This window comes from Candidatus Aminicenantes bacterium (assembly GCA_026393855.1).
Classification (GTDB): Bacteria; Acidobacteriota; Aminicenantia; order Aminicenantales; family UBA4085; genus UBA4085.
This window is the reverse complement of record JAPKZJ010000112.1, coordinates 57672-113852: the sequence shown is the minus strand read 5'-3', so window position 1 is coordinate 113852 and position 56181 is coordinate 57672. Positions and strand designations below refer to the sequence as shown.

At 62.1% G+C, this 56181-nt stretch carries 54 protein-coding genes and 1 tRNA gene (2 of these 55 running past the window's edge); 27 read left to right on the top strand and 28 right to left on the bottom strand.

Going from position 1 to position 56181, the window contains the following annotated elements; genetic code table 11:
• The 4 genes in view from rseP to NTZ26_14130 are tightly spaced (at most 6 nt apart) and all read right to left on the bottom strand, a layout consistent with a single transcriptional unit that may run on beyond the window.
• Nucleotides 1–220: the 5' portion of an RIP metalloprotease RseP gene (rseP, locus tag NTZ26_14145; GenBank protein ID MCX6561642.1), read on the bottom strand. It extends 1112 nt beyond the left edge of the window; 220 of the gene's 1332 nt are visible here — the first part of the coding sequence; it begins with the start codon at nt 218–220; its stop codon lies beyond the left edge, outside the window.
• The gene (locus NTZ26_14140) at nt 213–1379 is read right to left on the bottom strand and encodes a 1-deoxy-D-xylulose-5-phosphate reductoisomerase (protein MCX6561641.1); all 1167 of its coding nucleotides are present in this window, start codon (nt 1377–1379) and stop codon (nt 213–215) included. The genes rseP and NTZ26_14140 overlap by 8 nt, the downstream gene beginning before the upstream one ends.
• 6 nt (nt 1380–1385) lie before the next feature.
• A complete protein-coding gene (locus NTZ26_14135; protein MCX6561640.1) occupies nt 1386–2192 on the bottom strand; it encodes a phosphatidate cytidylyltransferase in 807 nt (268 codons plus the stop codon).
• Entirely contained in the window at nt 2189–2962 is a 774-nt protein-coding gene (locus NTZ26_14130) for an isoprenyl transferase (GenBank protein MCX6561639.1), read from the bottom strand. Before NTZ26_14130 ends, NTZ26_14135 begins: the two co-directional genes overlap by 4 nt.
• Before the next feature lie 105 nt (nt 2963–3067).
• Between NTZ26_14130 and NTZ26_14125 the strand changes: the two genes are divergently transcribed.
• The 4 genes from NTZ26_14125 (at nt 3068) to NTZ26_14110 (ending at nt 6010) form a co-directional block, all read left to right on the top strand.
• On the top strand, nt 3068–3307 hold the full coding sequence (locus tag NTZ26_14125) for a HypC/HybG/HupF family hydrogenase formation chaperone (GenBank protein ID MCX6561638.1): 240 nt from the start codon (nt 3068–3070) through the stop codon (nt 3305–3307).
• A gap of 1 nt (nt 3308) precedes the next feature.
• On the top strand, nt 3309–4415 hold the full coding sequence (gene hypD / locus NTZ26_14120) for a hydrogenase formation protein HypD (GenBank protein ID MCX6561637.1): 1107 nt from the start codon (nt 3309–3311) through the stop codon (nt 4413–4415).
• Nucleotides 4415–5407 carry a hydrogenase expression/formation protein HypE gene (gene hypE / locus NTZ26_14115; protein ID MCX6561636.1) on the top strand — a complete coding sequence of 331 codons (993 nt, stop codon included), beginning with the start codon at nt 4415–4417 and terminating at the stop codon, nt 5405–5407. The genes hypD and hypE overlap by 1 nt, the downstream gene beginning before the upstream one ends.
• Nucleotides 5408–5506: 99 nt before the next feature.
• Complete coding sequence (locus NTZ26_14110) at nt 5507–6010, top strand: nitroreductase family protein (GenBank protein ID MCX6561635.1); 504 nt, start codon at nt 5507–5509, stop codon at nt 6008–6010.
• A gap of 249 nt (nt 6011–6259) precedes the next feature.
• Here the strand turns inward: NTZ26_14110 and NTZ26_14105 are convergent, their stop codons facing one another.
• Genes NTZ26_14105 through NTZ26_14085 form a run of 5 tightly spaced genes read right to left on the bottom strand, consistent with a single transcriptional unit; the run spans nt 6260 to nt 10792 of the window.
• On the bottom strand, nt 6260–7579 hold the full coding sequence (locus NTZ26_14105; GenBank protein MCX6561634.1) for a nucleotide sugar dehydrogenase: 1320 nt from the start codon (nt 7577–7579) through the stop codon (nt 6260–6262).
• Nucleotides 7576–8517, bottom strand: a complete 942-nt coding sequence (locus NTZ26_14100; GenBank protein MCX6561633.1) for an SDR family oxidoreductase — start codon at nt 8515–8517, stop codon at nt 7576–7578. Before NTZ26_14100 ends, NTZ26_14105 begins: the two co-directional genes overlap by 4 nt.
• A 28-nt stretch (nt 8518–8545) precedes the next feature.
• Complete coding sequence (gene cysC, locus NTZ26_14095) at nt 8546–9088, bottom strand: adenylyl-sulfate kinase (protein MCX6561632.1); 543 nt, start codon at nt 9086–9088, stop codon at nt 8546–8548.
• A gap of 29 nt (nt 9089–9117) precedes the next feature.
• A complete protein-coding gene (locus NTZ26_14090; GenBank protein MCX6561631.1) occupies nt 9118–10488 on the bottom strand; it encodes an alkaline phosphatase family protein in 1371 nt (456 codons plus the stop codon).
• A 43-nt stretch (nt 10489–10531) separates the two neighbouring features.
• Complete coding sequence (locus NTZ26_14085; protein MCX6561630.1) at nt 10532–10792, bottom strand: CopG family transcriptional regulator; 261 nt, start codon at nt 10790–10792, stop codon at nt 10532–10534.
• 123 nt (nt 10793–10915) lie between these two features.
• Between NTZ26_14085 and NTZ26_14080 the strand changes: the two genes are divergently transcribed.
• From NTZ26_14080 to NTZ26_14040, 9 genes are all read left to right on the top strand, one after another.
• Nucleotides 10916–11866 carry a PhoH family protein gene (locus NTZ26_14080; protein ID MCX6561629.1) on the top strand — a complete coding sequence of 317 codons (951 nt, stop codon included), beginning with the start codon at nt 10916–10918 and terminating at the stop codon, nt 11864–11866.
• A gap of 9 nt (nt 11867–11875) precedes the next feature.
• A complete protein-coding gene (locus NTZ26_14075) occupies nt 11876–14257 on the top strand; it encodes an HDIG domain-containing protein (protein ID MCX6561628.1) in 2382 nt (793 codons plus the stop codon).
• Nucleotides 14217–14636 carry an rRNA maturation RNase YbeY gene (ybeY, locus tag NTZ26_14070; GenBank protein MCX6561627.1) on the top strand — a complete coding sequence of 140 codons (420 nt, stop codon included), beginning with the start codon at nt 14217–14219 and terminating at the stop codon, nt 14634–14636. The genes NTZ26_14075 and ybeY overlap by 41 nt, the downstream gene beginning before the upstream one ends.
• 1 nt (nt 14637) lies before the next feature.
• On the top strand, nt 14638–15897 hold the full coding sequence (locus NTZ26_14065) for a hemolysin family protein (GenBank protein MCX6561626.1): 1260 nt from the start codon (nt 14638–14640) through the stop codon (nt 15895–15897).
• Nucleotides 15898–15943: 46 nt separating this feature from the next.
• The gene (gene era, locus NTZ26_14060) at nt 15944–17191 is read left to right on the top strand and encodes a GTPase Era (GenBank protein MCX6561625.1); all 1248 of its coding nucleotides are present in this window, start codon (nt 15944–15946) and stop codon (nt 17189–17191) included.
• Between the two features lie 46 nt (nt 17192–17237).
• A tRNA-His gene (locus NTZ26_14055) sits at nt 17238–17313 on the top strand.
• Between the two features lie 245 nt (nt 17314–17558).
• Complete coding sequence (locus NTZ26_14050) at nt 17559–17861, top strand: hypothetical protein (GenBank protein ID MCX6561624.1); 303 nt, start codon at nt 17559–17561, stop codon at nt 17859–17861.
• 179 nt (nt 17862–18040) lie between these two features.
• A complete protein-coding gene (locus tag NTZ26_14045; GenBank protein MCX6561623.1) occupies nt 18041–18886 on the top strand; it encodes a DUF5694 domain-containing protein in 846 nt (281 codons plus the stop codon).
• Between the two features lie 343 nt (nt 18887–19229).
• Entirely contained in the window at nt 19230–19913 is a 684-nt protein-coding gene (locus NTZ26_14040) for a hypothetical protein (GenBank protein ID MCX6561622.1), read from the top strand.
• A 514-nt stretch (nt 19914–20427) separates the two neighbouring features.
• Here NTZ26_14040 and NTZ26_14035 read toward each other — a convergent pair.
• Nucleotides 20428–21351: a metallophosphoesterase gene (locus NTZ26_14035; protein ID MCX6561621.1), complete on the bottom strand. Its 924-nt coding sequence runs from the start codon at nt 21349–21351 to the stop codon at nt 20428–20430.
• A gap of 17 nt (nt 21352–21368) precedes the next feature.
• Nucleotides 21369–22019, bottom strand: coding sequence for a hypothetical protein (locus NTZ26_14030; GenBank protein ID MCX6561620.1), 651 nt, complete (start codon nt 22017–22019; stop codon nt 21369–21371).
• 228 nt (nt 22020–22247) lie between these two features.
• Here NTZ26_14030 and NTZ26_14025 point away from each other — a divergent pair, with 228 nt between their 5' ends.
• Entirely contained in the window at nt 22248–22490 is a 243-nt protein-coding gene (locus NTZ26_14025) for a hypothetical protein (protein MCX6561619.1), read from the top strand.
• A gap of 572 nt (nt 22491–23062) precedes the next feature.
• Here NTZ26_14025 and NTZ26_14020 read toward each other — a convergent pair.
• From NTZ26_14020 to NTZ26_13995, 6 genes are all read right to left on the bottom strand, one after another.
• Nucleotides 23063–23788: a hypothetical protein gene (locus NTZ26_14020; GenBank protein ID MCX6561618.1), complete on the bottom strand. Its 726-nt coding sequence runs from the start codon at nt 23786–23788 to the stop codon at nt 23063–23065.
• 314 nt (nt 23789–24102) lie between these two features.
• Nucleotides 24103–25053, bottom strand: a complete 951-nt coding sequence (locus tag NTZ26_14015) for an NAD(P)-dependent alcohol dehydrogenase (protein MCX6561617.1) — start codon at nt 25051–25053, stop codon at nt 24103–24105.
• Between the two features lie 11 nt (nt 25054–25064).
• Nucleotides 25065–25475 (bottom strand): hypothetical protein, encoded by a 411-nt coding sequence (locus NTZ26_14010; protein ID MCX6561616.1) that lies wholly within the window; start codon nt 25473–25475, stop codon nt 25065–25067.
• Between the two features lie 344 nt (nt 25476–25819).
• The gene (locus NTZ26_14005; protein ID MCX6561615.1) at nt 25820–26524 is read right to left on the bottom strand and encodes a hypothetical protein; all 705 of its coding nucleotides are present in this window, start codon (nt 26522–26524) and stop codon (nt 25820–25822) included.
• Nucleotides 26525–26639: 115 nt separating this feature from the next.
• Nucleotides 26640–27731 (bottom strand): TonB family protein, encoded by a 1092-nt coding sequence (locus tag NTZ26_14000; protein MCX6561614.1) that lies wholly within the window; start codon nt 27729–27731, stop codon nt 26640–26642.
• A 72-nt stretch (nt 27732–27803) separates the two neighbouring features.
• Nucleotides 27804–28244: a hypothetical protein gene (locus NTZ26_13995; GenBank protein ID MCX6561613.1), complete on the bottom strand. Its 441-nt coding sequence runs from the start codon at nt 28242–28244 to the stop codon at nt 27804–27806.
• A gap of 158 nt (nt 28245–28402) precedes the next feature.
• Between NTZ26_13995 and NTZ26_13990 the strand changes: the two genes are divergently transcribed.
• Nucleotides 28403–29773 carry a DUF3863 domain-containing protein gene (locus NTZ26_13990; GenBank protein ID MCX6561612.1) on the top strand — a complete coding sequence of 457 codons (1371 nt, stop codon included), beginning with the start codon at nt 28403–28405 and terminating at the stop codon, nt 29771–29773.
• Nucleotides 29774–29799: 26 nt separating this feature from the next.
• Here NTZ26_13990 and NTZ26_13985 read toward each other — a convergent pair whose 3' ends face one another.
• The 3 genes from NTZ26_13985 to NTZ26_13975 all read right to left on the bottom strand — a co-directional run bounded on the left by NTZ26_13985 (nt 29800) and on the right by NTZ26_13975 (nt 32516).
• Nucleotides 29800–30147: a hypothetical protein gene (locus NTZ26_13985; protein MCX6561611.1), complete on the bottom strand. Its 348-nt coding sequence runs from the start codon at nt 30145–30147 to the stop codon at nt 29800–29802.
• Nucleotides 30148–30302: 155 nt separating this feature from the next.
• Nucleotides 30303–32231 carry an ATP-binding cassette domain-containing protein gene (locus tag NTZ26_13980; GenBank protein ID MCX6561610.1) on the bottom strand — a complete coding sequence of 643 codons (1929 nt, stop codon included), beginning with the start codon at nt 32229–32231 and terminating at the stop codon, nt 30303–30305.
• A gap of 54 nt (nt 32232–32285) precedes the next feature.
• Nucleotides 32286–32516: a hypothetical protein gene (locus NTZ26_13975; protein MCX6561609.1), complete on the bottom strand. Its 231-nt coding sequence runs from the start codon at nt 32514–32516 to the stop codon at nt 32286–32288.
• Nucleotides 32517–32982: 466 nt separating this feature from the next.
• On the opposite strand from NTZ26_13975, the gene NTZ26_13970 reads away from it, so the two are divergent.
• The 3 genes from NTZ26_13970 to NTZ26_13960 all read left to right on the top strand — a co-directional run bounded on the left by NTZ26_13970 (nt 32983) and on the right by NTZ26_13960 (nt 34377).
• The gene (locus NTZ26_13970; protein MCX6561608.1) at nt 32983–33567 is read left to right on the top strand and encodes a hypothetical protein; all 585 of its coding nucleotides are present in this window, start codon (nt 32983–32985) and stop codon (nt 33565–33567) included.
• 14 nt (nt 33568–33581) lie between these two features.
• Nucleotides 33582–34070 carry a hypothetical protein gene (locus NTZ26_13965; protein MCX6561607.1) on the top strand — a complete coding sequence of 163 codons (489 nt, stop codon included), beginning with the start codon at nt 33582–33584 and terminating at the stop codon, nt 34068–34070.
• A 97-nt stretch (nt 34071–34167) separates the two neighbouring features.
• Nucleotides 34168–34377: a DUF378 domain-containing protein gene (locus NTZ26_13960; protein MCX6561606.1), complete on the top strand. Its 210-nt coding sequence runs from the start codon at nt 34168–34170 to the stop codon at nt 34375–34377.
• An 81-nt stretch (nt 34378–34458) separates the two neighbouring features.
• On the opposite strand, the gene NTZ26_13955 is transcribed toward NTZ26_13960, so the two are convergent.
• Complete coding sequence (locus NTZ26_13955) at nt 34459–35223, bottom strand: hypothetical protein (protein ID MCX6561605.1); 765 nt, start codon at nt 35221–35223, stop codon at nt 34459–34461.
• A 138-nt stretch (nt 35224–35361) separates the two neighbouring features.
• Here NTZ26_13955 and NTZ26_13950 point away from each other — a divergent pair, with 138 nt between their 5' ends.
• Together NTZ26_13950 and NTZ26_13945 are read left to right on the top strand one after the other, a co-directional pair.
• Entirely contained in the window at nt 35362–36735 is a 1374-nt protein-coding gene (locus tag NTZ26_13950; GenBank protein ID MCX6561604.1) for an aminotransferase class V-fold PLP-dependent enzyme, read from the top strand.
• Nucleotides 36736–36761: 26 nt separating this feature from the next.
• Nucleotides 36762–37184 (top strand): hypothetical protein, encoded by a 423-nt coding sequence (locus tag NTZ26_13945; GenBank protein ID MCX6561603.1) that lies wholly within the window; start codon nt 36762–36764, stop codon nt 37182–37184.
• A gap of 26 nt (nt 37185–37210) precedes the next feature.
• On the opposite strand, the gene NTZ26_13940 is transcribed toward NTZ26_13945, so the two are convergent.
• From NTZ26_13940 to NTZ26_13930, 3 genes are all read right to left on the bottom strand, one after another.
• The gene (locus tag NTZ26_13940; GenBank protein ID MCX6561602.1) at nt 37211–38926 is read right to left on the bottom strand and encodes a DUF2961 domain-containing protein; all 1716 of its coding nucleotides are present in this window, start codon (nt 38924–38926) and stop codon (nt 37211–37213) included.
• Between the two features lie 292 nt (nt 38927–39218).
• Nucleotides 39219–40031 (bottom strand): methyltransferase domain-containing protein, encoded by an 813-nt coding sequence (locus NTZ26_13935; GenBank protein MCX6561601.1) that lies wholly within the window; start codon nt 40029–40031, stop codon nt 39219–39221.
• Nucleotides 40032–40138: 107 nt separating this feature from the next.
• A complete protein-coding gene (locus NTZ26_13930) occupies nt 40139–41053 on the bottom strand; it encodes a lysophospholipid acyltransferase family protein (GenBank protein MCX6561600.1) in 915 nt (304 codons plus the stop codon).
• A 130-nt stretch (nt 41054–41183) separates the two neighbouring features.
• On the opposite strand from NTZ26_13930, the gene NTZ26_13925 reads away from it, so the two are divergent.
• A complete protein-coding gene (locus NTZ26_13925; protein ID MCX6561599.1) occupies nt 41184–41909 on the top strand; it encodes a hypothetical protein in 726 nt (241 codons plus the stop codon).
• A gap of 36 nt (nt 41910–41945) precedes the next feature.
• Here the strand turns inward: NTZ26_13925 and NTZ26_13920 are convergent, their stop codons facing one another.
• Together NTZ26_13920 and NTZ26_13915 are read right to left on the bottom strand one after the other, a co-directional pair.
• On the bottom strand, nt 41946–44618 hold the full coding sequence (locus NTZ26_13920) for a M14 family metallopeptidase (GenBank protein MCX6561598.1): 2673 nt from the start codon (nt 44616–44618) through the stop codon (nt 41946–41948).
• Between the two features lie 105 nt (nt 44619–44723).
• A complete protein-coding gene (locus NTZ26_13915) occupies nt 44724–45437 on the bottom strand; it encodes a hypothetical protein (GenBank protein MCX6561597.1) in 714 nt (237 codons plus the stop codon).
• Nucleotides 45438–45568: 131 nt separating this feature from the next.
• Here NTZ26_13915 and lepB point away from each other — a divergent pair, with 131 nt between their 5' ends.
• The 5 genes from lepB to NTZ26_13890 are packed head-to-tail and all read left to right on the top strand — an operon-like array spanning nt 45569 to nt 51645.
• Entirely contained in the window at nt 45569–46288 is a 720-nt protein-coding gene (gene lepB, locus NTZ26_13910) for a signal peptidase I (GenBank protein ID MCX6561596.1), read from the top strand.
• 55 nt (nt 46289–46343) lie between these two features.
• Nucleotides 46344–47369 carry a PTS fructose transporter subunit IIC gene (locus NTZ26_13905; protein MCX6561595.1) on the top strand — a complete coding sequence of 342 codons (1026 nt, stop codon included), beginning with the start codon at nt 46344–46346 and terminating at the stop codon, nt 47367–47369.
• Nucleotides 47370–47379: 10 nt separating this feature from the next.
• Nucleotides 47380–47691, top strand: a complete 312-nt coding sequence (locus NTZ26_13900; GenBank protein ID MCX6561594.1) for a PTS fructose transporter subunit IIB — start codon at nt 47380–47382, stop codon at nt 47689–47691.
• Complete coding sequence (gene ptsP / locus NTZ26_13895) at nt 47681–50200, top strand: phosphoenolpyruvate--protein phosphotransferase (GenBank protein ID MCX6561593.1); 2520 nt, start codon at nt 47681–47683, stop codon at nt 50198–50200. Before NTZ26_13900 ends, ptsP begins: the two co-directional genes overlap by 11 nt.
• Complete coding sequence (locus NTZ26_13890; GenBank protein ID MCX6561592.1) at nt 50197–51645, top strand: alpha/beta hydrolase; 1449 nt, start codon at nt 50197–50199, stop codon at nt 51643–51645. The genes ptsP and NTZ26_13890 overlap by 4 nt, the downstream gene beginning before the upstream one ends.
• A gap of 70 nt (nt 51646–51715) precedes the next feature.
• Here the strand turns inward: NTZ26_13890 and NTZ26_13885 are convergent, their stop codons facing one another.
• On the bottom strand, nt 51716–53140 hold the full coding sequence (locus tag NTZ26_13885) for a sugar porter family MFS transporter (GenBank protein MCX6561591.1): 1425 nt from the start codon (nt 53138–53140) through the stop codon (nt 51716–51718).
• 303 nt (nt 53141–53443) lie between these two features.
• On the opposite strand from NTZ26_13885, the gene NTZ26_13880 reads away from it, so the two are divergent.
• Nucleotides 53444–54787 carry a hypothetical protein gene (locus tag NTZ26_13880; protein ID MCX6561590.1) on the top strand — a complete coding sequence of 448 codons (1344 nt, stop codon included), beginning with the start codon at nt 53444–53446 and terminating at the stop codon, nt 54785–54787.
• A gap of 472 nt (nt 54788–55259) precedes the next feature.
• Here the strand turns inward: NTZ26_13880 and NTZ26_13875 are convergent, their stop codons facing one another.
• Nucleotides 55260–56181 carry the 3' portion of a hypothetical protein gene (locus NTZ26_13875; protein ID MCX6561589.1) on the bottom strand. The gene runs 230 nt beyond the window's last position, so only the last 922 of its 1152 coding nucleotides appear in the window; its start codon lies beyond the right edge, outside the window; it ends in the stop codon at nt 55260–55262.

Below are 56181 nucleotides of genomic sequence, written 5' to 3'. Positions count from 1 at the left end.
CCCCCAGGAACCGGACATAGCCGCCGAGGGGCAGGAGGCTGATCCGGTAGTCGGTCGCCCCCTTCTTGAAGCCGAAGAGGCGCTTGCCGTACCCGAAGGAGAAGACTTCGATCCGGACGCCCATCAGCTTGCCCATGAAGAAATGGCCGAATTCGTGAACGAAGACGAGCACGCCGAAGACGATGACGAAGGCCAGAATGGTCCCTAGAAGATTAACCATGGCGAATCCTTTTGGCGATGAGGTGCGCGGCCGAGGTCCGGGCCTCTCGGTCCGCGGCGAAGACGGCGGCCAGGTCGGCCGGGTCGGTCCGGCGATGATGGTCCATAACCTCGCTCACGACTGCGGCGATGCCGGAGAACCCGATCCGGCCGGCCAGGAACGCCTCTACGGCCGCTTCATTGGCCGCGTTCAGGGCGGCGGGTGCGGTCCCGCCCGAGGCCAGGGCGGCCCGGGCGACGCGGAAGAGGGGAAAACGATCTTCCTCCACCGACCGGAATTCCAGACGGCCGATCGCGGCCAGGTCGAGCGGCGCGGGTGCGGAAGGCAGGCGGTCGGGGTAGGTCATGGCATATTGGATGGGAATGCGCATGTCGGTCGGCCCGAGCTGGGCCAGAACCGAGCCGTCGCGCATCTCGACCAAGGCATGGACGACACTTTGGGGATGGATGAGGACGTCGAGCCTGGCCGGCTCAATGTCGAAAAGCCAACGGGCCTCGATGAGCTCCAGCCCCTTGTTCATCAGGGTCGCCGAGTCGATCGTCACTTTGCGGCCCATCCGCCAGCGGGGATGCCGCAAGGCCTGCCGGACCGTCCGGCTCTCGATCCGGGCCAGGGGCGTGTGCAGGAAGGGGCCGCCGGAAGCCGTCAGAATGACCCGCCTGACCAGCCGAGGATCCTGCCCGGACAGACACTGGAAGATGCCGCTGTGCTCGGAGTCGACCGGCAGGATCGTCGCCCCGGCCCGGGACGCCGCGCGGCGCAGGAACGCGCCGGCCACGACCATGGATTCCTTGTTGGCCAAAGCCACGGTCTTGCCGGCCCGGATTGCCGCCAGGGTCGGGCGCAACCCGGCGATTCCGGTGATGGCCGAAACGACCAGGCCGGCCTCGGGCCGGGATGCGGCCTCTTCCGCGCCTTCCGGGCCGACGCCGATCTCGACCCTCCGGCGGCCAAGAAGCGCCCGCAAGCGCCCCGCGTCTTCGGGCCGGGCTAGGGACACGAAGCCGGGCCGGAACTCCTCAATCTGGGCCGCCAGAAGCGCCAAGTTCGTCCCGGCCGCCAGGGCCGCGATCCGGAATGATTTCGGCCGGCGGCGGACGACGTCGAGGGTGGAAAGGCCGATGGATCCGGTCGAGCCGAGGACGGCGATAGCCCGCATCGATCGTTATTTCCAGAAGAGTCGGACGAAATAATAGAAAAACGGAGCCGCGAGCAGGAAGCTGTCCACCCGGTCGAGAAAGCCGCCGTGGCCGGGCAGGAGGTTGGAGGAATCCTTGACCCCGGCAGCCCGCTTGAACAGAGACTCCAAGGGATCGCTCATCTGGGCCACGGCATGGACGACGACTCCGCAGGACGCCGCGGCCAGAAGCCCGATATACGGCAGCAGGAGAAACCGGACGGCTACGGAGCCGGCCAGGGCGAAGACGAGGCCTCCGACGGCCCCCTCCCATGTTTTTTTGGGGCTGGCCAGCGGTGCCATTTTATGCCGGCCCAGGGTTTTACCGATCAGGTAGGCGCCCGTGTCGCCCAGAAAGATGACCAGAAAGAGGAAATAAATCCCGTCCTTCCCTTCCCCGACCCGGATCCAGTAGAGGTAGTTCATGGGCAAGGCGACATAGACGGCGCCGAAAAAGGTCAGGGCGATGCCCGAAGGGAAGACGGCCAGCTTCTCGACGCTGTCGACGGAGGCCAGAAAATAGGCCCCGGCCGCGAGAAGCCCGAGGAACAGAGCCAGGGCCAGGGGAAATCGCGGGAACAGGAACGAGGCGCTGATCATGAGGGCCGTGGCCAGGCCGATCAGCCGTTGGGGGCGGAGCCGGCGGCGGCGGGCCAGGTTGTAGAATTCCCACAGGGCGGCCAGGATAAAGAATTGAACGGCGGCGAAGAAGCCCCAAGCCGGGGCCCATTGGACGACGGACAGCAGAATGGCCAGCAGGAAAAGGGCCGTGGGAGTCCGCTGGCGGTCGCTCATCGGGCGGATCGGACGTCGCCGAAGCGGCGGTTGCGGGATTGGTAATCGAGCAAAGCCTGAAAGAAGTGGACCTTGCGGAAATCCGGCCAGAAGACCGGTGTGACCCAAATCTCCGCATAAGCGATCTGCCAGAGCAGGAAGTTGGAGATCCGCAGCTCGCCGCTCGTCCGGATCAGAAGATCGGGGTCGGGCAGGCCGGCGGTGTAGAGATGGCGGGCGAATTCGGCCTCGTCGACATCCTCGGGCTTGAGGCGGCCGTCGCGCAGGATGTCCCTGACCGCGTCCACGATCTCGGTCCGGGCGCCGTAATTGAGGGCCAGGCCGACCGTCATCCGACGGTTCGAAGCGGTCACGGCCTCGACCCGGTCGAGCTGGCGGACCAGGCTGGCGGGCAAGCCTTCCCTCCGGCCCAGCACTTTCAGGCGCAAATCGTTGTCGATCAGAATCTTGTCTTCCTTGATGAGGTACTGTTCCAGGACCCGAAACAGGGTCGCAACCTCGCGCCGGGGCCTCTTCCAATTCTCCTGGGAGAAAGCATATAGGGAGAGCACCCGGATGCCCGTGCGGGCCGCCGTCTCCACGATCTCCTTGACCGACTTGATCGCCGCCCGATGCCCGTCCACGCGGGGCCGGCCTTTCTCTTTGGCCCAGCGGCCGTTGCCGTCCATGATGACGGCGACATGGGCCGGCAGGCGGCCGGGATCGAGCTTTGCGGCCAGAGCCTCGGCCTCGCTCCCGGGTTCGAGAAAGCCCTTCCAAGCGTCGAGCATGGACGCCATTATAGGTCGTCCCCCCCTCCCGGGTCAACCGCATTTCCGACAGATTTGGTAGACTATAGCGGCCACTTCTGCTACTCTATCGGCGAGAGGTCCGCCATGTGCCTGGGCATTCCGTCGAAAATCATCGAGCTCGATTCCGCCTTCAAAACCGGACGCGTCGATCACCTGGGAACCCGGGTGGCGGCCGATTTCGCCCTCATCGACGATCCCCGGATCGGCGACTGGGTCATCCTCCACGCCGGGTTTGCCATTTCCCGCCTGGACGACGAGGAAGCCCAAAAAACGCTCGAGCTGCTGCGCGAGATTGCCGCCAAAGACGCCTCGTTCCTCTCCTGACATGCCCAAAGCCGACCCTTACCAGGATCGAACCACGATCGAGGCCCTGCTGCGCCGCGCAACCTCGATTCGTGAAACGATCCCGGGGCCTTGCCGCCTGATGGAAGTCTGCGGCACTCACACCATGGCCGTTCATCGCAGCGGCCTCAAGAGCCGGCTTGGCGAGGCCGGAATCGAGCTGGTGGCGGGGCCGGGCTGCCCGGTCTGCATCACGCCCAACGACGTCCACGAGGCCGCGTTGAGCCTGGTGTCGGAGCGGGAGGACTTGATCCTAGCCGCCTTCGGCGACATGACCCGGGTGCCGACCAGGCGCGGCTCGCTGCAGAGCGCCGCGCCGGCCCAGGGGTCGTCGGTCCGAGTGGTCTATTCGCCGCGGGAATCCCTTGATCTGGCCCGCCGCCACCCCGACAAAGAGGTCGTGTTTTTCGGGGCCGGGTTCGAGACGACCATTCCGGCCATCGCCTTGACGGCGCGCCGGGCGGCCCGGGAGAAAATCGCCAACTACACCGTTCTGACGGCCCTCTGGATCATCCCTCCCCCGCTGCGGGCCATCCTGCAAGCCAAAGACGCCCGGATCTCGGGCTTTCTCTACCCCGGCCATGTCTCGGCCGTGATCGGCCCCCGGGCCTACGATTTCGTGGCCGAGGAATTCGGCTTGCCGGGCGCCATCGCCGGATTCGAGCCGGCCGACATCCTCCTGGGCGTCCTTTCCATCCTGGAACAGATGGCCGAAGGCAAGCCCCGGGTGGGTAACGCTTATGCCCGCGTCGTCGGTCCCGACGGAAATCCGCTGGCGCGGGCCGTCATGGCCGAGATCCTGACGGAGAAAGACGCCGTCTGGCGCGGGCTCGGCCTGATCCCGAAGAGCGGCCTTCGGCTCCGGAGCGAGTACGCCGCCCAGGACGCTGAACACCGGTTCGGCCTGGCTTTGGGCGGTCCGGCGGCCGACCTGCCCGGATGCCGCTGCGGCGACGTCCTGAAGGGGATCATCGAGCCCCCCGGATGCCCCCTTTTCGGCCGGGCCTGCCGGCCCGACCTGCCCCACGGCCCCTGCATGGTTTCGTTCGAAGGCGCCTGCCTGGCATTCTATAAATATGGACGGAAATAATGACCACCGACAGGATCGGACTCGACCTCGGAAACGGCGGCAAGGCGATGCGCGACTTCATCTCGGGCCGGATTCTTCCCGCCTTCCGCAATCCGCTGCTGGCGCCGCTGCTCGATGCCGGCCGCCTGCCGGAAGGATTCGCCTTCACGACCGACAGCTACGTCGTCGATCCTCCCGTCTTCCCCGGCGGAGACATCGGCACGCTGGCCGTCAACGGGACCGTCAACGACCTGGTCGTCTCGGGGGCGCGCCCTCTCTATCTCTCGCTCGGCCTCATCCTGGAGGAAGGGCTGGAATGGACCCTGCTCGACCGAATCCTGCGCTCCATCCGCCGGGCTTCGGCTGCGGCGGGGGTGAAGGTCGTAACGGGCGACACAAAAGTCGTGCGGCGCGGACAGGGCGACAAGATCTACATCAACACGTCCGGCCTCGGGCGGATCGTGGCCGAGCCTGCGCCGCGCAAGATCAAGCCCGGCGATGCGGTCATTGTCACCGGAACGCTGGGCGAGCATAGCCTGGCGATATTATCGGCCAGGGGGGAATACGGGTTCGAGAGCTCGACGCGGAGCGATTGCGCGCCTCTGAACTTCCTCCTCCCGGTTTGGAAGTTCGGGGCCCTCTGGATGCGCGACATCACCCGGGGCGGTCTGGCGACAGTGCTCTCCGAACTGGCCGAGAGCCTCCCCTATCCCGTCCTGATCGAAGAGACGGAGGTCCCCCTCTCCAAGCCGGTCCGCGGCGCAACCGAGATTCTGGGCATCGATCCTCTTTATCTGGCTTGCGAAGGCCGGGCCGTGGTTGTGGCGCCCAAGGCGAGGGCGGAGGCGATCCTGCGCAAGATCGCCGCCCATCCGTTGGGGAGAAAAGCCCGCATCATCGGCCGGATCGGCGGGAGCGAGGGCCGGGCCGGCGAGCTGCTGCTCCGGACGACGTCGGGCGGATTGCGCCTTCTCGAGCCTCTGACCTCGGAGCTTCTCCCCCGCATTTGCTGAAGGGGTCAGGTCTCAACATTCAACATATCTAGTATTTCAGCCGAATTTCGCCATAACGAGAAAAGGCGTCTTTGTAATAGCCACTCAGGAGAATCGAACATGGAATTTAAAGAACTCATCCAGGCCCGATACAGCGTCAGGGCATACAAAACCGACCCGGTCGGGGAAGACAAGCTGGCTCGCATCCTCGAGGCCGCCCGCCTGGCGCCGACTGCGGCCAACCGGCAGCCTTTTCGCATCCTGGTCATCCCAACAGCCGGCCGACAGCTGGAGCTGGCCCGGATCTATCCCCGGCCCTGGTTCGTCCAGGCTCCCCTGCTCATCGCCGGCTGCGGCGTGCCGGCCGAGAACTGGGTCCGCCGCGACGGCAGAAACTACAACGACGTCGACGTCACGATCGCCATGGATCACCTGATCCTGGCGGCGGCCAACGAGGGACTTGGGACTTGCTGGGTGGCAGCCTTCGATCCGGACGCGGCCCGCGAGGTGTTGAAGCTCGAGCCTGGCCTCGAGCCCGTGGCCTTCACCCCTTTGGGCTACGCCGCCGACGCCCCGCGTCCCAAACAGCGCAAAGCGTTGGGAGAGTTAATTAGAAAGCTTTAAATAGAGCCAACCGATGCTTTCTCTTTTAAACTTTAGCGAGGGGTTTGGGGGTGAGCGCCGATGCGGAAATTTCGCTGCGTGTTCTCGTTTTTAGAGGGAATCCGTCCCGGAAAGAGGACGGACGGCGAGGATGTCTGAGCGGACCGTACAAAACCGTTGAATCGATGCGGGACGCGAGTTCCGAGCCGCCGATAAAAACGAGACGCCACGGCGTAAAAATTTCCGCCAGAGCGAACCCCCAACCCCGAGCTACGCCTTGACGACGTTCTTCCGCGGCTTCTTGACGGCGTTGCGGCTGTCGATGACCAGCTTGGCGTTGCGGACGATCCAGTCGTAGTCGTAGCAGGAGTGGTCGGTCGAGATGATGACTGCGTCCGCCGCCCGCAGGCGCTTTTCGGTCAACGGCACCGAGGCCAGGTCCATCCCCGGGTACTCGCGATGGCCGCGGCTCTCCGGCACGTAAGGATCGTTGTACTCCACCTTGATGCCGCGCTTCATCAGCAAGTCGATGATCTTGAGCGAAGGCGACTCGCGCTGGTCGTCGATGTCCCGCTTGTACGCGATCCCCAACACCAGCACCTTGGCTCCCTTGATCGACTTGCCCCGCTCCGACAGCGCTTCGATCATCTTGTTGATCACGTAATACGGCATGGCCGTGTTGATCTCGCCCGCCAGCTCGATGAACTTGGTCGAGTAGTCCACCTCGCGCGCCTTCCAGGTCAGGTAGAACGGGTCGATCGGGATACAGTGCCCGCCCAGCCCCGGGCCTGGATAGAACGGCATAAACCCGAACGGCTTGCTCGAAGCCGCCTTGATGACTTCCCAGACGTCGATATCCATCCGGTCGAAGATCATCTTCAGCTCGTTGACCAAGGCGATGTTGACGCAGCGGAAGATGTTCTCCAGCAGCTTGGTCGCCTCGGCGGCCCGCGTCGAGCTGACCGGGACGGTCTTGACCACCACTTGGCCGTAGAGCACGTTGGCGACGTCCATGCAGTCTTTCGTATACCCGCCTACAACCTTCGGCGTATTCGAGGCCGAGTAAACGGGGTCGCCGGGATTCTCGCGCTCGGGCGAAAAGGCCAGGAAAAAATCTTTACCCGCCTTGAGTCCGCCCGCCTCCAGGATCGGCAGCATATCTTCGTCCGTGGTGCCCGGATAGGTTGTGCTTTCCAGGACAACCAACTGGCCCTTGCGCAGGTACTTGGCGATCATCCGGGTCGTATCCAGGACGAACGACAGGTCCGGGTTGCGGTGGGCGTCCAGCGGCGTCGGGACGCAGATGATGACTGCATCGGCCTCGGGGAGCCGGGTGAAATCGGTCGTCGCTTCGAGCTTCTTGTCCTTCAGGTAGCCCTTCAGCTCGTCCGTCGAGATGTGCTTGATGTAGCTGCGGCCCTTGTTCAGCATCGTCACCTTGCGGTTGTCGATGTCGAAGCCCAAGACCCGAAAGCCCTTGTTGACGAAGGCTTTGACCAGGGGCAGGCCGACATATCCCAGGCCGACGACACCGATCACCGCCTTGCGGTCGAGTATGCTGGCCTCGAAGGCCCGACTTTGCTGGCTCATGGCTTGGCTCTCTCCTTGTACCACTGGACCGTCCGCCGCAGTCCTTCATCGAAAAGAACGAGGGGATGGAAATTTATCCGGGCGACCGCCCGGCTGATGTCGGCAAACGAATGCTTGATGTCGCCGGGCCGGGGCGGCTCATATACCGGCCGCGCCGGCCGGCCGAGAATCTCGCCGATCCGGGCCGTCAGGGCGTTGACCGTGATCCGCTCGGCGCAGGCCACGTTGAGGGCTTCGCCGGCGAGTCCGGGGGCTTCCGCGGCGCGGATGTTGGCCTCGATGATGTTCTCGATGAAAGTAAAATCGCGCGACTGCTCGCCGTCGCCATAGATAACCGGCGATTGCCCCGCCAGAATCCGGGTGATGAACAACGGGATGGCCGCCGCGTACTGCGAGAACGGGTCCTGCCGGGGCCCGAAGACGTTGAAGTAGCGCAGGCTGACCGTGGACAGGCCATAGGTCACGGCGAAGGTCTGGAGGTACTTCTCCCCGACCCATTTGCTGACGGCATACGGCGAGAGGGGCCGGCCCTCGTTCCCTTCGACTTTGGGCAATCCGGGATCGTCGCCGTAGACGGACGACGAGGAGGCAAAGACCAGCCGCCGGACGCCGCCCTTGGCCGCCGCCCAGAGCATGTTGAGCGTGCCCCGGATGTTGATTTCGTTGGTCGTGAAGGGATCTTCGACCGATCGCGGCACGGACGGAAGGGCCGCCTCGTGGAAGACGACTTCCATCCCGGCCACGGCCCGGCGGCACGTCTCCAGGTCGCGGATGTCGCCTTCGAGGATCTCGACGGCATCGCCCAGATGAGCCAGGTTTTCGCGCTTGCCGGTCAGGAAGTTGTCCAGAACGCGGACCCGATGGCCGCGCTTAACGAGCCCTTCGGCCAGATGGGAACCGATAAACCCGGCCCCGCCGGTAATGAGATAGGCTGTCATATCGTCCCCCCTCCTCGAAGGGCGGATTTTAATCCAGATAGCCGCGGTCTTTCAAGGCCTGCAGCAGCCGGTCCGTGCTTTGGGCCAGGTTTTCCTTATCGGTCTCGATGACGAGCTCGGGCTTGGCGGGTTCCTCGTAGGGGTCCGAGATTCCCGTAAACTCCTTGATCTGGCCGGCTATGGCTTTCTTGTACATGCCCTTGACGTCGCGTTCGATGCAAACGTCGAGCGGGCACTTGACGAAAACCTCGAGGAACTCGCCGATCTGCCGGCGGGCGTTGTCGCGCATCTCGGCGTAGGGGGAGATGAACGAGGTCAGGACGACGACTCCATTGCGGGTCAGGAGCTTGGATACGAAAGTCACCCGCCTGATGTTCTCGTCGCGGTCGGCCTTGGAAAAGCCCAGGTCGCGGGTCAGATCCTGGCGGACGATGTCGCCGTCCAGCCGCTCGACTTTGTAGCCTCGGTCCTTGAGAATCTCGGCCGCCCGGTCCGCAATGGCCGACTTGCCCGAGCAGGGCAGGCCGGTAAACCAGACCGTGACGCCTTTGTGATCGTGATCATCGCACATGATTGATGCAACTCCTTCGTCGGCCCTGGTCAAAGGACGGGCCGGCCTCGCATGTCGGCCGGAACGGCAAGCCCCATCCGGGTCAGGATGGTGGGCGCCAGATCCAGGATATCGACGTCCCGCCGGACCGAAGTCCGATCGGCGGGATCGTACAAGATATACATGCCTTCCTGGGCGTGGACGGCGTCGTCCGGCCCGGTGTCGTTCTCCGCCAGGTACACGGCGCCCCAGCCCAGGGTTCCGGCCGAACGCCAATAGAGGTCGTCGAAATAAACCATCAAGTCGGGGTAGTCGCCGCGCAGCTCCGGGTAGAACTCGTTGGGCTTGATGACCCGGGTCGCCCAGGCCTCCCCCTGCGGCCCGCGGATCGCCCGCAGCCGCTCGGCCAGGGCTTCGCGCTCGGCCTCGTAGTCCTCGGGCTTGATCGTGCCCTGCGGTTCCCGCCCTTCGACGTTGAGGAAGATGCGGGCGTAATAGCCGCCCCAGCCCCAGGCCCGGGTCCGGCTCCAGTCGATCGGGGTCTTCTCGATGTTGGCCCCCCGCTTGGGCGGCTCTTTGAGGACGAGGTCGCCCTGCTCGATCAGCCATTCGTTGACGCAGAACGCGCCCTTCATCCGTTTGGCGCCGTGATCGGAGACGGCCAGAAGCACGGTGTCGTCGGGGACGGCTTCGAGCAGGCCGCCGATCTTCTCGTCCAGAAACTTATAATAGTCCATGATCGCCCGCTCGTACTTGTGGCCGGGCTCATAGAGATGGTGAGTCGCGTCGTGGAACTTCCAGAAGGCGTGCTGGATGCGGTCGACCCCGATCTCGACGAACCAGAAAAGGTCCCAGGGCTTGGTCTTGGCCAGCCAGGTCATAACCTCGAATCGCTTGGCCGTCATGTCATAGATGGCCTGCAGGATCTTGTCCCGGTCCTCGGTCCGGAAGACGACGTCGAACGGATAGGGGCCGAAGCGGTCCTCGATCTCGGCTTTGAGGCCGGCCGGATAGGTATATTCCTTGTCGGCGCCCGGCGTGATGAAGCACCCGATCAAGTTCCCGGCGATTTTCCGGGGCGGGTAGCTCGGCGGGACGCTGACCAGGACGCTTGGCCCTCCCTGAGCGCCCAAGATATCCCAGACCGCCGGCTCTTTGACCGATTGCGAAGTGGCGATCCACATCTTGTCGTAAGTGTACCCGTTGCGATGCCGGAAGCCGTAGAGGCCCAGCCGCCCGGGGTCTTTCCCCGTGGCCATGACCATCCAGGCCGGGATGGTGATCGGGGGGTCGGAGCTTCGCATCCTGCCGTGATGGCCGCCCGCGATCATCCGGCTGAGAATCGGGAGCTCGTCCCGGCGGTCGAGAACGATCTCGGGCGGAGCGCAGTCGAGCCCAATGACCATCAATTTGCGTCTCATGGGTGCTTCCTCCCCGCGGCTCGGTCCGATCGCCGGTCGGGGTTCAATCGATATATCCGAGCGCTTTCAGGCGCTCTTTGACCTTTTCCTCGTCCTCCTGGCTGAAAGGGTCGCTGTTGCCGGGCCCTTTGGATAAAGCCTCACGGATGGCGCCGACGATATAACTCGATACGGTCTTGATCTCCGTCCCCTTGATGGCGCACTCGATTTCCTCGATCAGGGTCGTAGGGATCGACACCGTCGTGAATTCCTTGCCCATGACCATCTCCTCGGACGGGTCCAAAGCCCGCAAAATTAAAGCCATATATACACTATCGGCCGGAGTTTTTCAATCGGCGCTCAGCGCTCAGCGCCTCATATTGACAAACCGGCCTGAAAGGTGTTTATTATCTGTTCCCCATGAGCAAAGGCTCCTGACCCGCCCGATATGGAAATCATCACCTACCCGTTTGTCAAGAAACCCGCCTTTCTGGGCGTTCTCGACCGCAATTTGAAGAAGATCGAGGACCGGCTGGGCCTTAGCCTCAGCCTGCGCGGCGACAGCCTCTACCTGGACGGCGACCTGGTCAAGTTGGAGAACGCCAAGGCCTATTTCGAAAAGCTCCGCGATCTCGAGGAGAAGGGCTACGATCTCAAGGAGAGCGACTTCCATATCGTCCTCGACTTGATCGAGGAGGATCGGACCAAGCCGCTGGAGCATTACTTTCCGGCCGAGCCCCTGACCCTCTCGCGCAAGTCCGTCGCCCCCAAAAGCCTCAATCAGAAGGAATATATCGAGGCCATCCGCCGCCACGACGTCGTTTTCGGGATCGGGCCCGCCGGCACCGGCAAGACCTACCTGGCGATGGCCATGGCCCTGTCGTTTTACCAAAACAAGCAGGTGTCCCGGATCGTCCTGACCCGGCCGGCGGTCGAAGCCGGCGAGCGGCTGGGCTTCCTGCCCGGCGACATGCTGCAGAAGGTCAACCCCTATCTCAGGCCTCTGTACGACGCCCTCTTCGACCTCGTCCAGGCCGACCAGGCCCAACGCCTGATCGAGAAGAACATCTTGGAAATCGCCCCGCTGGCCTACATGCGCGGCCGAACCCTTAGCTCGGCCTTCATCATCCTGGACGAGGCCCAGAATACGACCCGCGAACAGATGAAGATGCTGCTGACCCGAGCCGGCTACGACTCCAAGGTCGTCATCACGGCCGACGTCACCCAGATCGACCTCCCCCAACCGAACAAATCCGGCGTCATTCACGCCATGAAGGTTTTGGCCCCGATCAAGGAAATCGCCTTCTGCAAGTTCACGGACAAAGACGTGGTCCGGCACCCCCTGGTTCAGAAGATCATCAAGGCCTACGAAAAGGCCGAGACGCGGGCGCAAGAATAAGCCCCGGCCATGCCGCTCATCTCGTTTAAGAATGTCCGCCTGTTTAAGGCCGGACCCGCTCCCGCCAAGCGCCCCGGCTCGCGCGAGGACCAGGCCGGCCGCCGACGCCGCTTTTACGAAAACCCGGTTTTTCTGATCCTGGTCTTCGGGTCGGGGTTGGCCGCATTGACCTCGACCTCCCCCATCCGCCCCCTGCCGGGTCTGCGGGAGGGCCAGGCCGCTCCGGCTGACATCGTCTCGCCCGCCGATATCCAGGTGGAGGACAACGAGACGACCAACCAGCGCCGAGGGGCCGCCGAGGCCGGCATCCTGCCGGTCTACGGCTTTGATCCCAACGTCTTCCTGGACGCCGAGGACAAAGTCCGCCGCCTCTTCACCCTGGGCCGGGAGACGGCGCCGGCCGGCCGGAGCGATTTCGCCGGGCTCCAGAAGATGGTCTACGACCGGTTCGGGATCGAGCTCGGCACGGCCGACCTCGAGGCTCTGAACAAAGCCGGATTCGGGAGCGACATCGAAACCGCCCTGGTCAACATCCTGGAAAAATATTCGGCCCGCGGCATCCTCCTCTCCAAAAGCCTGTTCAACGAGCGCGAGCCCGAGCGGGGCCTGGCCGTCCTGCGCGGCCGGGACGGCGAGAAGACCGTCCGGGTCCAGGATGTCCTGGACGTCCGGGAGGCCAAATCGCTGATCGTCCTTGACGTCAACGCCTTGGAGCTGACACCCCGGAAGAAAGGCCTGCTGATCAGCCTGGCTTACGGGTTCCTGGCCCCCAACATCACCTTCAACAAGGTCGAGACCGAAGCCCGCAAGACGAACGCCCGAGCTCGAGTCGAACCGGTCTACTTCACGGTCGCCAAGGGCCGGACGATCCTCCGCAAAGGCGAGGAAGCCACGGCCGACACCGTCAAGCGGATCGATGCGATCAACCGCGTTCTGCGGCCGGCCCGCACCTTGCCGGCCGCGATCGGCGCCTTCTGCCTATTCAGCCTTTTGCTGACGGCCTTATGGTTCTACCTCCTTTCGCTCCATCCCTTCCGCTTGGCCTGGAAGTACTTTCTGATGGCCGGCCTGACTTTGAGCCTGTCCCTGGTGCTGGATCGGCTGGGGGCTTCGCTGGCCGGAGCGGCCAGCCTCAACGCTCGGTTCTTCCTATTCCAAAGCGCCGAGAGCGCCGCCTTCGCCATCCCCTTCCAGTTCGGCGTCCTGTTGTTCGCCTTCCTGACGACCAACGCCGTGGCCCTGATGTTCGCCGTCCTCAACGCCCTGCTGGCCGGCTATCTGCTGGGGGCCAATCTCCTTCTCGCGGTCTACGGTCTGGTGGGCGGCATCGCCGCGATCTATGGCATCAAATACTACCGCAAGGCCAAACGCACCTCGGCCCTCAAAGCCGGTCTTTTCGTCGTCGGCCCGGTCAACATGCTGTTGGGACTCATCATCTTCCTGCTCGAAGGGCGGCCGGGCGGCCTGGAGACATTGGCCGCCAACGTCTTCATGGCCCTCATCGGCGGCATCCTGGGCGCCGGTTTGGCCTTCGTCCTCCTGCCGATCTACGAGAATATCTTCCGTTTTTTAACCCAGTCGAAGCTTCTGGAGCTGACCAACTCGGAATCGCCCCTCTTCCGCCAACTGGCGCTCCAAGCGCCCGGCTCATACCATCACTCGCTGGTCGTCGCCCAGCTGGCCGAGAAGGCGGCCGAGGAGATCGGCGTCGATGCCCTGTTGGTTAAAGCCGGAGCCCTTTATCACGACATCGGCAAGATCAAGATGCCCGAGTACTTCGTCGAGAACAAGGATAAAAAGTTCGACGCCCACAAGGACCTGACGCCCAGCATGAGCGCGCTGGTCATCGTCAATCATGTCAAGGAAGGCGCCGAGCTGGCCCGCAAGGAGCGCCTCCCGGCCGAGATCCGGGAGATCGTCGAGCAGCACCACGGAACCTCGCTGGTGCGGTACTTCTACCTCAAGGCCAAGGAAAAGTACGATCCCGACATGCACAAGATCGGCGAGGAGACGTACCGATACCCCGGCCCGTCGCCCCAGACCAAAGAAGCCGGGCTGGTCATGCTGGCGGACTCCGTCGAGGCCGCTTCGCGCAGCCTCAAGTCGCAAAAAGAGGACAGCCTCAAGCGGGTCGTCCGGGACATCTTCGACAACTACCTGCAGGACGGCCAGCTCGACGACTGCGGCTTCTCCCTGCGCGAGCTGCGGGCCGTGGCGGCCTCCTTCCTGGCCACCCTGAAGACCGTCTACCAGCCGCGGGTCGAGTACCCGGGCTTCGATTTCGAGCCGAAAAAGAAAAAAAAGACCGAGCCGGGCCCGCGCAACGGGAACGGCGGATGGACGAACGGACATGATCGAGATCCTCAACCGCCAGACGCGCCAAAGGATTGACCGGGCCGGCCTGCTCCGCCTGCTGCGGCGCCTGACCCGCTTCTACGGCGTCCGCAAGCCCGGGCTGTCGCTCGTCTTTGTCGGCGACACCGCGATTCGCACGCTGAACCGGGCCTACCGCGGCCAGGACAAGCCGACCGACGTCCTGAGCTTCCCGGTGATGGCGCCGTCGCCGGAAGGCGATTTCTATATGGGCGACATCATGATCTCGGTGCCCCGGGCCGAGCGGCAGGCCCGCGACCTGGGCCACAGCCTGCGGCACGAGATCGAGTTCCTGACGGTGCACGGCTTTCTCCACCTGCTCGGGTTCGAGCACTTCCGGGGCCACGAGGACCAGGAGGCCCGCCTGGCCGCCCTCCTCTGGCCGAAGGGGGCTTGAAGTGGCCTGGGCCGCCTATGCCGCCTGGACCGGGATGGTCCTCTGCTTCCTGGCCGGTTTCTTCCTGTCGCTCTTCCACATGGCCGTGGGCGATATGTCCAAGATCGCCATGAGCCGCTATCTGGAAGACCAGGACAGGGCCTACCGGACGCGCATTCTGGACCGCTTCGAGGAGATCAAGCTGGCCGCCGATGTCGGCCGGGTGATCTTCGTTTTGGCTTTCTTCATCACCGTCGACCTCGGTCGGCCCGGGCTGCACTACCGGCCGCTCCTTTGGGTGGTCTTCGTCCTGGGCGTCTACGCCGTCGTCTTCGATGCCGTGCCCCGCATCCTGGCAGGCCTGTTTCGGGAGCGGCTGCTCGGCCTCTTCCTGCCGTCCCACCGCATCCTCCTGGCCCTGTCCGCGCCGGCCCTCCTTCTGACCCGCTGGCTCATCCGCCGCGAAGAGATCGAGGAGGCCGCCGAGGAGGACCGCGAGGCGAGCGACGAGGAGATCGAGACGTTCCTGGACGAAGCCCAGGAGGAAGGCATCATCGAGCACGACGAGCACGAGCTGATGCGGAGTGTCGTCGAGTTCGGCGATACCGTGGTCCGGGAGATCATGACCCCCCGGGTGGACATGGTCTGCATCCGGCGCGACGCCAGCCTGCAGAAGCTCCGTAACCTGATCATCGCCGAGAAGTACTCGCGCATCCCGGTTTACCGCGACCGGGTGGACAACGTTGAAGGCGTGGCCATGGCCAAGGATCTCCTGCCGTTCGGCGAGCGCGAGCACGACGCGGCCCCCCTGGACGCCCTGCTGCGGCCTGCGGTCTTCGTCCCCGAATCCATGAAGGTGACGGAGCTGCTCAAAGAGTTCCGCAAGGTCAAGCAGAAAATGGCCATCGTCGTCGACGAGCACGGCGGGGTATCCGGACTGGTGACCATGGAAGACGTCATGGAGGAGCTCGTCGGCGAGATTCAGGACGAATACGACGCCGAAGAGGCCCAGATCGTCACCAACGCCCCCGACGACATCACCGCCTCGGGCGACGTCAAGGTGGAGGAGCTTGAGGATTTGTTCGATCTGGAGCTCGCGGGGGACGATTTCATCACCGCCAGCGGCCTGATCGCCCACGCCCTGGGACGCCTGCCGATCAAAGGCGAAGTTTTGACCATAAAAGGTTTGCGATTTGAAGCCCTGGAAGTGGACCCCAAACGGATCAAAAAGGTCCGGATTCGTCTGGCCGATCCCGGCGAGGCCGAACCCCAGACCGACTGAGCGGACCGGCCCGGCCGGCCGCAGCGACCCGAAAAGAGAGGAACCTATGGCGACCCGTAAGCCCGCCGCGGCCGAAAAGGCCAAGCCGTCCGCCAACAAGCCCAAGCCGAAGCCGGAAATCAAGGCCAAGCCCGCGCCCAAGACGAAGCCCAAACCCGCCGCCAAACCGAAGTCGAAGCCCGGGCCGGAAGCGAAGACCCCGCCGGCAGCCAAGAAGCCCCGCGCTCCCCGCCTCCCCCGCACCCTGAGCGTACCCGAGCCCGAGGCGCCCCCGACCACCCGAGTCGGCTATGTCGCCCTGATCGGGCGGCCCAACGTCGGCAAGTCGACCCTGCTCAACCGCATCATCGGGCAGAAGATCAGCATCATCTCCGACAAGCCGCAGACGACCCGGATCAGCATCCTAGGCATCCACACCACGGACAAGGGCCAAATCATCTTCATCGACAACCCGGGCATCCACAAGCCGCTCCACCATCTCAACAAGAGGATGATGAACTTCGTCTACGCCTCGCTGGAAACGGCCGACATCGTCTGCCTGATGATCGACGCCACCGAGAAGTTCGGGCACGGCGACGAGTTCGTGCTGGAAACGATGCGCAAGGTCAGCAAGCCGGTCTTCTTGTTGATCAACAAGGTCGATATCGTCCGTAAGGACGTCGTTTTGCTTTTAATCGATCGCTACAAGGACATCCTGCCGTTCAAGGAGATCATCCCGATCTCGGCGGCCACGGGGACGAACGTGGACGTCCTGGAGCGGCTGCTCTTCGACCACCTGCCCCTTTCCCCCAAGCTCTACGGCGACGAGGACGTCACCGATCAATCCAGACGGTTCCTGCTGGCCGAGATCATTCGTGAAAAAGTCCTGGCCCATGTCGAGAAGGAGCTGCCCTGGGTGACGGCCGTCTACATCGACGCCATGGAAAAGCGGAACCCCGACGGCAGCGTCGCGGCCGAGGACGCCGCCGCGGAATTCGGCGGCGAGCCAGACGTCGAGCTGGCCGAGGGCGAGGCCCCGAGCGAGTACACTCCTCCCCAGGAAGTGGAGCGATTCAAAAAGCCCGCCCCCGAGGTCATCATCCCCAAATCCGAGCGCCGCGAGCTGCGCGAGCCCGTGACCTACATCAAGGCCTCGATCTTCGTCGAGCGCGACAACCACCGCAAGATCATCATCGGCCGCCAGGGCAAGACGATCCGCCAGATCGGGATCGAAGCCCGGCGCGAAATTCAGGACATCCTGGAGAGCCGGATCTACCTCGACCTGCGGGTTCGGGTCCGCCCCGGTTTTTGTTGACTTTGCGGCCCCCCCGTGCGAAAATCGAGCGCCGTTTTCCCCCGCGGTGGGTGTAGCTCAATGGTTAGAGCATCGGACTGTGGATCCGAAGGTTGGGGGTTCAAGTCCCCTCACCCACCCCACTTTTGAGTTTGCCCCATTTCGAAGAGTATGTCGAACGGCTTATTCCAATAAATTCTTGTGGTTACACCCTTCAATTCGCAGTTCGATACCAGGATTTTCATGATTCTCTTTATTGCGGTAGTTGGCCATTTCGGTTATCGTGGTTTGTGCCAGATTGGAGTACTAGCGCCGCGTTTTTACTAGCCGCGCAAGTACTGCCGCTCAATTCCGGCGTTCTTCTTACGCCAAAAGGAGGGAGCCTCGAATGGAAAGAAGGAACTGTTGGATAGTGATGAAGTGCGGAAGGCAGCCGGGAGGTGAGAATGCGGAGGAACTTGGCATATGTCCGGCGGCGTTGCCCAATGAATATTTTGATAGTATCAACAAAGGCGAGCATTGCGGCAGGTTTTGTTGGGCTGTGGCAGGGACTCTCTGTGGAGGAAAAACGCAGGGAACTTACGCCAAGAAGTTTATGGATTGCCTTGGCTGTGCGTTTCTGAAGCAGGTGAATGAAGAGGAAGGCGGAAATTTCATCCTGACACCCAAAAAAGCTAAGGGGAATTTATAGGTCGGAATATTGCAAACGGAAGCGATTGCGGGCAACCAGCGGCCCCCTGGCGCCTCTTTCATCAATAGATCATTCGGACTTTCTTATCAATATATTAAGGTCCACCCGCGCTGAGTCAACCTTTCGTCGGTCCTGATCGTATATTCTATTGAAATCCCACTTTCTTAAGGAATGACCCGATGAGAAAATCCCCTTGCGGACTAGCCTCGCCAAGCCTGGCGGTATTCGTGTTTTTTGCGGTTGCCTTGTCCATAACCGCCATGGCGCAAACCCCTCCGCTGCAACGTGACGAAATCCTGATCCTGGGCACTTATCACATGGCCAATCCGGGACGCGATATCTTCAATATGTCCGCCGATGACGTGCTCTCGCCTAAACGGCAGGCCGAAATCGGCGAGCTCCTCGAAGTCTTGAAACGGTTTAAGCCGACGAAGATCGCCATCGAGTCCACGGTGTATGAGGATCGCCGCCCGAAGCAGTATGCCGATTACCTGGCCGACAAATACACGCTGTCCCAGAACGAGATTGACCAGATCGGTTTCCGGCTGGCGAAGGAACTCGGGATGAAGGCCATCTACCCGGTGGACATCGACGGCGATTTTCCCATGCAACGGGTGCACAACTTCGCCAAAGCCAAGGGGCAGTCGCAGATCATGGACCAGTTAATGTTTGAGATCGGCGAGATGGTCAAGCAGCAGGATGCCTACCTCCATTCGCACAGCGTGCTAGAGACACTGCTCTATATGAACGACGATACGAAGGTCGCGCAGGACGTCGGATTCTACTTGCGCGAAGCCCACATGGGAGAACCGGGCGACTATGCCGGACCGGACCTGCTGGCCAGTTGGTATCAGCGCAACATCCGAATTTACAACAATATCGCAAATATCATTGCATCCCCGAACGAACGTGTGCTGGTGATCTATGGGGCCGGCCATCTGGGCTGGCTCCGGCAGATCGTCACTAACGATCCAGCCATGAAACTCAGGAAATTATCGGAATTTGTCAGACCCAAGACGAACTGATGGACCAGGGCGCGATTTCCGTCTGGCGGGAAACGAATTGCTGATCTCACTCAGCGCCTTATCGAACGCGGACTTAGGGCATGGTCGCACTTGTTGAAACAGACCGGGTGCGACGCTTCTTTATTCTATTCAGGCTTTATGGGGGCAAAATTCCCCTAAAAAAGTTACTGACAAAATGGACGGGAAATGGGGTGCGGGTCAGCTTTCCCGATCATTGACATTTCCGCACGCCAAGCGATAGAGTGTCGGCATGACTGAGGGGAGTTTCCGCCCGGGGCGGCAATTTGTAAGATCGCAAAAAAAACATATTCCTATCCTTCAAACATATCATGGGAGGTGTTCAATGAAGATCTGGGCCATGCTGTTGACGGTATTGTTGTGCACACCGGCAATCATGTCGGCGCAGGGCTCGACGGCGAGTATCGACGGAACGTGGAACATCGTGATGAACGGTTACGGCGGTAAGATTACCTTCAGTAGCGGGGGGGGCTTCCTCAACATGAGCGGATATCCGCAGGAGAAGATCAAAGACCTCCGTTTCGACGGGTCAGCGATCCAATTCACCCGGGTGTCATCTTTGGGCCCCACGGGCGATCAGGTATTCACGGGGACCGTCACCAGCAATACGATGCAGGGAACGCTCACCCAGACGAGTATCCCCGGCAGCATCTATCAATGGAACGCCACACGACCCAAGTTGATCCCTCCGCCTCCGACTGATATTAATTTCGGGGGTCGATGGAATCTGAACGCCGACGGTTTTCATTTCGTTCTCGAACTCGAGCAGCACAACGACCGTTTGCAAGGACGCATGGCCCCGTCGGATCCGCCATCGATAAACACGGAGCCGCCGAGCACGATCGAAGGGACGGTTCAGGGGCGCGAGATCATATTCCGCAGGACTACGCCGGGGATGTTGACCCAGGAATTCCGCGGATACATTTATAACCGGAGCAGCGGAAACACCATAGGCGGAGTATTCGAGTTCAGGGGGGTGTGGAACTTCGGCTGGTATGCAACCCGATAGCTCTGCCAAGGCTTTAATCGGCTACACGGAAGAAGACATGTTCTCAAAAGTTTTGACATCATATTAGTCCAGAAAACTCACATTTTGATGGACCATTTTTCAGGGATTAGATGCCTCGGATCCTTGCCCATAAACTGATCCAAGCTTCCCCCGCAACGCCCCTATTCTCTTCTTTTCTAAGCTGGGATGGCCGCTCGCAACAGCTTCAATTGATTTTGCAGACTCGCCCTCATGAGAATAGTTCGAAGCTCATATATTACGGTACCCCACTTGATTTTCCCCTTATACGCCTGATAAATCAGGCATTTGCGCGGATCACTCAGATATTTGGCTTTCAGTCTCTTTTAGCCGTTTTAAGGCCCTATTAGCCGCGAACACGTCACAAAAGTCGACGAGCCTTTCATGCAGCGTTCATGAGGAAGAAGCTCCCGGGCTCGCGGAAGGGAGTTTGGGGAGAAGTCGCCGACGCGGACATCGAGTGCGTTATCGGATCGGGGCCTCTAATCCCTCCCTCTCATGGCGTAATCTTGCGGCGCGTGATCACGCCCGAATCGACGGTCTGGCCCGTGCGGGAGATGGCGTTGAAGTACATCTCGTCGCCGATGATTTCGGCCGCCAAGAACGCCTGATCGGTATCGAACCCCTTCGCCGTAAGGCCGCTCCGCCGGTCGAGGTTACCCACCCGCAGCCTGCCCCCCGATCCCACGACAAAGTACTCGATCCCTTTTTGCGGCTTCACTCGCTCATAGAAGTGGTCGTGTCCGCTTAGGGCGACGCTTACGTTGTACTTCACCAAGAACGGCTCGAGCACTTTGCGCAGGCTCAGGTCCGAGCCGTGCGTACCGCCTGACGAGTACAACGGTTGGTGGAAGACAACGATCTTCCACTTGCTGCTCGAGGCCTTGAGCTCCTTCTCGAGCCACTCGAACTGCTCCGGTGTGGGGTAGGTAGCCTCGAGCATGAAGAAGCGGACGTCTGGACTCGGATTGAAGGTGTAGTAGAGTTTTCCGTCCATGTTAAATAACTTGTAGAAACGCTGTTCGCGCGCATCATGGTTGCCGAGAGTCGCGTAGAACTTGACGCCGGCCGCCAGGAGCGCCTTGTAGGGAAGCTCGAACTTCACCTTGAAGTCCTGAGGGCGCTCCGCTCCGAGCATGTTATCCCCGACCGTCACGACCGTGTCGAACTTAAACCGCTCGTGGAGCCTGGCCATCTGCTCGCCGAGCTGGTACTGCGCCCGGCTGCCGGTGCCGAAGTCGCCGAGCACGCCAAACTTGAACGAGCCGCCTTTGTTCGGCAGGGGGAATAGCGGTCCGGCAGGCGACGGCTGGGTCTCGGGGCGGATCGCTCCGGCGGTGATGCCGCTGTCCCGGTAACCGACCCCGATGGCAATGAAAACGAACAGGAGCATGATGAGAGACAGATGAAATTTGCGCATGATGATCGCTGCCTGGGTCACTTCGGAAGTGCGTTGTCGATGAAGTCCACGATGACGTGCGCGTGGGTGTCCAGCAGGATCAGCCAGTCCCCGATGAACCGGTACTCGAGATCCTCGGACAGCTTCGGCAGCGTCTGCAGGACTTGGGGCGGAACGGTGGTCAACGGCACAGCGTCGGGGTAGCGGCAGTTCACGGTGAGCTTCAGCGCGACCGGGTCGACCGGGTTCTCACCCTTCATCGCCGCCTTCAACTGCTGACCATCGGGCCCGCCGAAGATGGTCGCCAGCAGACGTTTGATGATCGGACTCGCCTCCGGCGTGAAGATGTCGCCGGGCTTCGCCGTCGCGCGGGCCTCTCGTACGAGCTTTTCAAACGCGCGCTGGTTCTTGTCGATCTGCTCCGGCGTCGCTTCCTTCGGCAGATTCGGCAGCGATCGCTCGAGCTGCACGTGCAGGTCGATGTATTCCTTCAGACGGACATTCATGGTCGCGAGCGCCTCCGCGTCAGCTGGAGTCAGCGGCCCGACGACACGCTCCGTCGCGGGCGCCGACATCGGGGAAGCGGACGTGGCCGGAGGCGCAGGGGGACTGTCGTCGCGTGTGCACGCGCCCAGCGCCAAAACAGCCGCCGCGACGAGACCAATGACGACGCTCCGTGTAACAGACATGCATGTCTCCTTTTTTGACACTGACAGTTGCCGAACCTCACCAACACTGAACTGGCGCTCGTGAAGCCCCCTGATCTCTTCTTGCAGGTCGGCCTTCGACGGCGATGGCACCGTACCTGCCCGGTGTGCTGGTCCAGCGGTTCTTTCTGTCCGCGGCTCTAGGGATAGTGATCTTCTTCCCATTTAATGTACCACCTGTGAAGTGAAAATTCGAGGACAATGTAAGCAATGGTTCCGTCCGGCAGGACGGACAGCGGATCCGTCAGCCTCTTGACCTCGATTGTCCTGGCCTTGGGAATCACCCGGATCCTAACGGGCATAGGCAAAATCGTCCAATTGCGGGGCCGCATTCGCCACTCCTGGCTCCATCTCCTCTGGGCTTTGGACGTCCTGCTTTTTCTGCTTCTGAATTGGTGGGTTCTCTTCCGCTGGCACACAACGACCAAGCCGCCTTCGGGATTTTATTCCTGATCCTTATGCTCGCCCTCATCAGCATCAATCTGAGGGTCCTGAGCTGAGCGGCTGGCGAGACTTCCTATCAGAAGCCACCTCCTCAAACGACAAGCCCGTTCCGCACACAAGAAAAGGGCTGTCGCGGATAATTAAGGGGCATGGAGTGACCCGCCCCTATTCATATAGGCCCAACTGAGTTTCGCTGCTTCCCCGATTCTCTTTCTTTTTAGCTAGGATGGCCATCCGCAGTTGTTTTGCTTGAGTATTCAAATCCGCATTCATGAAAATAGTTCGAAGTTCATCTATTACGGCACCCCACCTGTGGATACATACGCGCCGGCAGTCGCATCTTCCGGAAAGATATCCTTGGGCAACGTTACCCTGGCTCAGGGGGTTCACAAGCTCACGGTAAAGATGGTTGGCTGGAATCCGAAAATGGAAGGGGATAAAGAATCCGGGCGTATAGGCATAGATTACATATTTTTCAAATATTAGGTTCATCTGATGTTCTGAATCCACGTTATGAAAACAATTCATCCGCCGGCCCGAGCATCAGCATCATCGGTCTTTCTAGTCCCGGGGGAAAGCCATTACTTCTTTATTCCTCGAATCATTTTTCCATTAAAGCTGATGATATTTTTCCTCGCATCAAACTCAGAATATAATCCCGCTTCGGGTGATTTTGGATCATATTTCCATTTTTCGTGAAGGCCCGATTTTCCTCGCGACACAACAAGAAATTCGTCACCGACTATCTCTTGGATGCCAAAGTATTCTAAATTGACTTTCCCCCAAGCGTTATTCCCGAGAAATATCTCATATGGTTCTCCCCAAGGATCTGTCAAAGGGAGATATTTCGTATATTTCGGTACCAATGCTTTATAAAGCAATGATTCCTTCTTCAAGAGGCAATCCTCAGGTTTTTCTAATACCGGAAACAATGAATTATCAGTTATACAATCCGCAACACCCTGAGCTATCTTTGTGATTTGCCTCTCGGCGGTTTCATATTTATCTTGCTCAGTGATTTTGACGACGACTTCATCGACAAAGGAGGCGGCGATATAGCCGATAAGAGAGTCATCATTATCGGGGTCGAGCAAGATCTGGTACCAGCTGCCGACTTTCGCCTTGTATTCCAGCAGCCCTCCCGTCTTCACCTCGTCGATACGAAAAATGACCTTCCCGGTCACGTCAGGCGTCGCCCTGACCTCCGCCGGCAGGACTTTGACTTTCAGGCCTTTGCGGTCTTGGCCCGCATAGCCCGCCAAGGACAGCGCCAGTATGGCCAGAAGCGCGATCGGAATTTTTTTCATGTAAACCCTCTCCCCTCCATCGGTCTCAAATAGAAAATCGTTATTGCTGGATATGATGCTACGAATCTCCATGGATTGCAAGAATCGGAAACGAAATATCAAGGCCCTAACGGTCGTATCCGCTGAAACCGATGACCTGCGAAGGAACCTAAACGACTGGGGCATAGGGGCCCAAATTCGGATCGCTGGAATGGCCAATCGCAGTTGTCTCAGATGATTATTCAAACTCGCCTTCAAGAGAAATGTTCGAAGCTCATATATTCGGTCCCCCACTTTTCATCTTAGCCCCATACGAAAACGATATCGAACCGTCTTTAGCTTTTATGTCCCATCGTTATGACTACATTTCCTTTTTTGTGTCCCTGGCCCACGTACCGATGAGCTTCGACAATTTGTTCGAGAGGATAACATCTGTCTAGGACCGGCTTTATCTTTCCCGCTTCGGCCAGTTCCTTGAGTGATGTGAGAGTATCGATGCGTATCTTCGGTGTTCCGTCATCGACGGACCGGTACTTTCCATTGGGGGCCAGCGCTTTTTTACACCGTCGTTTTAGTTTCGAACTCTTGCTCTTCCCAACGGCGTCAAGGATAAAATCATATGATTCTCCCTGAATCGAAATATCGTCTTTTGTGTAATCGATGACCTTATCGGCTCCCAGGGATTTCACCAATTCGAAATTCGCGGCACTGCACACCCCGGTCACTTCCGCTCCAAAGCTTTTGGCAATCTGGACCGCATAAGTACCCAGCCCGCCGGATGCTCCATAGATAAGCACTTTCTGTCCGTTTTGGATATTTCCCTTATTCAGATAATACAAGGCTAAAGCTCCCCTGGAAGGAAGGGAAGCAGCTTCCTCAAAGCTCGCCTCGGCCGGCTTACTAGCCACTAATCCGTCATTTGGCATCGACACCCCATCTTCACGGATACAAGCGTACTCGGCATAGGCGCCGAAGCTCTTCCCCGTAAACGCAAAAACGCGATCACCTTTCTTGAATCGTTTAACATCTTGGCCTACGGCTTCAATTTCTCCGGCCAGCTCAAGCCCCAGCACGGGTTTCCTCGGCCTTCGGAAACCTACGAATATGCGCATGGGGATCCATAGCCAGATGCTCACTTTTCCGCTTCGAACTATACAGTCGCTTATCGTCACCGCCGCCGCATAATTTTTTATCAACACTTCATTACGTTTGGGGATGGGCTTCTTAATCTCCTTAAGCTGAAGAACTTCCGGCGGTCCATACTTGGTGCAGACAATGGCTTTCATTATGAAGGATTTTATGGTTTTGAGGTCGGCGGCGGTCCGGGCTCGTATTCGCGCTCTTCCCAGACGTCGTACGCCGTAGCAACCGAAGAGGTCTGCGTGAGGATCGCGCCGATGGCCAGGATGTGGAGCCCTTTTAAAGCATAGAAGATCCAGGCGTGTTCTCTGAACGAGGGCACGGCCATCACGACACCGGTGATGAGCGCAAAGACGCAAATGCCGGCCGTTGATGCGGCGATCCTCTTCAGGCGCGCCGGGCATGTGCTCTGGTTCAAGACGGAGCGGTTGCGGAAAGCAAGGACGAGCACCGCGATGCCGAGCGCACCATGCACGTGGCCCTTGTACGGGATCGGATCAAACACGGAAACGAACAACGTCGCGAAGCAAAGCCAGATCATGCCGTAGAGCGTCTGCCAGGTTTTCATTCGAGCCTCCTTGATGACCGAAGCCTAACCCCTTCTCGAACGCCTATGACCGGCCCATATTTTAAGAGATATTTTTTCCATAGGCAACTAATGCGTAAACGGCTGAATCAACCTTGCGTTGGCGCCATTCGTATAGATAATTGAAGCTAGCTATGGAGGGCTGACATGTCGCGGTCGCCGACGGCTATCTGACCGTCGACGGGATGCGTTGCCGCGAATACCTGCCGGGGCTGCTCTTCACCTGCAGCGGGGAAGCGCTCGACTTCCGGGGCACGGCGGCGACCTTCCGCAATATCGCGCTCACCCGCACCGGCAGGTGAAGCGCTCCGGATGGATCGCCAGGCCTACTTCTTTTTGCTTAGCCCGTTGGCGATTTGCTCCATGATCCAGAGGGTAAAACCGATCGGCTCTCCTTCGATCCGGGTCTGGGCCCCTACGCCCCAGTCGTTAAGGGTCATTCGCATGTCATCGGTTTCGGCGGATACGACAGTAATCGGAAGGACCTGGAGGCTGACGGTCGCCGCCACCTTGCGCCCTTCTTTGTCCAGGGCTTCGACGATCCACACGTCGATCGTCCTGCCATTGTGGACGATCTTCTTCTGTTCCATGCGTTTGACGATTTGGGCGGCTTCGAAGTTCCCAACCTGCTGATCCTGGCCCTCGAGAAATTTTTTGGGGATGGTGAACGGCGACATGCCTTTGACCTGGATCACGGCCTTATAAATTTCACCTGGGCCGGCCTTGGTTTCCTCGACGAAAACATCGGTTACGATGAGCGGTGAATCCTTCATTTCCGCCTCGATTTCCATCCAGATGCCGGATTTCCCGCTGATCGTGTCCCTTTTCAAGATAGAGATGTACATCCGGGAGGCTTCATTTTTCGTCTTATCGAAAATCGCATAATCCGCCCAAGTGCCGGGGACGAAGGAAAACGTGTCCTTGATGACCAGCGGGGAAGCCTGATGCGGGATGGCTTCCTGGGCGGAAAGAGGCGCTCCGAGGGCCAAAGACGCCAGCAAAACGACCGGCAGGAGCAGGCGACGCTTCATGGTGTTTCTCCTATAGCCCATCATATCATGAATATCGTTTGGGGCTCCCGGCGGCTGAATCACAAACTGAGGTGCCCCTCGATGATCGGATGTTTCGGAGGAGCCAATCATTCTATTACTTCAAGGTGAATCTGCACGTAGCGGTAAAAATGACGCCTCGCGGTGCGCCAGCGATGAGGAATGGCTCATAAATCCATTGTTTGACTGCCGTTAGAGCTGCTTCGTCGAGCAAGGGGATTGATCTGAGGATGCGCGCATCTATGACCTTCCCCCGCTCATCAGTTGTCGCCTCGACTATCACCACGCCCTCGACGTGGGCTTGGCGGGCGATTTCAGGATAGATCGGATCGACTTGCTTGATGATTTTAGGCCCCTGATCCGTCCCCATAATTCTATGGGGGGCAGAAAGTTCCGTCGATGTGAGCTCGGACGGATCATCCAGCGCCCCGTGTTGCTTGAGCAGCTCGACCACGTCCTTATAGCCGTTCACAGTGGCCCAATGCAGCGACGTTTGGCCGTCTTTGTTCTTGATATTCACGTCCGCGCCCTTGGCGATCAGAAGCTCGACGACGTCTTTTTGGCCGTTCACGGCAGCCCAGTACATCGGCGTCAAGCCCTTTCCGTCCTTGACGTTCACGTCCGCGCCCTTAGCGATCAGCAGCTCGATCATGTCTTTATGGCGCCCATGGGAGGCCAGGAGCAAAGGCGTATCGTTATACTCATCCTTGGCGTTTACGTTCGCGCTCTTAGCGATCAGCAGTTCGACCATGTCCTTATGGTCTCCATCAACGGCATGGAACAGCGGCGTCCGGCCGCCCATCCCCCCGGCATTCACGTCCGTGCCCTTGGCGATGAACAGCTCGACGATATCTTTATGGCCCCCATAGGCGGCGCTGTGCAGGGGCGTATCGCCATATTGATCCTTGGCGTTCAGTTCCGCGCCCTTAGCCAGCAGTAAGGCGACCACTTCCTTAAAGCCTTCACCTGCGGCCAAGTGCAGAGGGGTCCTGCCGGCATCGTTTTTGGCATTCACAGCCTCGCCCCGATTCAGGTGCTTTTTCACATCGGCCAGATCGCCTTTTTCCGCAGCTTCATGGATGGTCCCATAAACCGGGGGCTTATTATCCCGACAGCCCCAGCCGACGAGTGCCGCCAGAAGGAAAACAGCCGCAAAAATCTTCGCCGTCCCGGTGTTTCGGTTTTTCATGGTTCCCTTTAAGAAAGCGGAATTCGGCGTCTCATGCGCCCAAGACACTAAAGAGAGGAAGCCGATCTATTCCTAATTGTCGCGATTCCGCAGTCCGGCCGGTACGCGATTGGAGAAATAGATCCGACGGATGCTGCCCGGCGCGATCTTTTCGCCCGTGGCCAGCTCCCAAACTTTTTGAGCGGAACTAAAATCGACGATCCTCCCCGACATGACGTCGCCGCTCTTGAGGAAGATATAATGTTCGTTGGTTTCCATCTGATCGCGTTCGTTGGGGAAATTCCAGTTTTCATTGACATAATTGATCATCCAAAGGTCGCGCATGGGGAATTCGCCGCTATTGGCCGTTCCCACGACCAGACGCGTGCTGGACATATCGATGATCCTATCGATGATGACATCGCCGCTCTTGAAGAAAATGGCAGATTCCCCGCCGCGCAACTGAGCCGAAGCGGACAGCGCCGCAGTCAGAAACATACCGACAAATACGACAACGATCGCTTTCTTGGTCATAAGAACCTCCCTGAAGAGATTGTGCCGAAAGCATATGCCTGCATTTTAGTTCTGTCAATGCTATGGCCCCAAAAAAATCAAAAAAATGCGAGGGTGATGGATATCGCAATCCGAGTATGTTGACAGCGATGCCCTGCGGTCGATAGTATGCCCTCACCATGAATACCAGATGGAGTTCGGCGTTGATCGCCTTGTTTCTCGGTAGCGCCTTGAACGCAGCCGCGGCGCCCGTGGACGAGCGATTGACAGTCCAGAATCATCGCTTTTTGACCATCAACACGGTCATCCGCGTCAACCAGATCGAATCGGCCCGCGACCTCAACGTCGGCGCCGACGAAGCCGCGATCCATACGCCGGAAACCGTGGCCGCGTTTCGCGCCGCCGTATCGGATGGTTTTCCCCAGGCCAAGGTGACCTGGGCCTTTTCCTGGCTCGCCCTGCAGGACGGGCGGCCGAACTATGTCGCCATCCGCAAGCTGGTCGCGGGCTATCACGCCGCACACGGCGACGAGATCACCTTCATCCCGGGCGGGTACTTCGCACCCATGTACAGTTCGCGCGCCCAAGTGAACAAAGACATCCACGAGGCCCTGCAGCGCGTCGGCGACATGGTCGGGAACGGATACCGACCCAAGAGCATCGTGGCCGGGTTCCTCTCCGCCGAGAACCTGCGCGACTTGGCCGAGGAGGAAGGCATCCATGTCTGTCAGGGCACGATCTGGAGCCAGTACGGCATCGACAACGGCGACGGGGACGGCTCCATCAGCTACCCGTACTACCCCAGTCGCGAGCACGCCTGCAAGCCCGCCCAGGGACGGGCCGACTTCATCGACTGTGTGAACCTGGACGGCTGGACATGCGATTTCCTGTGCGCGCGGCGCTTTGGCTTCGAGGGCGGTTTCAACAGCCGGCTAGGCGTGGGGCCGATCGAGGCGTACCATAATCTCGGCGTCGAGAAGGGCCTGGCCGAAGTCATGGCCGTTACGGCAAACCATTTCGACGACGGCTTTCGCCGCAACGGCTTCGGCTGGGTCACGGTCTGCTGGGAGATCAGTCTGGTCAAAAGCCTTAAGCCCGAAGTCCTTGGCTGTCTCACGACCTGGCTGCAAAATGTGCGGCGGCGCTGGCCCGACGCCCGGGTGGTCACGCAGGGCGAGTTCGGCGAGGCCTGGCGGCGCGAGCATCCGGATAATAAAGGCTTGGACTACCGATTTGTGCAACGCGGCACAGGCATCGGCGGCTCCGAGCCGAATCTGGAAATCCGCTGGTTCATGAACTCGGCCTTTCGGTTGGCGATCCTGCGCGACTGGCAGAAGAATGATCCCGGCCGGGTGATCGACTTCACCCGCTACGATCTGACCGCCCACGAGCCCGAGGATCCCTCAGCCGGTAATCCCGCGCGGAATTGGAGCCTGATCAATCGCATCAACCAGAAGCACCGTCGGCCGGAAGACGCACCGGTGCCCCTAGCGGCACTCACGGCGGAAGAACAGGCTCTGATCCGAAAATACTGCCCGGAGCTGTTCTAGACGGCACGGCTGACGAACGACCCCGCTCAATACCACTTCGAGATCGTGAAATTATGGCTGTGACCGTTTGTATCCGCCGTTGTGACGGCGACGGGTGTTCCGTTTTTCACGCTCAAGAGCTCCGCCTCGTTCATAGTGAAGGTATGGGTATGGCCGTTGGCCGAGGTCTGTCGGGAAATCCCGCCGGTCGGCGGAGTCTCAATTTCGGTTCTCTGAATCGTGATGGTGTGGGTATGCCCCTGTGTGGTCGCCGACGTGAAGACCCTGGAATTGGGATCGGTCGGGGTCGTCGACGAGCTTTTGCAGGCGCTCAGGCCGAAACCCCAGATGACGATAGCCGCCGCCACGAAAAGCGGAAATCCTTTTCTTCTCAAAGCGTTTTCTCCCTTCAGAGATAGGATATTCGATGACGCCCGCGTCTCGAGGCGAACAGAATCACTCGGAAATTTTCCCCATTCCCGATATAATTTATAGATATAGGATAGTCCGATGCCTCACGGATGTCAACTCGAAGGAGTCCTCTGGTCTCTCAGGTCTTCCCGGTCCGTTTTTTCGTTGCGGCGGTCGCCTGCACTTTCCGCTCTTCCAAGTATTCCCAGCGCTCATAGGCGGCGGCCAGCTCGCCTTCCAGCTTCTTCAAACGCGCCTTGACCGCGGCAACCTCACCGCCCGCGTCGCGATAAAAGCCGGGATCGGCCAGGGATCCATAAAGCCGAGCTTTCTCCGCCTCCAACTGTTCCAGCCGCGGCGGCAGGGCGTCCAGCTCCCGCTCTTCCTTGAAGCTCATCTTGAAGGTCGCCGGACGAGGTCTGGGCAGCGGCTTGGGGGCGGGTTTCTCATCGGTCGGCAGGGGGGGAATCTCTCTCTGTCGCAGCCAATCGTCGTAGCCACCCACGAATTCTTCGATCTTTCCCTGGCCGCTGAAGACGAGTGTACTGGTCACCACATTATTCAAAAACGCCCGGTCGTGGCTCACCAGCAGCAGCGTGCCCTTGAATTCGAAAAGCAGCTCCTCCAATAATTCGAGGGTCTCGACATCGAGGTCGTTGGTGGGTTCGTCCATAACCAGGACGTTGGCGGTCCGGGTGAACAGACGGGCCAGCAACAGCCGGCAGCGCTCCCCCCCGGAAAGAGACTTCACTTTGGCTCGCGCCTGCTCGGGGGTGAAGAGAAATTTCCGCAGGTAGCCGAGTACGTGCTGGGGAGCGCCGTTGACGGTGACCGTGTCGTTGCCGTCGGCGACGTTGTCGAAGACCGTCCTTTCCGCGTCGAGCTGATCGCGCACTTGGTCGAAATAGACGACCTCCAGGTTGGTGCCCAGGCGGACGCGCCCCTGCATCGGCGCCAATTCTCCCAAAAGCAGGCGCAGCAGCGTGGTCTTGCCGCAGCCGTTGGCGCCGATGATGCCCACCCGGTCCCGGCGCATGATCGCGGTCGAAAAATCACGGATCAGCTGATTTCCGGGGAATTGGTAGCCGACGTTTTCCGCCGCGATGACCAGGTCGCCCGAACGCTTTCCCGATTGCAGGGTCATTTTGACGCCGCCGGACTGTTCCTGCCTCTGCCGGCGTTGGGCCCGCATCTTCAGCAGGGAATTGACGCGGCCTTGATCGCGGGTGCGGCGGGCCTTGACGCCCTGGCGGAGCCAGGCTTCCTCGATCGACAATTTCTTGTCGAAAAGCTCATTTTGGCTCGCTTCCATGGCCAGGCTTTCCTCTTTGCGCCTCAGGAAGGTGGCGTAATCGCAGGGCCAATCCAGAAGTCGGCCGCGGTCGATTTCGATGATCCGGCTGGCCAGCTTCTGCACCAGGCGGCGGTCGTGGGTGACGATCACGATGGTGCCGCCGTAAGCGGCGAGAAAGTCCTCCAGCCAGGTGATCGCGTCGATGTCCAGGTGATTGGTCGGCTCATCCAGCATCAGGATGTCCGGGCCCGCGACCAGTGCCTGGGCCAGCAGGGTGCGCCGCTTCAAGCCGGTGGACAGGGTGGCGAACTCGGCTTCGGCTGGAAGCTGCATCCGGGCGATGATCAGATCGACCTGGCGATGGATTTCCCAGCCGTTTTCGGCGTCCAGCTGATGTCCCAGGCGGGCCAGGCGCGCCATGAGCCGCGGGGCGTCCCCGCGTTGGTCGGCCAGCAGGGCGCTGGCGTGATGGTATTCGGCCAAAAGCCGGCCCTTAGCCGCCAAACCCGAAGTGACGATATCGAAAACCGGTCCGGTGATGCCGACGGGGATCTCCTGGTCCAGGCGGGCCGTGGCCAGGCCTTGGCCGCGGGAGACCTCTCCGCTGTCCGGAGCGACCTCGCCGTTGACGAGCTTCATCAGCGTGGTCTTGCCGCTGCCGTTGCGGCCCAACAGGCAAACCCGCTCATGGCGTTCGATGTTCAGGTTGACGCGGTCGAGCAGACGGGCGCCTCCGTAGCTGATGCACGCGTCTTTGACACTGAGCAGAGCCATCAGAGAACCGTCCTCATTGTTCCCGCCGCCCGCACTTGATCGTGAGCCCCGCGGCTAGCGTTTTCTCTGGTATTTCAGCTTGCCCCGGACTCCCGCCTCGAACACCTTGCGAGCTTCGGCCTGCCTATTCCTGTCGTCTTCCATCTCCCGGTTTTCCGGCTTCGCGGTTTCGGGGGGATTCTCATCCGGTTTTTCGACTTCTTCCGGCGAATTCCGGATCGTGGTCGGCGGGACCGCTTCCTTCGCCTTCTTGCCCGGAATCCTATTCGTAACTTTAATTTTCATATTCTTTTCTCCTCGTTGCTTAGTCTTGGGGGGTCCGAGCTCCCGGTCGCTTCCACCCTATCATCTCGACCTATACGGCCATTTTAACGCATCCGGCGGGGAATCGATAATTCCGGCTGCTCCGTCCGGAATCGAATCGGCGAGGGACATCGATCGGCCGGCCAAAAATACAGTCCACGATTCCGGGATTATTCCTGGCCGGCGGGACTTCCAGCCCCCCTTTCGCCGGCCCGAAATGGCTGTATTAAGGGGATTCCGGCCTGGCACGCAACTTGCTTTTATGCAAGAAGCCGATGGAAAATGGCTTTGCTTCCATGGGCGGGATCCGATAGCGGCGAGAAGCGGAGGAACGAGATGAAAAAGTTTGACATCGAGGTTTTGACCCGAGCCTTTGAAGGGCGATAAACCCGATGCGTTCAATCGTGTTATAATGGCCTTAACTGATTTCACCAAGCGGGAGGCTCCCATGCGTCGATCTGTCGTTTTCTTTACGGCCTTGATTCTGGTATTCGCGTTCGGCGTCCCGTCCGGCGCCCAACAGTCCGCCACCCAATACAATCCCCAGAACCGGCCGGCCGATCCCCGCTTCCAGAGGAACGACCAGATGCGGGGCGACCGCCGCTCCTTCGTCGGCCAATTGACCATCGACCTGGTGCGGCAGGCCGAATATCTTTCCCAATCGAGCTATGAGTACTTCATGGGCTGGAACGGGGCGATCTCGAATCAGGAACAGGCTGTGCTGTTCAAGTCCGAGGAATTTACCGCCGCCTGCCGCCTGTTCAACAAGCTGGTTCAAGACCAGACCAACTATTTCCAGCGCGACAATTTGCGAACGAACCTTTATAACGCGTCTCGCTACGTCGCCGCTTCGTTCCGCCAGCTCGAAGAGCAGATGCGGCTGGGCGGGCTGCGAGGCGACTTCAACCGGATGCGCCGGGACGGCCGGCCGTTCGCGCAGAGAGGGGTGCAAAGCGCGCGGAGCCCGCTGGGACTTGCCGAATGCCGCCGCCTCCTGGATCGGATCGAAGCCGAATTCTCCGCTTGGCGATAATCATCAAAGGCCCGATGTCCGACCATAGAACCGGGAATTGGCTTCTTGGCCTCTACCTCCCGACGAGCGCCCTTCTGATCGGGCTGCTCGGCAACCTGATGCGATTGACCGTTCCGGCCACCGGCCGCGGAGGTTGGTTTGAAGTCTTATGGGCCTATGCGCTACGATCCCCCGACCATTTTTCCATTCTGCGCTGGGTCGCTCCGGCGATCGGATGGCTTCTTCTGCTCTTGATGATCATCGCCGCCCGAAGCCGGAAGCCGATCCTGACGGTGGCCGAAATCCGGATCATCCTTCTGGTGCTGATCGTACTGATGACCTTTGTGGCCAAATTATTCACCATCCTGATCGTCGGCGAGCCCGCGTCGGATCCCGGATCGTCGCATACGGCCATGAAAGACCTGATGATCCAGATTTTTCTATTCGTGGACGTCGATCTCATTCTGGCTTACTTGGCAACGTATTTGCCGATCTTCAAGGCCTTGAAGCGCCGGCTGGTTTAAGCGTGCCGCGTCGCCGTAGTCCGGAATAGGGGGCATGTCTTATGATCGCGCGTGCCCCGCGCCTCGATGGTAATTCAATTTTTACGAGGAGAGTTTAATGAAAAAGCTGAGTCTCTTGGGTTGGATCTGCGAGATCATCGTCGTCGTCGCCGGCCTCGATTGGGGCTTGGTCGCCCTGTTCAAGTTCGATCTCGTGACCAAGATCTTCGGATTCGGGGACATCGTGCGGATCGTTCACATCGTCGTCGGGGCCGCCGCGGTCGTTCTCCTGATCGATCTCGTGACCGGCAAAACCAGAAGAGCGTAAACGGCGTTAGGCTCGAATTTTCGTTCGGGGGTCCGCCCCGGCCACGCCTCACCCTGGCCGGAGTGTTTTCATCTGGCCGGCCTATTTAATCGCCACGCCCATCGTGTCCCGGTGCATGTCGATCAGTGTCCGCATATAGGGGCCGATCGCGTCGGCGCTGTTGAAGCCGGCCTTGCGGGCGGCCGTATCCCGCTCTTCCTTTAAAAGCTTCGGGCTCTCGGCCCAATGGGCCAAGTCCCGGTAGCATCCGAGGGTATAGATGTCCCAGCCGGCGCCCTGATCCCGAACGAAGATCATCAGCGCCGGCCTTCCCGTCGCCGCCTGGTAGTCGCTTTCCCCGCGGCGTTCTTTGTACAATTCGGCCTGCTTCCCGGGCAGGGCGGCCATGATCTCGATGTGGTAATACGCCCCGCCGGCAAACGCCTTTTTGACGGCATCAAGCCCGGGCCCCTTGACGAAGAGATCCTCTTTCCAGGAAACGCAGGCGTCGAGCTTCTCCTGAAACCCGTCCGCCGCCTCAGCCCGCCGGGCAACCCGTGCGGGCGCATAGTATTCCGCGTAGCTTCCCATCGGCAGGAGCAGCATGAGATCCCACTGATCGCCTTGGGTATGTCGCCACCACAGGGGCCGTTCGTCGCCGGCGGCGTCGAGGACGGCCATCCGGCCCTTAAGGAGCGCGATCAGATCCAGCAGCTTGCCCGGGGCGGCCCGCAGGAACGTCGTTTTATACAGATAGGCCGGCGCGGGCTCCGCAGGGCCGTCGGCGGCCCGGACGGCGACCGGGAGGGCGGCTCCCAGGGCCAGAAGGCATACGATCAGTCGAGCGGTCCTTGTCGTTCGCTTCATCGCGACTCCTCCGAATCGGGGGGGGGTTCGAACGGGATCATCATACCAGAATTGCGGGCAGCCGGCCGCTCCGCGTTCCTTGACGCCCCCGGGGGTCCTAAGTACAATCCGAGGTACCTAAAATCGAGGAGATCCAACATGATGCCTGAAACGTGGAGTCGACGCCGGTTTATGGCCGTGGGCGGAGGCGCCCTGGGAGCGGCCGCATTCGCCTTCAAGGCCGACGCCCTCGAACGGGTCACGGCCGCCGGTCAGACGGTGGCCAACCGGACGCCCGAGGAGGTCGCCAAGGACGAGTTCTACTGGCGGGAGATCCAACTGGCCTTCAAGCTGGACCGGACCTTGATCAACCTCAACAACGGCTTCACCTCGCCCTGCGCCAGGGTCGTGCTGGAGTCGGAGTTCCGTTTCATGGACATGATCAACATGCTGCCCGTCCATTACCAGGGCATGGTCGCGGCCAATGCCGCTTCGCTGCGCCTCAAGATGGCCAAGGAGTTCGGCTGCGACGAGGAGGAGATCGCCCTGACCCGCGGCGCCAGCGAAGCCCTCCAGATCGCCCAGAACGGGATCGACCTCAAGCCCGGCGACGAGGTCCTGACCACCGAGCAGGACTACCCGCGCATGCTGACGACCTGGGACCAGCGGATGCGGCGCGAGGGGATCAAGATCGTCCGCATCCAGTTCCCCGTTCCGACGACGGCCGACGACCTCTACCAGCGATTCGAGAAGGCCATCACTCCGAAGACCAAGGTCATGCATTTTTGCCATACGACCAACCTGACGGCCCAGCTCTTCCCCGTCCAGAGGCTGGCGCGCCTGGCCCGCTCCAAGGGCATCGTCACGATCGTCGACGGCGCCCACGCCCTGGGCCAGTTCCCCTTCAAGCTGCGGGACCTCGAGTGCGACGCCTATGGCGTCAGCCTGCACAAGTGGCTGATGGCCCCCATCGGCAACGGCCTGTTGTATGTCCGCAAGGAGATGATCCCGAAGTTCTGGCCGCTCCAGGCCGCCCCCGAGCAGCAGGACAACGACATCCGCAAGTTCGAGTCCATCGGAACGCATCCCTGGGCCATCCGGGCCGCCCTGGGCGAGGCCCTGGCGTTCCACCAGGCCATCGGGGCCGAGCGCAAGGCGGCGCGGTTCCGCTACCTGACCCTGCGCTGGGCCAACGCGCTCAAGGTTCATCCCCGCATCAAGATCCTGTCGGCCATCGACGAGCCGGCCCAGGTCTGGGCGGTCGCCGCCGTCTGCATCGACGGCATCGACGTCCGAGCCCTCAACAAGTTCCTGATGGACAAGTACCGCATCGTCACGGTGCCGCTGGTCGGCGGCGCCCCCCCGAACTCGGTCTTCGACTACCAGGCTCTTCGGATCTCGCCCAACATCTATACGACGACCGAAGAAATCGACACGTTCGTCCAGGCCATGGAAGACGCGATGAAGAGCGGCGTGCCCGCGGCCCCCGAGCCGACGCCTGAGGAAAGCCTCCAGGAAGGGCAGGACTGCTAGGCGCGGCGGCATCCAGGAGGATCCCGATGAAAAAATTCGCGATCGCGGTCGCGGCCGTCCTGGCTTTCGGGCTCATCGCCGGCGGTTCGGCGCTTTACGCCCAGGGCACGTTCAAGATCCCCTATAAGTTCGAAGCGGGCGGCAAGAAGCTCCCCGCAGGCGAGTACCGGATCGGCCCCAAGGACGACAAGCAGCTCACCCTTCGCCCGGCAGCGGGAGGCGACGAGATCCTGATCCCGGTCCTCGAGCGCCTGCCCCAGCCCACACCGGCCTTGTCGGAGCCCCAGCTGGTCTTCGACATGGTCGGGAATTTCGAGCCATCCTATACGGAATACGTGACGGAATACGTTTTGGCGGAGCTGCATCTCCCCGGAGCGGACGGATATCTCGTCAAAACCATGAAGGGGGCCCACAAGCACGAAACCCTGAAGGGACAGACGGCGAAATAACCGGGCGGCCCGGTCCGCCCGAGCGCTTATCGGGCGGGCCGGGGCGCTGGCGTCTCGGGCCGATAGGAGAAGACTTCGTACCCGAAGTCCGAGAACGGACCCTCGCCGTTGGTCCTTTGAACGACCAGCCGGAGATTTAAAACCGTCTTGCCTCGGGTCAACGCGGGGGAGATCTCGAAATCGGAATCCGCCCAGCGAAGACTCTCGTTTTCGTAACCGTCGTACCAGCATCCCGCGTACGCCCCGTCGACGTACACCAGGGCTTTCTGCCGCAGGGATTTCTGATCGATGCGCCGCCTGATCTTGACGCCCTGATTTTCGGGATCGAGGGCGACCTGGAACCGGATCTCCCCTCCATCGTGATAGCGTCCCGTGGTACTCATGGACGTTTCGTGATCCTCCCCTTCCGGGAAGGCGCGAACTTCGACGGGCCGGCCCGCGACCGAGGCCGCATAGCCGTGCATTTTTTCACTGGCCGGGCTGCCCACCGCCAGCCAATCCGTCCGGCGCAGGGCCTCGGCCTTCTTCAGGTAGACGAAGGCCAGACTCCGGTAGTCGGAGACAATGTCGCTTTGCCCGCCGTGCTGGATGCGAGCGTTCAGGGAGGAGAAGAACGGCAGCGGGGCCTCCAGGTGAAAGCGGCTGTAGCTCGCCGGCACGTGATAAGCCCCGACCTGGTCGCCGCCTCCTTCCGCCTGGATGTCGCCCGCGACCGACCCGAACGGCGAATCGAAATCGACGTTCGGCCAGAAGCAGGCCAGATAGTAATCCTCGGTCCCGGTCCCGTTGAACTGGGGCGATACCGCGCCGTCGAGGACGAAATGCTCGTTGCCTTCGCAGTAATGCGAATGCATCATGGATTGGACGACACCCGCCAGCCAGCCCGTCCCCCGTCCTTCGAACAGAGGCCAGTCGCGGCCGTAGGTCGTCTCGCCGGCATGATATTGAGTCGTCAAATAGGTCCCCTCCGCCCGCGGGATCGGATTGGCGCCGATCGAGATGCGGGCCTGGAGCGGGGCCATGGTTCGGCCCGAGGCGTTGGTCCATTCGATCTCGGCGCTCTCCCAGAAGGCCATCGGGAAATAGGAGGTCAGCCGGGCCTTGCCACCGGCCCGCTTCTCCACTCGCAGGGGCAGCGCTCGCATGTCGTCGGCCCGGACCGCCGATCCGAAGAAGATCCCCGGCGGGGCCTGCACGTCCCAGCGGGCGTGGCCGTCCCACCGCATCCGGAGCCGTGTCTTCTGGAAGAAGTCCTCCCCTCCGTCGGCCTCGATGACGATGGTGCGGATGATGCCCGAGGCACCCTGAAGCTTCAAGAGCGAGACGGTCTGCCCGGGCTCGACGGTCTTTGACTCGGCTTCATGAAGCCGGAGTCCCGGGGCCTCGAAGGGATCGTCCCCGAGTCTGGCGAAAGAATCAAGGAGCGCCGCCCGGTCTTCATTCCCGGTGAAGGAAACGACGTCGGCCGGAAGCGGATACTTCTCAAAGATGATATGGAAGAACCGCGATTCGCCCTTGACGCTGATCTTCAGGGATTTGGCGAACGGGATAGGAACAAAGCAATTCCCGGCCAACGGCTCCCCTCCCCAGCGGCCACGCTTCTCGTAAGAAACGAGGGGGCTCGGGAAAAGAGGATGCCGGCCCTGGTAAAAGTCGAGGATGTTGATCCGCCAGCGCGGCTCCTTCTCGCCGTCGAAATAGAATTGGAGGACGGCTTGGGGATCGAAGGCCGTTCCCCACATGCTCTTGACGCAGCCCGGGCCGACCGTGTCGAAAATGACCTCGTCGCCGCGCGAGTCCTCGTCTTGTTATGGCTGGACACCTGGAGGACGGTTGTCTGGGCCGGAGCACGGAGCAGCTTCTCGAGCAAACGATAAGCCGGATGCGGGCCGGAGACGGCTTGGGCCGGTGCGGGCCGGGCCGGGGCGGCCAGGCTCAAAGCCAGAGTGATCACAGCCGCGGCAGGAATGAGCTTTTGATGGTCCATCTGTTTCTCCCGGAGGCGGAACAATTCTTGCGCCGGTCGCCGACTTATTAGGGGCGGGTTCCGTTGGCGATGGCGGAGCACAGGTACGGGTCCTGCGCTTCGAGACCGGCCCGGTCGTCCAGCCAGGCCGCCAGTTTGTTCACGAGGCGCCGTTCGAAGAGATCGGGGAACAGAAAATGGGCCAGATCGGCCTGGGCCCGGACCACGGCGCAAAACGGCGCCCAACCGATCGTGGACGGCGCACACAGCATCACCCGCACCCGAACGTCCCGGAAGCCGGCCTGCCGGAACATTCCGCCCAGCGATTTGCCGATGTCCTCATGGCTTCCGATCTTGCGGTGAATCGCCGCCAGGGCCGCGAGAAACCGCTCCCACACCGGAACGGGACGGTGGCAATCCGAATAATCATCAAGCGATTCGACCGCAATGTACACGCCCTTCCTTTTCAGGCGCTTGAACACCGCCTCGACGAAGGCCCGCGGATCGGATCCATGCTGGAGGGTATAGCGGGTCAGGACGGCGTCGTATCGGACGGCTTCAAAGGCGGGGTCGAAGAAAGCGGCCTTCAGCTCGACGTTGGGCAAGGCCAGCCGCCGCAGGCTCCGCCGGGCGTCCCGGATGGCCATCTCGTTGTGATCGAGGCCCAGGAAGCGGACGCCCCGGGCCTCTCGCGCCAGGCGCAGCAGGAAGGCCCCTTCCCCGCACCCGATGTCGAGCGCGGAACGGGCGCCGCTCTTTTTCAGCAGATCGGCGACGACGGGGATTTCGACCCGGCCGAGCGACGCCGTCTGCGCCTTCAACACGGTCCCGACCAGCGCGTGCTGGCGGGCCGTCAGCTTGGATTCCATCAGCGAGCCCATGGGCCCTCCCGGCGAATGTGATAACAGCGCGGGAAACTGTACGGCCGCCGGAGAAGGGTGTCAAGGGCCGCCGTGGGGGCGGGCTCGGGGAGGAGGCCCCAAGGACTTTAGAGGGATCGGAAGCCGCCGTCGAGCGGGCCGGAAGTCCGCCCCAGCGCGGCCCGATGCTCCGCCAGAAGATCGCGGGCCAGATCGATGACCGACGGCAGCAAAACGCAGGCGTCCAAGTCGCCGGCCCTGACCGGTTCGGCGAACGAAAGATGCGGCCGCAAGCGGACGGACCCGGGCTTAAGAACCTGATGGAGAATCTGTAGGACCTCGGCCAGCTTCTGCCGCCGGACATTGGTCTTTCGGATGCGCACAAGCGGGTTCCGCAAATACTTCGGCAGCAGGACGCCGCTGGCCATGACCATCTGCAGCCGCGTCTCGGAGACCTCGCGGAGCATGATTTCAACGCTGCGCGACCAATCGCGAAACGGAAGAGCGTCTTCCCGCCCCAATTCCGGGTCGGGCTCTACGTCGCCGTTGGCGAAGACTAAAACCGCGCCGCCGCTCCGGAGATGGCGGACGCAGGCCCGCAGCGCCGCGGCGCCGCCCGAGGCGGTCAAGGGGGCGAAGACGAAATACCTCCGGGCGGCGACGAAAGCCCGGGTCAGCGGAGCGTCGGAAAGAACGACCTTGATATCCCGCCGGGGAAGGCAGGCCAGAATGGCCACAGAATCAAAGCCGCCCGGGTGATTGGAGACCACCAGCAAGGGACCTTCCGAGGGGATTCGTTCGACGCCCCTGACGGAGGGCCGCATCGACAGATCGGGCAGGATCCGGCGGGCGGCGCCGCTCAAGCCGCCCGCTTCGATTTCGGCATCCGCACTCGCTGCGATCCGGGCCAATCGCCCGATGGGCCGCCGCAGGAGAGGAGACAGCAACCCATGAACCAGGCCGCGGCGGGATGCTCCGAGGGCGTAGCAGATCTCGGCGACGAGGGTGTCCCGGAAACCCGCAGCGGGATCGAGGGGAATCATGCCGCTGCGACTATAGCTTTGCCTTGGAAGCGAAGTCAAGGTGCCGGCGCACGGGGAGCGGGCGGAATTGACAACCGGCCGCCTGCCTCCTACAATCTAGTCCAGTCATTCGTTCGGAAGGAAGACGGCCATGAAGATCATCAAAAGCCTCGCCCTCGTCCTCGTCCTCCTCGCGGCGGTGTCCTGCATGGTGCCGACGACGATCGTCTACCAGCTGGACAGCGACGTCAGCCTGAAGGATTCATGGAAGGCCTCGATCAGCCAGAATCCGACGGCCAAGATCGTCCTTCGCGTTCCCGGGTACTCCAAGGAGATCACCCAGGCCGAGATGACCACTTACGAATCCCTGTACAACGACATCGAGAGAAAGCTGCTGCAGGCCCAATTCACGGTCCGCGACCGGTCCCTGTTGCGGGAAGTCCTGACCCGGGCCGGCGGCGAGCTGAGCTATTCCGAAATCGGGAAAAAAGTCGATACGGACATCATCCTGGAGATCGTTTCCTTCCAGAAAGGCACGCTGACCGGGACGACCTTCACGGAAGGCTCCGCCGTGCCTCCCACGCCGGTTGATGTCTTCGGCGCCGTTCTGGAAGGCCGGATCATCCTGGTGGCCTCCGGCGAAGTCGTCGGCATGTTCACGATCCGGGAGATCCATCCCCATCCCGAGTACTGGATCCGCCCCGAAGGCTCGCGAACCTACGCCGTGGACGTCACCGAGGCGGACATTGACGCCATGAAATCCGCCATCACCAAGAAGCTGGCCGATCTGCTCAAAGGCCTGGATGTCCCCCCGTCGCGGATCACCCGAGTGGGCTATGCGGCCGCCGGCTCCAGCGGCTGGGGCAGAAGCAAGTAGATGGGGGACCCGCGCTCGGGTCCACAAGCGGCCTCTCTATTCGGCTCGCCCGTAAAGGGCGGCATTGAACACCACCCGGAAGGCGCCGAACGACTGGGCCCGCCATTGCGGCCGGAAGCCGATCAGGACGACGTGCCCCCGGTCCAGATTCACGTCCACAGCGGCAGCTTTTCCCTGTAAATATTTTTCGCCGATCAGGTAGCCGGAGCGAAGCGGCGAACCCGCGGCGGCATATTTTGCCGGCACCGTTCCCTGAAAGCCCTCCAGAAGATCGAAGACGGGGCTGCCGTCGACGAACACGGCCGCTCGGGCCGGCATGCCCGCCATGACCGGGTGGGTCGCGTCCATCTCGATCTCGACGATCGAGCCGCGCAGGAAAAACTCTTCCGACTTCAGCCCTTCGACGGCGTTCTTCACCGGCAGCTTGAGCTGTTGGATGGCGAAGCGGCAGGCCCCGTTGAAGCAGACGACGGTTCCGCCGCCGCGGACGAAGGCCTCGAACCCTTTCAGGTCGTCGGGGGTCAGGGCGTAGGCATATTCCGGCCGGACGGCCCGGGCGGACGCAGTGCCGCCCCTTGCCCCCTGCCCTCCGGCCGTACCTTCGATGGGAATCCGCGCGTCGTCGGTCAGGATCAGGACGTCGACTTTGTCGCGGAGCGGGGCGTGGAAATCCTCCGGATGGACGATCACGAGATCGAATCCATATCGCTCAAGGATCCATCGCGTCCAACCCTCGTCCATGCTGCCGCTCCAGGGCTGATACAAGCCGATTCGGGGTTTCCCGATCGGCTCGCCGCCGGTCGCCGTGCGCTCCGCCGTCAGCGCCCAATCAGCGACCATCTCCTCCTGCGCCGCCGGCGATAATCCGGAAAGGAGGTAACGGGCGCCTTTGTCCACCGAAGCGGGGGCAAACGAGACCGTGCCGCCCATCTGCCAAGTCTTGTTGACGGCCCGGAAAGCATTGTTCTGACCCGGGTCGACCGCTAGGACGGGCCCTTGCCCGGAAACCGCCCCCGCGGGCGGGACGATCGCGGCCGCGCCCGGGTCGGCGTCGAAGCCGATGCCCGGGACGCTGTCGAAAGGGGCGGGATCGACGGCTTCAGTCCCGTTGTAGGAGGAGGCAGCGGCCTTGGGATTTGCCGCCGAGCCCAACAGCATCATCCGCGCTCTCATCTCGCCGCTTATCGGCTTGGACGCGGCGACGCACACAACTCCCATCTGGAGCGGGAGCGTCCAGCCCGCGGCGTCGTAAGGACGGGACGGCGGCCCGCCCGGAAACTGACGGAGATCGGGATATTTCTGGACGTCGAGAAGCTCGCGGGCCAGAGCCCCGAATTCCTGGTCCGTCGGAACGATCCAGGTGCCGGCGGGATGAGTCATCCCCTCGACCTCGGCCGGCGCCGTGAGCCGCCAGACTCGCACGCCGGCGAAGGCCAGCCGGCGGAGAAGCTCAACGGCGGCGACCGGATCGCGCTGGCTTTGGGGGATGATGTAAGCGTAGGGCGCGGCCTTGCAACCGCGGGCGATCTGGTCGCGACCGGCCTGGTACCGATTGAAGAGAAGGGCGTTCTTGTAGCGGGCCGCGTATTCCAGAACCGCCAGGGAGGCCGTCTCGTTATAGGCCACGGCGTCGCCCAGCCGCCACCAGCCGGGACTCCAGGGGCCGCTGTAAAGGCTTTGCGGGCGCAAGTCGCGATAGGCCGGCGGCAGGTCTTCCGGCTTGTATTCGCGCGGCGCCGCCATGTTGCCGGCCGTCTCCGTCCAGAAGGCTGCGATGTTCTTGAAGATCGGGGCATAGTCGACGTAGCCTGGATACCAGGCGTCAAACGCCGTCCCCATGTGGATGGCCCCTGCCCGGCCGTTTTCCTCCAAGCCCTTGGCGATGGCCATGCCGAGCAGATTGACCTCGCGCGAGGTCAAGGGCGGCGCTTCGAGGCCGACGGGCTCGGAGAACGGCGGCAGCCAGATGCGGGCGGGGAAAGGCGCGGTCTGGTGGTGGACATAGATGATCTGCGGCTCCCATTGCCGCCAGAAATGCTCCATCACCCGCGATTCGATCATATTCAGCATGTAGCCGTCGCGGTTGTTGTCATGGCCGACATACTCTTGGTAGAGACGCGGCAGGCCTGATTGTTCATAGGGAGTTCCGAAGTTTTTCGCCTGCCACTCCCCCACCATCTGCTGGCCGTCTGGGTTCATGGAGGGAAAGAGAATGACGATGTCGTTCTCCAGGATCAGGCGGATCTTCGGATCGTCCGGCCGGGCTAAAAGGTCATACGCCAGCTGCGGGATCATTTGGGGGCCCGCCACTTCGGTGGCGTGGCACCCGCCGTCGATGTGGACGAAGGCTTTGCCCTCGCCGGCCAGGCGGCGGGCGGAATCGTCCGTCAAGCCCTCCGGGTGGGCCAGGCGCAGGGTGATCTCGCGAAGACGACCCAGGGCGGCGAGATTCCTCGGACTCGAAATCAGGGCGAACAGGATCGGCCGGCCTTGCGTAGTCTTCCCGGCTTCCAGCAGCTTCAAGGAGGGGCTGGCGGCGGCCAAAGCCTTGAGATAGGCGATCGCCTGGTCATATGTCGCCAAGCGATTGTCGGTCCCCGGCTTGAAGCCGAGGACGGACTCGGGCGTCGGGATCTTGGCGGCGCCGGCCGCGGAGAGGGCCAGGCAGAGGAGGATGAGGGCGGAGACGAACGGAACTTTTCGACGCATCGGTTGGTCCTCCGGAACGGCGCGCGATCCGCCGGCATTCTATCAACACGGGCCGGGAAGCGCCAGCCGCCGGAGGCGAAGATCGGCCGGCCGGATCGGGCAGGGTCAGTACATCAATTGCAGGCCGACGGCGAAGGTCAGCCCGCCGCCGCCCAAGCCCGTCCCCGAGATGCTCATCAGATTCCAATTGTCGCCAGCGGGACCCTTGACGTTGCGGTAGTCCATCGAGTCGAAGCCGCCCTCGGCGAAGATCGAGAAGCAGGGAGGCAGCCAGATGGCGGCGCCCAGGCCGACGGCCAGTCCGCCGCCGGTGAAGACGGCGTCGCCGAACGTGCCGTCGGAGCTGATGGCCCCCTCGACGACCCGCAGCCGGCCGTAGCTGAACCCGGCCCGGATATAGGGCTGGATGAACCACTCGGTGTACATGTACCGGACGCCCAGGCTCCAGACCGAGGATTTGACGTCGGCCTTCTCCCCCTGGTACAGGGCCTCGGGAGTGGTCTCAAAATGCCGCAGCTCGACGAAGAAGCGGTCGCGGCCGCCCCGTCCGGTGCCCACGCCGAGAGAAAAGCCGACGACGTTCTTCGACTTCATGGACGGAGTGATGAAGGCTTCCGTCTCGCCGGGGATGATGAGGGTGATGCCGTCGAAATCGCCGCTCAAGGAGAAGCGAGTCATATGGACGCCGATAAAGAATCCGAAGCCCTTCCTCTCGCTCTCGACGATTTCCTGCCCCGACGCCGGAACAACGGCCAGAATGACGGCGGCCGCCGCCAGAAGGCCCGCGATGCCGCTTTTTCCGATCAATATTTTTTTCATTTACCTGCCTCTGTTCCGGGCCCGGGAGTTGGTCGCAAAGTCCGCCGATCGCCGTCCGCGGATCGTAACCCAGCCCGTTCCGGCTGTCAATAAGCCGCGTCTTTGTTTATACTCTGGGCTTGACCATCCCGTTGCCTCCGATCAAAGAAATCGCCGCCCGGCTCTCCGCTCCGGTCACGATCACGCTGCGGGGCGCGCTCAACGCCATCATCCTCTTGGCGATCTACGTCTTCTTCGGCACGACCTTCGTCGTGCAAGCCTTTCGGATTACGTCCGGCTCCCTCGAGCCCACCCTCCTGGTCGGCGATTACGTCCTCGTCAATCGGATGATCTACGAGAACGCCCCGTCGCCGATCGACCGCCTCCTTCTGCCCCGCCGCCCGATCCGGCGCGGCGACCTGGTCGTCTTCAAGGACCCCCAGGATCTCCGGCGGGACCTGGTCAAAAGAATCATCGGCCTGGCGGATGAACGCCTGGAGATCGTCAACAAGGACGTTTTGATCAACGACATCCCCCTGGCTGAACCTTATGTCTTCCACGCCGACCCGTTCATTTATACCCGCGAGAACCTGGTCAGCGACGGCCTTCTGCGGAGGGACAATTTCGGCCCGATCACGGTTCCAGCCGGGACCGTCTTCGTGATGGGCGACAACCGGGACGACAGCGACGACAGCCGCTTCTGGGGGACGGTCCCCGTCGCGAACCTCAAGGGCAAGCCCTGGCTGATTTATTTCTCGTTTGAGGTGGCCCGCGATCCCGACCGGAAAACTTCGGCTACCGGCCGCCTCCGCAATATCGAGCGCCCCTTTCCCACCATCCGGCTGGGCCGGTTCCTGACCATCGTCCGTTGAGCGCCGCGCGGACGGTTGTCAAAGCGGCCCAAAAGCACTAAAATTCCGGCGCGCCATGAACACCGATCGTTTTAAAAAATATCTCCTGTCCGGCGTCTCCTACGCCATCCCCTTCGTGGCCAGCGGCGGCATCCTGATCGCCCTGTCCATCGCGCTGGCCCCGATGACGGGCCAGGGGCCGGATTTCTCCCAGGCGCCGTTCCTGAAGCTGATCAACGACATCGGCTCGGCCGCCTTCGCTTTCCTGATCCCGGTCCTGTCCGGCTACATCGCCTTCGGCATCGCCGACCGACCCGGCCTCGTCCCGGGCTTCGTCGGCGGCTACATCGCCGGACAGGTCGGGGCCGGCTTCCTGGGCGGGATCGTCTCCGGCCTCCTGGCCGGGGGCCTGGTCTTCGCCATCAAGAAGCTCAAGCCGCCCCGCTACCTGCGGCCGATCATGCCCATCCTGATCATCCCGGCGCTGTCCTCGCTCGTCGTCGGCTTCGTCATGTTCAAGGTCGTCGGAGCCCCGATCAGCGATCTGATGGCGACCATCCAGCGCTGGCTGGAGATGATGAACTCGGGCAACCAGATCCTGCTCGGCGTCATCCTGGGCTCGATGATCGCCTTCGACATGGGCGGCCCGGTCAACAAGGTGGCCTTCTTTTTCGGCGCGGCCATGATCCAGCGCGGCAATTTTTCGGTCATGGGCGCCTGCGCCGCGGCTATCTGCATTCCCCCGCTCGGATTGGGACTGGCCACCCTCCTCAAGCGCAGTCTATGGTCGGAGGAGGAGCGCGAAGCCGGTCTGGCCGCCCTGGCTATGGGAGCCATCGGCATCACCGAGGGGGCCATCCCGTTCGCAGCGGCCGAGCCGCTCCGGGTCATCCCCGTCATCATGGCCGGATCGAGTGTCGGCGCCGTGATCGCCATGCTCGGTGGTGTCGGCGACCACGCCCCGCACGGCGGTCCGATCGTCCTGCCCGTCGTCGACCACCCGCTACCCTACATCCTGGCCATCGTCGCCGGATCGCTCACCGTCGCCATCCTTTCGAATATTTTCCGCAAACGGGCCAAGCGCCCCGCCGAACAGCAATAAAGGAGCCGCCATGACTCTCGTCGCCGTCACCGCCTGCCCGACCGGAATCGCTCATACTTACATGGCGGCCGAGCGCTTGGAGAAAGCCGGGCGCAAGATGGGCCTGTCGATCAAGGTCGAGACCCAAGGCGCCATGGGCATCGAAAACGAGCTGACCCCGGCCGACGTCGCCGCGGCCGATGCCGTGATCTTCGCCGTCGGCATCCCCGTGCTCCGGAAGGAGCGCTTCGCCGGCAAGAAGATCTTCGAGATCCCCGTCCAGGACGCCATCAAGAGCGCCGAGGCGGTCCTGACCCGGGTCAAGGGCGAACTTGGCCTCTGATCTGGAATTCAGCTTCCCCTTGCCCCAGGGCCTGCACGCCAGGCCGGCGTCCCGAATCCAAGACCTTGCGGCCGGGTTCGCAGCCGAAGTCCGCTGGGACAACCTCAGGACGGGCGGCTCGGCCGACGCCAAAAGCGTCTTGGCGCTGATCGGATCCGACACCTTGTTCGAGGATCCCTGCCGAATCCGCGTGACGGGCCCGAACGCCGAAGCCGCGGCGGCCGCCCTGCGCAAGCTCATCCTGGAAGACCTGCCGCGCGACGAGGCGGCGGTCGAGGAGGCGCCGCCTCCCTCCGGTCCGGGTGTACCCTGGTTCCTGGCTCGGGGCCGAAGCGCCTACTTCCTAGGCCAACCGGCCGGAGCCGGAGTCGTCCGCGGCCCCGCCCATGTCCATCAGCCCGGGACGGAATCGGAGCGGCCGGCCCGGACGATCGCGGCGTCCGAGATCGAACGCGAGATCGAGGCCTATCGCGCCGCGGTCAGGGCTTCGGCGGAGGCGATGGGCCAGCGCCGGGATGCCGAACCGGACGCCACCGCCAAAGCCGTGCTGAACGCCCACCTGGCGATCCTCAAAGACCGCGCCTTCGCCGCGGAGGCAGAACGGCTGATCGCCGTGGATCATTGGGATGCTCCGTCGGCTGCAACCGCGGCCGGGCGGACCTTCCGGGAGCGCCTGGGCGCCGGACGAAGCCGTTATCTGCGGGAGCGAATGGCCGATATCGCGGATGTCACGGCGGTTCTGGTCGGCCGCCTTGACGCCCACGCCCCGGCCTCGGATTCGATCCGTCTGTCCGGGCCGGCCGTCCTCGTCGCCGACGATCTCGCCCCCTCGCAATTCCTGGGCATTGACCGAGACCGGCTCCTGGGCCTGGTGCTCGAAAACGCCGGAAGCACGTCCCACACCCTGATCATGGCCCGGGCCCGAGGCGTTCCGGCCGTGGCCGGTTGCCCCGGATTGGCGCGCCTGATCCGAACCGGCGAAGAGGTCGTCGTGGACGGGAACCGAGGCCTGGTCGTCCCGTCCCCCGATACCGCCGCCATGCGATACTTCGACCGCGAAGCCGCCGCTGAGGCGGACTCCTCGGCTCGCCGCCGCGAGTTGGCCAAGTTGCCGGGCCGGACCATCGACGGCCACCGCGTGGAGATCGCGGCGAATATCGGACACCCGGAGGAGCTCGCAAGCGCCTGGGGCCTCGGCGCCGAAGGCGTCGGGCTATTCCGGACCGAAATGCTTCTCCTGGGCCGGACCGAGGCGCCCGGCGAGGATGAACAGTACGAGATCTACGCCCGGGCCGCCCGGGAGTCCGGAGGCCGGCCGATTATCGTCCGGACCTTCGATATCGGCGGCGACAAACCTCTCCCCTACCTGCCCCTGCCGGTCGAGAAAAACCCGTTCCTCGGCCTCCGCGGCGTCCGCGTCTACGAGCGCTTCGCGGACCTCATCGGGGCCCAGCTCCGGGCTCTCTTGCGGGCCGCCGTTCACGGGCCGCTCAAGATCATGGTCCCGATGATCGGGACGCTCGACGAGCTGGTCCGGTTCCGAGCCATGGTCCGCGAAGCGGCCGACCGGCTCGCCGCCGCTTCGATCCCGCATCGGGCCGCGATCGAAGTCGGGATGATGGTCGAGGTGCCTTCGGCCGCGCTCTTCATCGACCGCTTCTCCGACGAGGCCGACTTTTTCAGCGTCGGGAGCAACGACCTCCTCCAATATGTCTTCGCCGCCGACCGCGGCAACCCCGACGTCCGGAACCTCGGCCGGCCCCTCGACCCCGCCTTTCTGCGGCTCCTGGAGACCATCGTTCGGGCGGCCAAGGCGCGAGGGCGATGGGTCGGCTTATGCGGGGAGATGGCCGGCTCGCCCCGGCACCTGCCCCTGCTCGTCGGCCTCGGCTTCGACGAGCTTAGCCTGACGGCCGGTCGGATCCCCGACCTCAAAGCCGGGCTGGTTCGGCTCGATTTCGAGGCCTGCCGGCGTCTGACGGAGGCGGCCCTCCGCGCGGCCAAACCGGAAGAAGTCGAAGCGGCGCTGGACGAGTTCGGACGAACAGACGCTCCCGCGAGCCTGACCGAGCCCGGCCTCATCCGGCTGGAGAGCGACGCCCGCTCCAAGGACGAGGCCGTACAGGAGCTCGGGTCCCTGATGGAATCCGCCGGCCGGGTGGACCGCCGAGCGGAACTCGAAGAGGCCCTCCGGCGGCGGGAGGACACGTCCTCCACGAGCATCGGTTTCGGGGTGGCTATCCCCCACGGCAAAACCCCCTACGTCCATTCGCCGTGCATGGCGGTCCTCCGATTCGCCGCGCCGTTTCTCTGGGAGGCGGACGACGAACAGCCCGTCGATCTGGCGGTGATGCTGGCGATCCCGTCCGGCCGGGGAGCAGAGGAGCATTTAAAGCTGCTGGCCCGTCTCTCCCGCCGGCTGATGCATGAGGAGTTCCGAGACGCCCTGCGGTCCGCCCCCGACCGGGACGCGATCGTCCGGCTCATCGGCGAGGCGGTCGAAGGTTGATCCCTTCCCGACGGCAGGCTTGGGGGCTTGGAGCCCTTTTCGTCCTGCTCGCCGCTCTGCCCTCAGCCCTGCCGGCCCAAGACGGCCCGGCCGCAGAGTTCTTCCGCCATTTGCCGGCTTACCGCGTCCGGCTCGAGGAAACCCCCGCCTCCAGCTCGTTTTTTGCCGCATTCCGCGTCGCCGGCCCGGAGAGTGGCCGGACAATCGTCCTCCTGCACGGGATCTGCGCCACGTCGGCCGCGTATGCCGAGCTGGCCCGCGACCTGGCTTCGGATTTCCGGGTCATCCTGGTCGATCTGCCCGGATACGGCGATTCCTTCACCGACAAGCCGGTTTCCTACGACTACGAACGCATGACCGCCAGACTGCTGACGGTTCTGAGGGCCGCCGGCGCCCTCGAAGGGGCTGTCCTCGTCGGCCACTCGACCGGCGGCGGGCTGGCCTGGCATCTCGAGCTGACCGAGGAGTGCAAACCGGCCGGCTTGGTTTTGATCGACGCCATCACGGTCGGTTTCAAGCTCCCGATCAAGCCGGGCCTGGCCTTCGAGCTGGCCAAACGCAACGGACTGGCCGGGCCCATGTTCAATCTCACAGGCAATGCCGCGATCATGGACATGATCGCCCGCGGCTCGGCGGCAAAATGGGGTCGGCCCGTTCCGACTTCGGCCGCCGACGGGGAGCCGATGTTCACCACACCGGCGCGGCTCCGGGTCAACAGGTTATGGGCCATTCAGATGCTCGCGCGTCCCGTCGTAGCCGCCTGGGAGCCGAAGCTCAAGGAGATCGTCTCCCCCACGCTTCTTATCTGGGGCGCGGACGACGGCGTCCTGAAGCCCGAAGTCATGGCCAGGGCCCTGGACTTGATCCCCGGCGCCCGAGGCGAGATCATCGAGGGAGCCGGCCATTCGCCGCAGCAGGAAAAGCCGGAACGGGTGGCCGCCTTGATCAGGGAATTCGCATCTGGTCTGCCCCCCGCCACCGGCACGCCTTCCCTCGGACCCGAGGCCGTGCCGGCGGATCCCGCCGACTTGGCCCGGCCGCGGCCCGAAACGCGCGGCCGCATGGTCCATGCCACGATCTCCCTGACCGGAGAGCCTGGCCGAGGGCTCGTCGACGCCGCCTCATTCCATTTGAAGCACGGCTACTATTCGACCGAATACCCCAGCCAATCCGGGAGCGCAGGCGTGTTCCTGGAAGCCGAGCGGACAGGCACGGAAACGACGATCACGGCCGGAAGCCAGCTTGAGCTGGTCTGGGAGAAATGGGGCGGCTTCCGGATCGCGGGCGGATGGACGGTCGCGGGCGGCGGACACGCCTCGTTGCTCAGGATCGGGTACGTTCCATCATACGTCCCCTGGCTCTGCCTAGGCGCCGCCTGGCACGGCGGGAAAGCGGGACCGGTCTTTTTCGCAACCATCGAGCTCTCCCCCAAGCTTTACCGCTGACGGCCTCCGGCTTAAGTTCGATGCATCTCCCAATTACGGGAAAATCCAAGCGGTCCGAAGTACCGGCTTTTTACCGGACCAGCTCTTTTTCGATGGCTTCCAGGCTTTTGCCCTTGGTCTCGGGCAAACGGGCCCGGATGAAGACGAATCCCCCCGCGCAGATCAGGGCGTAGAGCCCGAAGGTCCCGGCCGGGCCCAGTCCTTTATTGAGAAGCGGGAAGGTAAAAGTCAGGACGAAGCACGCGGCCCAGAGGGAGGTCGTAGCCACTGACACGGCCGCGCCGCGGATCCGGTTGGGGAAGATCTCGCTGATGACGACCCAGGTCACGGGCGCCAACGACATACCGTAGCACCCGATAGCCGCCAAGACCAGAAGCAGCATAGGCAGGCCCTTTAAGCCGGAGGCATAGCCGATCCCCATGCCGGTATAGATGACCGCCAGTCCGGCCGAACCCAGGAGCATCAGCGGCCGACGGCCGCGCCTGTCGACCGCTCCCAGAGCGACGAAAGTAAAGACCAGATTGACCGATCCCGTCCAGGCGATATTCGACAGAACGCTGGAGATATCGTAGCCGGCCGCCCGAAAGATCTCCTCGGCATAATTGAAGATCACGTTGATGCCGCACCATTGTTGGAAGACGGCAAGGACAACCCCCAGAACCAGCACCCGCCGCAGGCGGGGGTCAAACAGAGCGCGGAAATCGACCTTCTCAGTCTCGCCGGTCAGGGTTGATTCGATATCGGCCAGAGCGGCACCTGCGTAAGCGTCCCCTCCCAGCCGGGCCAGGATTCGGCGGGCCCGCTCCCGTTTGCCGTTTTTGGCCAGCCAACGGGGGCTTTCAGGCACGGCCAGAGTCCCCAAGAAGAATAGCAGGGCCGGCACAGCCGTCAGACCGAACATCCAGCGCCAGCCGATAGTCCCATACCAGGAGCCCCTGATGAAAGCGTCGGTGGCGCCGGCCGGAAGCCCCCTGACCAGCCACCAGTTGATGAACTGGGCCAACAGGATGCCGACGACGATGGTCAATTGGTTGACCGCCACCAGGCGGCCCCGCAGTCGGGCCGGCGAGATCTCGGCAATATACATCGGCGACAGGTTGGAGGCCAGGCCGATGGCCGTCCCGCCCAGCATCCGCCAGAGGACGAAGGCGGTGAAGGACGGGGCCAGCCCGTTGCCGATCGAAGTGACGATGAAGATCAGGGCCGAGCCCATGAGCAGCCGCTTGCGGCCGAATCGGTCGCTCAGAGCACCGGCGGCCATGGCCCCGACGAGGCAGCCGATAAGAGCGCAGCTGTTGGCCCACCCCTTGGCCGAAGCGCTGGTCAGCTGGAAAAAGCGCTCGAAGAACGGCTTGGCCCCCCCGATCACGACCCAGTCGTAGCCGAAGAGAAGGCCTCCCATGGCGGCCGCGATCGAGATCATCCAGATCAGCCCAAGGCGGAGTCGGACGCCTTCGTCCGGCGAGGAAGGGATGGGGGCGGCGGGTGTGGTCATGGAGGGTTCAAATTATCGACTTGGAAGGCGAATGTCAAATGGGCTCCCTTGGAGAGGGCCCCTTTAGCCGGGTCCCCCTCCAACGTTCCGCACCGGCCAATGGCCGGCGCTTCTCTGCCTCCCCCCCAAAGAGCTTGAGGCGTTTGCCTGCCATCGTATCGTTTTAAGCAAGGATCAAAGACTAATGTCCCGGGCGGCCCAACCCTCCGGCCGGCGGGGACTTGCATTAATCCCAGAAATATGTAGAATTCCGCCATCTGCAGCGGATAAACCGTTGAACTACCACATTTTTTAGGAGGTCTTATGAAGAAGAGCATCCTGTTGGCGCTAGTGGTTCTGGTGTCCGTCCCGATGGCCTTCCCATCCATCGTGACGAACACGAACCAAAGCATCGGCTTCTACCGGTTGCTGGCCCGTTACGCCTCGATCGAGACGGACGCGGTCTATTACAACCCCGCCGGTCTGATCAGGCTTCAGGACGGTTTCCATCTGTACCTAAGCAACCAGACCATCAGCCAGGACAAAACCGTCGTCAACGAGTTCCCCTACCTCAACAATGGGACTTATGTCGGCGAAGTCCGGGCCCCCTTATACCCCAACTTCTACGCCGTCTACAAGAAGGGCCCCCTGGCCTTCTCCTTCGGGTTTACGCCCATCGGCGGCGGCGGCGCGGCCGATTATAAGACCGGCCTGCCCTCCTTCGAACAGCCCTTCTCGACCCTGCCCGTCCTGCTATCCAGCATGGGCCTGCCGACGACCAAATATGCCGCCGACATCGCCTTTAAAGGCAGCTCGATGTACCTTGGCTTCCAGGCCAACGTGACCTATGCCATCAACGAGATGTTCTCGGTGGCCTTCGGCCTCCGCTATGTCTCGGCCAAGAATACCTACGAAGGCTCGATCGAGAACGTGTCCGTCAATCCCCTCTTCCCCGCCTTGGGCCTGAGCGGCACGATGATCCCCGCCGCCAACCTCTTCACTATGTTGGGCCAGACCGGCTATGCGGCCCTGGTGGCCAATAAGGCCGTCGACGCCAGCGCCAGCGGATCCGGCATCACGCCCATCTTCAGCCTCATGGTCACCCCGATCGAGGGCTTGAACCTTACCGCCCGCTACGAGATGAACACCAAGCTGGAGCTGACCATGGCGACCAAGCAGGACGACACAGGCCTGTTCCCCAACGGCGAAAAGACGAACGCCGACATTCCCGGGACGCTGGCCCTGGGCGCCTCCTACGCCATCCTGCCCCAGCTTCGCGCCTACGCCTCGTTCAACACCGATTTCGACAAGTCGGCCAACTGGGACGGTCGCGAAGCCTTCATTAGCAAGAACACGATGGAATTTGCCCTCGGCCTGGAGTACGACCTGTTCAAGACCCTGACCATCAGTGCCGGCTATCTGAACAGCAGCTACGGAGTCCTGGCCAACTATCAGACCGATATGGATTTCCTGCTTTCGGCCAACACCTTCGGATGCGGCGCCCGCTGGAGCCTCATGGACAATTTGTCCGTCGAAGGCGGCCTCATCCTGGTCAGCTACAAGGACGATTCCAAGCAGATCACCTACGCGCCTTTCGGAGCCTATACCGAGACCTACAAGCAGACCACCTTCGGGTTCGGCGTCGGCGTCAACTACAGCTTCCGTTGATAGCCAGGGCCTGACCAGGCCCGCCTGTTGTTTGCCCCCCCGATCGGGCCTGCCAGGCCCGGTCGGGGGGACTTTTCGCCGCTGGATTCCCTCCACTTCTCCCCACTCGCCATTTTTTTCCGATCCCATCGAGCCGACGGCATCCTCAAGACGCACATCGACGCGGCTTATGCCTCGTCTTCCGATCCCCACCTTGGGACCGGGCCATTTCCGACCGGGCTTTCCCGATATCCGGAGATGGCTCGATTATTCCAGCCGCCCAATGGTTTGCTTGGCCCAGGCAAAACGAGCCGCCGAACAGCCCTGGGCTTGACGCGACGTGACTATGGCCGGAGGGGGCGGATGAGGAGAGGGGGGAGAAGAAGAGCTGGCTGTTTTAGGGAATTAAGCTAAGGGGGGGTAACAAGGAGGGTTACTCTGCCCAGCCAGCACAACAGAGATATAGGGAATATAAACGATCAATCTTATAAAGTCAATAGGATTTATGTAAATGGACCTGGGAGACCAGGAGCAGGACGTTTTCCGGGGGAGTCCGGGGCGCGATGGAGCAGGCCGTGCTCAAGATGAATCCGCCGCGGGGGGCGGCCAAGTCCACGCGGTAGCGGACATCGGCGGCGATCCGGGCGGGATCTCCAAACAGAAGCGTGTGGACGGGATCGACGTTGCCCTTGATGAACATCCGGCTGCCGATTCGATCAAGGGCATCCTCGAGCTCGACGTTGCCGAGCGGCGGCGGATCGAGGCATTCGAGGCCGGCGACTTCGGATTCGGCCATTAGCTCGAGCCTGTCCCCGATGGCACCGCAGGTGTGGGTGTAGGCGAACGCGCCCTCGGCCTGGATGGCCCGGGCCACGATCCGCTCGTACGGGACGACGAACTCCCGGTAATGACGGGGAGAAAGAAAGCCCGCCCCGGCGAAGGGCGAGGAGATCTTGACGGCGTCGACACCCGCTCTGGCCTGTCCGGCGCCGAGCCGGGCCACTCCCGCGGCCAGTTTTTCCAACACGGCTTTGGCGCGGGCCGGATCCTCGGCCAAGGCCAAGAACCCCTCGGCGAACCCGAACAGATCCAGGAAATAATCGAGCGGCGAAGTCACTTCCCCGTGGAGAGAAAGCCCCTGCCCCTCCCCTTCCCGCAACCGGCGATGGATGCCGGTCAGGTTGCCCGGGTCAAGGGCGAAGCGCAGGCCCTGCGAAACCGGAATGTAGTCCGGCGCGTCGGGCAAAGAGTCCGGGCTGAATCTTTCGAGGGCCGGCCGCCGGATGTCCTGCGCGGGCCGATGCAGGGGCAGATCGTCCGGGGGAAACAGCGTTACCGACCCGTCGGCCCAACGGACCCTGGCGCCCGCGTCCTCTCGAACGATTTCGACGATCCCCCGGGCCCAATCCCGGGCC

What these genes read in the sequence shown, in the direction of transcription:
- NTZ26_14140 (MCX6561641.1), bottom strand. Translation starts at nt 1,379, where the DNA reads ATGCGGGCTATCGCCGTCCTCGGCTCGACCGGATCCATCGGCCTTTCC.
- NTZ26_14135 (MCX6561640.1), bottom strand. Translation starts at nt 2,192, where the DNA reads ATGAGCGACCGCCAGCGGACTCCCACGGCCCTTTTCCTGCTGGCCATT.
- NTZ26_14130 (MCX6561639.1), bottom strand. Translation starts at nt 2,962, where the DNA reads ATGCTCGACGCTTGGAAGGGCTTTCTCGAACCCGGGAGCGAGGCCGAG.
- NTZ26_14125 (MCX6561638.1), top strand. Translation starts at nt 3,068, where the DNA reads ATGTGCCTGGGCATTCCGTCGAAAATCATCGAGCTCGATTCCGCCTTC.
- hypD (MCX6561637.1), top strand. Translation starts at nt 3,309, where the DNA reads ATGCCCAAAGCCGACCCTTACCAGGATCGAACCACGATCGAGGCCCTG.
- hypE (MCX6561636.1), top strand. Translation starts at nt 4,415, where the DNA reads ATGACCACCGACAGGATCGGACTCGACCTCGGAAACGGCGGCAAGGCG.
- NTZ26_14110 (MCX6561635.1), top strand. Translation starts at nt 5,507, where the DNA reads ATGGAATTTAAAGAACTCATCCAGGCCCGATACAGCGTCAGGGCATAC.
- NTZ26_14105 (MCX6561634.1), bottom strand. Translation starts at nt 7,579, where the DNA reads ATGAGCCAGCAAAGTCGGGCCTTCGAGGCCAGCATACTCGACCGCAAG.
- NTZ26_14100 (MCX6561633.1), bottom strand. Translation starts at nt 8,517, where the DNA reads ATGACAGCCTATCTCATTACCGGCGGGGCCGGGTTTATCGGTTCCCAT.
- cysC (MCX6561632.1), bottom strand. Translation starts at nt 9,088, where the DNA reads ATGTGCGATGATCACGATCACAAAGGCGTCACGGTCTGGTTTACCGGC.
- NTZ26_14090 (MCX6561631.1), bottom strand. Translation starts at nt 10,488, where the DNA reads ATGAGACGCAAATTGATGGTCATTGGGCTCGACTGCGCTCCGCCCGAG.
- NTZ26_14085 (MCX6561630.1), bottom strand. Translation starts at nt 10,792, where the DNA reads ATGGCTTTAATTTTGCGGGCTTTGGACCCGTCCGAGGAGATGGTCATG.
- NTZ26_14080 (MCX6561629.1), top strand. Translation starts at nt 10,916, where the DNA reads ATGGAAATCATCACCTACCCGTTTGTCAAGAAACCCGCCTTTCTGGGC.
- NTZ26_14075 (MCX6561628.1), top strand. Translation starts at nt 11,876, where the DNA reads ATGCCGCTCATCTCGTTTAAGAATGTCCGCCTGTTTAAGGCCGGACCC.
- ybeY (MCX6561627.1), top strand. Translation starts at nt 14,217, where the DNA reads ATGATCGAGATCCTCAACCGCCAGACGCGCCAAAGGATTGACCGGGCC.
- era (MCX6561625.1), top strand. Translation starts at nt 15,944, where the DNA reads ATGGCGACCCGTAAGCCCGCCGCGGCCGAAAAGGCCAAGCCGTCCGCC.
- NTZ26_14050 (MCX6561624.1), top strand. Translation starts at nt 17,559, where the DNA reads ATGGAAAGAAGGAACTGTTGGATAGTGATGAAGTGCGGAAGGCAGCCG.
- NTZ26_14045 (MCX6561623.1), top strand. Translation starts at nt 18,041, where the DNA reads ATGAGAAAATCCCCTTGCGGACTAGCCTCGCCAAGCCTGGCGGTATTC.
- NTZ26_14040 (MCX6561622.1), top strand. Translation starts at nt 19,230, where the DNA reads ATGAAGATCTGGGCCATGCTGTTGACGGTATTGTTGTGCACACCGGCA.
- NTZ26_14035 (MCX6561621.1), bottom strand. Translation starts at nt 21,351, where the DNA reads ATGCGCAAATTTCATCTGTCTCTCATCATGCTCCTGTTCGTTTTCATT.
- NTZ26_14030 (MCX6561620.1), bottom strand. Translation starts at nt 22,019, where the DNA reads ATGTCTGTTACACGGAGCGTCGTCATTGGTCTCGTCGCGGCGGCTGTT.
- NTZ26_14025 (MCX6561619.1), top strand. Translation starts at nt 22,248, where the DNA reads ATGGTTCCGTCCGGCAGGACGGACAGCGGATCCGTCAGCCTCTTGACC.
- NTZ26_14020 (MCX6561618.1), bottom strand. Translation starts at nt 23,788, where the DNA reads ATGAAAAAAATTCCGATCGCGCTTCTGGCCATACTGGCGCTGTCCTTG.
- NTZ26_14015 (MCX6561617.1), bottom strand. Translation starts at nt 25,053, where the DNA reads ATGAAAGCCATTGTCTGCACCAAGTATGGACCGCCGGAAGTTCTTCAG.
- NTZ26_14010 (MCX6561616.1), bottom strand. Translation starts at nt 25,475, where the DNA reads ATGAAAACCTGGCAGACGCTCTACGGCATGATCTGGCTTTGCTTCGCG.
- NTZ26_14005 (MCX6561615.1), bottom strand. Translation starts at nt 26,524, where the DNA reads ATGAAGCGTCGCCTGCTCCTGCCGGTCGTTTTGCTGGCGTCTTTGGCC.
- NTZ26_14000 (MCX6561614.1), bottom strand. Translation starts at nt 27,731, where the DNA reads ATGAAAAACCGAAACACCGGGACGGCGAAGATTTTTGCGGCTGTTTTC.
- NTZ26_13995 (MCX6561613.1), bottom strand. Translation starts at nt 28,244, where the DNA reads ATGACCAAGAAAGCGATCGTTGTCGTATTTGTCGGTATGTTTCTGACT.
- NTZ26_13990 (MCX6561612.1), top strand. Translation starts at nt 28,403, where the DNA reads ATGAATACCAGATGGAGTTCGGCGTTGATCGCCTTGTTTCTCGGTAGC.
- NTZ26_13980 (MCX6561610.1), bottom strand. Translation starts at nt 32,231, where the DNA reads ATGGCTCTGCTCAGTGTCAAAGACGCGTGCATCAGCTACGGAGGCGCC.
- NTZ26_13975 (MCX6561609.1), bottom strand. Translation starts at nt 32,516, where the DNA reads ATGAAAATTAAAGTTACGAATAGGATTCCGGGCAAGAAGGCGAAGGAA.
- NTZ26_13970 (MCX6561608.1), top strand. Translation starts at nt 32,983, where the DNA reads ATGCGTCGATCTGTCGTTTTCTTTACGGCCTTGATTCTGGTATTCGCG.
- NTZ26_13965 (MCX6561607.1), top strand. Translation starts at nt 33,582, where the DNA reads ATGTCCGACCATAGAACCGGGAATTGGCTTCTTGGCCTCTACCTCCCG.
- NTZ26_13960 (MCX6561606.1), top strand. Translation starts at nt 34,168, where the DNA reads ATGAAAAAGCTGAGTCTCTTGGGTTGGATCTGCGAGATCATCGTCGTC.
- NTZ26_13955 (MCX6561605.1), bottom strand. Translation starts at nt 35,223, where the DNA reads ATGAAGCGAACGACAAGGACCGCTCGACTGATCGTATGCCTTCTGGCC.
- NTZ26_13950 (MCX6561604.1), top strand. Translation starts at nt 35,362, where the DNA reads ATGATGCCTGAAACGTGGAGTCGACGCCGGTTTATGGCCGTGGGCGGA.
- NTZ26_13945 (MCX6561603.1), top strand. Translation starts at nt 36,762, where the DNA reads ATGAAAAAATTCGCGATCGCGGTCGCGGCCGTCCTGGCTTTCGGGCTC.
- NTZ26_13940 (MCX6561602.1), bottom strand. Translation starts at nt 38,926, where the DNA reads ATGTGGGGAACGGCCTTCGATCCCCAAGCCGTCCTCCAATTCTATTTC.
- NTZ26_13935 (MCX6561601.1), bottom strand. Translation starts at nt 40,031, where the DNA reads ATGGGCTCGCTGATGGAATCCAAGCTGACGGCCCGCCAGCACGCGCTG.
- NTZ26_13930 (MCX6561600.1), bottom strand. Translation starts at nt 41,053, where the DNA reads ATGATTCCCCTCGATCCCGCTGCGGGTTTCCGGGACACCCTCGTCGCC.
- NTZ26_13925 (MCX6561599.1), top strand. Translation starts at nt 41,184, where the DNA reads ATGAAGATCATCAAAAGCCTCGCCCTCGTCCTCGTCCTCCTCGCGGCG.
- NTZ26_13920 (MCX6561598.1), bottom strand. Translation starts at nt 44,618, where the DNA reads ATGCGTCGAAAAGTTCCGTTCGTCTCCGCCCTCATCCTCCTCTGCCTG.
- NTZ26_13915 (MCX6561597.1), bottom strand. Translation starts at nt 45,437, where the DNA reads ATGAAAAAAATATTGATCGGAAAAAGCGGCATCGCGGGCCTTCTGGCG.
- NTZ26_13905 (MCX6561595.1), top strand. Translation starts at nt 46,344, where the DNA reads ATGAACACCGATCGTTTTAAAAAATATCTCCTGTCCGGCGTCTCCTAC.
- NTZ26_13900 (MCX6561594.1), top strand. Translation starts at nt 47,380, where the DNA reads ATGACTCTCGTCGCCGTCACCGCCTGCCCGACCGGAATCGCTCATACT.
- NTZ26_13885 (MCX6561591.1), bottom strand. Translation starts at nt 53,140, where the DNA reads ATGACCACACCCGCCGCCCCCATCCCTTCCTCGCCGGACGAAGGCGTC.
- NTZ26_13880 (MCX6561590.1), top strand. Translation starts at nt 53,444, where the DNA reads ATGAAGAAGAGCATCCTGTTGGCGCTAGTGGTTCTGGTGTCCGTCCCG.